Raw genomic sequence first — 45,387 nt, forward strand, 5'->3', positions numbered from 1 at the left:
GGCGCGCCGAAGATTGCGCCCGCAGCGATTGCGGCCGTCAACAGCAGTAGTTTTTTCATATGGCGAATCCCCCTTTGGATTGGGCCCGAGTCGCGGGGTTGCGCTCATTTATGGCCCGGGCGGATTATAGTCGGCGAGTTCCTCGACTCAAGGAATAACGCCAAGCTTGAGATTCGCATCATCGCATCCATGGCGAAAAGCGATCGGCGACTCTCACGACGCTGAGATCAGTCGCCATGCGTCGCGAAGCCGCCGATCGATTCACACACAGCGATTCCCGACCCGTGTTTTCCTTGCCGCTGATCGCCGTTCGAACTGACGCTATGAGCTTGGCCCCTTCTTCCGCCTGATCTCTTCGGGCGGGGACCATTCCTGCCCGCTCTGTGTTCCTTTCTTGCCCTCCACCGCCGGCGCGCCGGCCGAGGTTCCACTTGGCCCGGAAACGCCGCTTGGATTGACCTCCTCCGCTTTGGGATTGTCCTTCTGCACCGATCCCGAAGGCTCAACAGGCGTGCCGGCGGCCGGCCCCGACGTCACGCCCTGCTCCTGTTGCTGCAGCTGTGACTGCTGCTCCTCGGCCAACGCCGCAGACGCCAGAAAGGCGAGGGCGAGGCTTCCGATGACGGCTATTCCTGTCTTCATGTCGAACTCCCTGGCGAGGCGCCAACGCGCAAAATTCGCCCCGCGGGTAAATGGAGGCGGGAATAAAACTAGCAATGGCGTGAAGCGCGCGATGTAGCGCTCGCATACGCTTTGCCGTATTCAGCTTGCGCTTACGCCGGAGCCGCTTCCCGATCACACGGAATCATGTGATCGATAAGAATCGCTCAAAATCAAAATGGTGGAGCAGGCGCTCTTCGAAAAAGTCTGTCAGCTTTTTCGGAAACTGTTCTGGGAGGAAGATGATGGCCGTCGACAGCAAGCACGCCGAAACGATTGCGCTCCACGCCGGCTGGCGCGCAGATGAGACCAACGGCGCCGTCGCCGTTCCGATCTATCAGACGACCTCCTATCAGTTTCGCGACACCGAGCACGCCGCCAATCTTTTCGCGCTCAAAGAACTGGGCCACATCTATACGCGCATCGGCAACCCGACGACCGGCGTATTGGAGGCGCGGCTCGCGGCGCTGGAGGGCGGCGTGGCGGCCCTGGCGCTGGCTTCGGGACAGGCGGCCTCGGCGCTTTCGATTCAGAATCTGGCGCGCGTCGGCGACAATGTCGTCTCGTCCACCGATCTTTACGGCGGCACCTGGAACCTCTTCGCCAATACGCTGAAGGACCAGGGCCTCGAGGTGCGCTTCGTCGATCCGGCGGATCCCGAGAATTTCCGCCGCGCGACCGACGCGCGCACGCGCGCCTATTACGCCGAGACTCTGCCTAATCCAAAACTCACCGTGTTTCCGATCGCCGAAGTGGCGGCGATCGGCCGGGAACTCGGCGTGCCACTGATCATGGACAACACCGCGGCGCCGATTCTCTGCCGGCCGATTGATCATGGCGCAGCGATCGTCGTTTATTCGACGACGAAATATCTTGGCGGCCACGGCACGTCGATCGGCGGCGCCATCATCGACTCGGGCAATTTCGACTGGGAGAAATTCCCGCAGCGTCAGCCGGCGCTGAATACGCCAGATCCGAGCTATCATGGCGCCGTCTGGGTTGAGGCGGTCAAGCCGATCGGACCGGTCGCCTACATCATCAAGGCGCGCGCGACGCTGTTGCGCGATCTCGGTCCCGCGCCCTCGCCGTTCAACGCTTTTCTGACGCTGCAGGGCGTCGAAACGGTGACGCTGCGCATGGAGCGTCATGTGCAGAACGCACAGAAGGTCGTCGACTTCTTGAGCAAGCGCAGTGAAGTGACGCGCGTCATTCATCCCTCGCAACAGACCGGCGAGATGCGCCGCCGCGCGGACGCCTATCTGAAGGGCGGCTATGGCGCGCTGCTGGGTTTCGAGCTGAAGGGCGGTCTCGACGCCGGCCGCAGATTCATCGACGCGCTGGAGATGTTCTATCACGTCGCCAATATCGGCGACGCGCGCAGCCTCGCCATTCATCCGGCGACGACGACGCATTCGCAGCTCGCCGAGGACGCGCAGCTCGCGAGCGGCGTCACGCCCGGCTATGTGCGCCTTTCGATCGGCATCGAACATATCGACGACATCATCGCCGATCTGGAGAAAGGGCTGAACGCGGCGGGCGCGTAAAACGCTCCCTGTGAAACTTATCGACGCTTTCGCCTCGCATTCGGCGCTTGTGTCCGTCCTGACGATCGGGCCATTCGTCAAAAAAAAGGCAGAGGCGGAGGAGGAGGAGGAGGTGGTGGCGGTGACGGCAATCGACGCCCTCGTCTGCGGCGTGGTCCCCACGAGTCTGGGGGCGGAGGCGGCGGTCCCCAGCCAGGCTCCGCTCGTGCGAAAGTCGCCGACGCAACTGAGACGACGCCGGCGAGCGCGGCCAATTCGCTACAACAAATAGCAAATGCCAGCGCTCCCGCCGTCGCGGTCAGCCGTTTGCGCCGTCGAGACGACACATCATTGTTACACATGATGTCTGCCTTCACGCTTGATCGAAAGGAACGCGCTATGGTGATGAACGTCGCCAGGCGGCTAAGCGTATCCGACCCTTGGGAACGCTTAGAAGGCCTTTCGCGGGCTTAGAAATGCATATGGATCGAAGCGATAGTTGAGTCCCGCTCGCACGACGTGGAAACCCTGGTCGCCATGTCGACGTGGCCCAAAATCTTCGTTCTGGGAAAGGCGGACATAGAGGTATTCAACCTTCGCAGACCATTTCGGAGCGAAAGCCCATTCAACGCCGCCGCCGGCGGTCCAGCCTGCCCCCGCGCCGCTGCTTCCACCATAGGCGAATCCGCCGGTCCCATAAACGAGCAATTTCGGACTAACTATCGTTGTGCCCAAGCGTGCCCGAACCGTTCCAAACCAATGCACGCCACTCATGCTTGATCCCTGGATATCGGTTTCAAGGCCGGCGACAAACAGCGGCGAAAATTGGTGATTGTAACCCAGCTGGCCGCCGCCGATTACGCCGCCGGCTCCCCTATTCGGCACTCCTCCTCCGAGGTTTGCGCCAACATAGAAGCCGGTCCAAAGCGGAGGTGGCGCAATTAAGTACGGCGGCGGCGAAGATTTATGGGAAGGCAAGTCCGCCGCCTGCGCGCCCACTGAAATCGCGCTAAATGCAATGAGCACGCCAAGCGATCTTTTCATATCCTTACCCCTTTTTTATCCACGCCGTCCGGGGTCGAGCGAACGCAGTGACGTCCGACATTTCCGAGCCGCGCCTAGCATATGGGGCTACTTCCTCAGCCGGACTGAGGCCAATTGATTTCAATTTGTTTCGGGCAGTCGCTCGTGCGAACTCGAAAATATAGGCGCTCTCCGCCCCTCGCGACGTCTGCCTTTTGGCGCGACGAGCTTGCCCGTCCGCCATCACGTCACACGACCCGAACGATGGCCACACGCCAACTATTCGCGTCCTAGCCAAGCGAAGAAATGCGCAGCAGACTGAGTGGGAAACGGCGGCCGGTCTTCGTCCTATCGGGCGAGTCGAGGTTGGAGGCGCGCAAATGACGCGCCCTAATTCGCAATTTGGCTATTGTTCCGATAGCGAACGGCGCCAAAAGGCACACCCAAATTGTCACAACAATCGCCATCTCCCGACATGCGCAATGATGATGCACAAGCACGACATGAGGCGCTAGACTCAGGGCTTCGTCGCGAGCCGGTCCACGATCGCGCGAATGGCGGCGATCTGCGGACCTTTCTTGGTGTGGTGCTCGGCGTTGTCATAGCCCCACCAGTCCCAGCAGGCGTTAGGGTTCCACACGAAATTCAACGTATAGAACGGCCAGCCCCAGCCCCAGCGGCTGATGGTTTGCGGATACACAACGATAATGTGGTTCGTATCCGCCCAACGATTGTAGCCGGCGTTCTTATAGAATGCGTCGCCGATTTGGGCGGCCTGCTGTTTGCAGCCATGCAGCGCGACATGCACGCGGCACGTCTCCAAGGCGCAGGCATGCGGCACATAGGCGTAGCCAACATCGCTTAAACTGTGATTGTAGGGATTGCCGTCCGGCAGAAACTCCTTCTGATCGAACTCGACATATTTTCCGGCGGGCTCTGCGCTCGGCGGATTGAGCGGACCGTAAATCTGTTCGAGCAAGGCTTTCGCGGCGTCGAAATCGCAATCGACGATGAACGGAGCCTTGGTCGCCGCGCAATCCTTGTCGCCAAAGTCCTCGGTCACCATCGCGTGGCCCGCGCCGATGTCGTTTCGATAGACGATGCGATCCGGCGGCACATAAAACGAATAATAGTCGCGCGCCGCATCCATCACGACGGGAAGCACCACACCGTCCTTGCGGCCGGAAAACAGCCAGACGCCCGCATCGTTCAAATTGGCGACGTCGTCTATGGCCCCCGAGCGCGCGAGCGAGTCGGTGATGTCCTTCAGATGCGCCGGATCCGGGACAGGATGCGTAGCGTCCGGCTTCATGCAATTGCCGGTCGCGCGATTAGAGCTCTGCTCCGCGCAGTCGTAAGGCACGCCGGCGATGATCCCCGCGCCTTTGACAACGCCGGAATGCGCCACATGGAATTGCAAGGCCATCGCGGCGCCCGATGAAAGCCCTGACACGGAAGTCTCGGACAGATTTGCGCCGTAGGCCGGCAGACGCTCGGCGCCTGACGCCGCTTTGATCGCAAACAGGGCCGCGATGGCGAGAGCGACAGGGATTTTTGATTTGAGCAAACTGTTGCACATGAACGTTCTCCTTCAAATACGCGCACAAGATTCAATCTGCGCAGAACGCCAAAAATCAGACGTTCGGCTGACCCTTCACGATCAGCGGATTGCCCGCGACGACAAGCGCGACTCTTCCCGCAATCCGTGAGACAGACTGATGCAATTCGCCTGCCGCATCACGGAAAGAACGCGCCAATGCATTGTCGGGCACGATCGACAATCCAACCTCGGACGAGACGGCGACGGTCGGCGCCGAGCGGAACGATAACGCATGAACAAGCGCCGCGCGATCACGCGAAAGATCGGCGCCGCCGAGCAGCCGATTGCTCAGCCAGAGCGTGAGACAGTCGATCAGCAACGGGCCATCGACTGGCGCCTCGCGAACCGCTTCGACGAGCGCTTGCGCCGCTTCGACCGTGCGCCAATCCTCGCCGCGTCTTGCGCGATGCGCGTCGACGCGCGCGCGCATTTCCTCATCGAGAATCTCCGCTGTCGCAATATAGGTCCAGGGCGACGGATGCGTGACGATGAGACTTTCCGCATAAGCGCTTTTGCCGGAACGCGCGCCGCCGAGCACAAGAGTGAGATGCGGATTTTCGCTCATATGCTGGCCCTTTGAAACGCCGTGCGGGCAAGTAGAGCCCCCTCGCGGTCGAATATGATGATCTCCAATTCGCCCTCCGCCGTATCGAGCGCCCGCGCAGCGGTTCTCCAGGCATCGCGCGCGATCGGCGCTGCGAGATCGACCCCGGCGCTTCGCGCGACCTGCAAGGCTTCGAGCGCGCTATTCGCATTGGCGATGAGCGCCGCAATCTCTTCGCCCGCGCCGACCTCTCGCGCGGTGTGGGCGAGCCGCGCAAAATCGACGCTCGAGCGCCCCGAATGGAGGTCGAGCCGTCCTTGCGCGAGCTTGGTCATTTTGGCGAAGCCGCCGCCGATCGTGACCCGCGCGACCGGATGCGTGCGAAGATATTTCAACAGCCCGCCGACGAAATCGCCCATTTCGATCAGGGCCGTCTCCGGCAAATCATAAAGCCGCTTCACCGCCGCCTCGGAGGTCGAGCCCGTCGTGCCGGCGACATGCGCTAAGCCGCTGGCGCGCGCCACATCGACGCCGCGATGGATGCTGTCGATCCAGGCGGCGCAGGAAAAGGGCGTCACAATCCCGGTGGTGCCGAGAATGGAGAGTCCGCCGACGATCCCCAGCCGGCCGTTGAGCGTATGTCTGGCGAGTTCCTCGCCGCCGGGAATCGAAATTTCGATGTCGGCGTCCGCGCCGACGCCGATCTTCGCGCTCGCTTCGATGATCGTCTCAAGCATCATCTTACGGGGCGTGGGATTGATCGCCGGCTCGCCGGGCGGCAGCGGAAGCCCCGGCCGCGTCACGACGCCAACGCCCTCGCCCGCGAAAAACCGCACGCCCGCGCCCGGAGCGCCGCGGCGCACTTGCGCGCATATAAGGGCGCCGTGGGTGACGTCCGGATCGTCGCCGGCGTCCTTGACCACGCCGGCGCGGGCGACATCCCCTTCCCGTTCGAAGGTCGCCAACGCGAAGGCGACGCGCTTTCCCGACGGCAACGCGATCTCGACCGGATCGGGAGGCGGCGCGTTCGTCATCAGCGCCTCGAAGGCGGCGCGCGTCGCGGCGGTCGCGCAGGCGCCCGTCGTCCAGCCGCGGCGCAAAGGACGCCCACTTCCCGCATCGCTCATGCGCCCTCTTTACCGCGAAGCGCGGGCGCGCGACACCGGCGCGCCGATCCGCTAAAGATGCGGCGAATTCCAGATTTGAGGAGCACGCTTACATGTTGCGCAGCGTTTCATCCTTTCTCGGCCTTATCGCGCTGGCCGCCGCCGATACGAGCGGCGCCCATGCGTTCGAGCTCACAAGCCCCGACATCGCCGAAGGCAAGACAATCGATATGAGGCATGTCTATGATTCCATGAGCTGCACCGGTGAGAACATCTCGCCGGAGCTCAATTGGAGCGACCCGCCTCCTGGAACCAAGAGTTTCGCTGTTACCGTGCATGATCCCGATGCGCCGACGGGCGGCGCCGGCTTCTGGCACTGGCTCGTCGTCGACATTCCGGCCGACGTTCGGGGCCTGAAGCGGGGCGCCGGCGAGGCGTCTGGTAAAAATCTGCCGCCCGGCGCGCATCATTTGGAGACGGACTTTGGCGACAAGGCCTATGGCGGCCCCTGCCCGCCGCCCGGCAAGCCGCACCGCTACGTTTTCACCGTCTATGCGCTCAAGACGGAGAAGCTCGGCGACGCCGCCCATGGCCGCACCGCCATCGCCGGCTTCACCATTAATCAGAACGCGCTGGCCAAGGCCTCGATCACCGCGCTTTTTGGACGGTGAATTTCGACGTTGCGCTCCTGGCGCTCGCCATAGAGGCGGGCGCCGGCTATCCGGATGCGCTTTTTCGCAGGATCGGCCATCCGGTGACATGGATGGGGGCGTTGATCGCCGCGCTCGACCGAGGACTGAACCGTGAGGGCGATTGCTTCGCGCTTCGACGGGCGAAAGGCGCCCTCGCTCTCGCCGCGCTTCTTGTCGTCGCAGTTGGGAGCGGCGCGCTGATCGAACGCGCGGCGCTCGCGCTTCCGCTCGGTTGGATGGCGCTCGCTGTGCTTGCGTCCAGCCTTCTGGCGCAGCGCAGCCTTCATGCGCATGTCGCCGCGGTCGCGGAGGCTCTAACGATCTCGGTGGAAGACGGCCGGACGGCGGTGGCGAAAATCGTCGGACGCGACGTATCGGCGCTGGACGAATCCGGCGTCGCCCGCGCCGCGATCGAGAGCCTTGCCGAGAATTTCTCCGACGGCGTCGTCGCGCCGGCGCTCTGGCTCGCGGTTTTTGGCTTACCCGGCGCGCTCGCCTACAAGGCCGTCAACACCGCCGACAGCATGATCGGCCACAAGTCGCCGCGCTATCTCGCCTTCGGCTGGGCCGCGGCCCGCTGCGACGATGTGATGAATGTCCTCCCCGCGCGCGCGGCCGCGGGCCTGCTGGCGATCGGCGCCTTGGCGATGAGGGACGCCTCCCCGGCCAAAGCGCTGACGGCGGCCTGGCGCGATGCGCCGAAGCACGCCTCCCCTAACGCCGGCTGGCCCGAAGCCGCGGCGGCGGGCGCTCTTGGCCTCAAGCTCGGCGGGCCACGCTCCTACGGCGGGGCTGAGGCGGCGGACGGCGCGAGTCTTGGCGACGGCAGGTGCGAGGCCGATGCGGCGGATATTCGCCGCGCTTTGGCGCTCTATCGGATTTCAACCGCCACGCTCTGGTTTTCGCTTGCAGTCGGGGCCTTGACTGCGAGAATATGACGGAACTGCGAATTTTCAGTTCCGTGGCGCCACAGCTCTGCTCGCCAGATTTCTAACTTGGCCCATCTTGAATGTGTTATAAATATGATTGTGCAGTGCAACATGAAATCGCAGCGCGGCGGCTGCGACGGGGGTGGCGGGGAGAAGCGTAAAGATGGACCGTATGTCTTACCAGCTCTACGAAATGTTGCACTTGGCTTTCGCGCCGGCGCGGGCGGCGACGGACGCGATGTTGCACGCGATGAAGAATCCGCTCAATCCGCTGCATCATACCTCGTTCGGCCGCAACGTCGCCGCTTCCGCGGAGCTGTTCGAGCGCATGACTCGCCGCTACGGGAAACCGCTGTTCGGTTTGGACACGACGGTTGTCGACGGCGCCGAGGTCGAGATCGTCGAGGAAGTTGTCTGGAGCCGCCCCTTTTGCGGCTTGCTGCATTTCAAGCGGCAGTTTGCCGGTCCGGCGCCCCGACAGTCGAAATTGCTGATAGTCGCGCCGATGTCCGGCCACTACGCCACGCTGCTGCGCGGCACGGTCGAGGCGTTCCTGCCGACCCACGACGTCTACATCACGGATTGGAGCGACGCGCGCACGGTGCCGCTCGTCGACGGCTCTTTCGATCTCGATGATTACGTCGATTATCTCATTGAAATTATGCGCTTCCTTGCATTGGACGCGACCCAAACGCCCTTGCATACGCTTGGCATCTGTCAGGCCTCGGTGCCGCTCATCTGCGCGATCGCCGCGATGGAGGCGGACGACGATCCCGACGTCCCGGAATCAATGGTGCTGATCGGCGGCCCCATCGACCCCCGTGTGAACCCGACGGCCGTCAACAAGCTGGCGCAGCAGCGGGGCATGGATTGGTTCCGCAGCCATTGCATCCACACCGTGCCGTTTCCGCACGCGGGCATGGGACGCCAAGTCTATCCGGGCTTTCTGCAGCTCTCCGGCTTCATGTCGATGAATTTCGAGCGCCATATCTCGGCTCATCTCGAAATGTTCAACCATCTCGTCGAAGGCGACGGCGACTCCGCCGAAAGACACCGCGATTTTTACGACGAATATCTCGCGGTGATGGACCTGACCGCAGAATTCTATCTTCAAACCGTCGATCGCGTGTTCGTCCGCCACCAGGTGCCGCTCGGCCTGTTGCGCCACCGAGGCAATCTGATCGACCTCAAAGCGATCCGCCGCACGGCGCTCTTTGCCGTCGAGGGTGAAAAGGACGACATTTCCGGCGTCGGCCAGACCGAGGCCGCGCTGGATCTCTGCGCCAATATTCCTGCCGCCCGGAAGCGCCATTATGTGCAGAAGGGCGTCGGCCATTACGGCGTCTTCAACGGCTCGCGCTTTCGCGACGAGATCGCGCCACGTATCCGCGCCTTCGCGACGGACATGGAGAGTCTCGACGGCGTCGGGACGGTGCGGCCTCACCTTGCATGGAGCGCGGAATAAAGGCAAAATCCGCGCCTCGCCGCGACTAGAGTGGGCGCTGTCGCGCGCCTGACGCAATTATCCAAGGAACATTCGATGGACGTGCAGGACGCAGCCTCGCGCGAAGCGCTGCAAAAGGAAATTGACGCCATTCATTGGTATCATGAGTTCGATTTCGGAAACGGGCTGCGCGCCCTCAGCGTGTCGCAAGCCGACGATCACCGTCGCATCTGGCGCTTCATCGAGAGCGAACTCGACAAGATCGATTTCGCCGGCAAGAGCGTGCTCGAAATCGGCTGCTGGGACGGATTCTGGAGCTTTTACGCGGAGCGGCGGGGCGCCAAGCGCGTTGTCGCCACCGACGACGTGAGCCAAAACTGGGCGAGCGGCGCCGGGCTGCGCCTCGCCAAGAAGCTTTTAAAGTCCAACGTCGAGATCGATCAGAACGTTTCGATCTACGAAGCCTCGAAGCTCAACGAGACTTTCGACATCGTCCTCTGTCTTGGCGTCTACTACCATCTCGTCGACCCCTTCGCGGGATTTGCCGAAGTGCGGCATCTCATGCACGAAGGATCAATCGCAGTTTTCGAAGGCGACGCGACGCTCGAATTGCGACCCGACACCTATTATTGGGACATGTCGGACTCGGCCAAATCCTGCTTCGTGCCGACGCAGTGGGGCCTCAACCATATGTTGAAGACGGCCTATATGGATGTGGCCTCGCAGAGCTGGATGCGTCCGCCGCCGGCGTTCAAGCTCAATGTCGATCCGGCGCATCTTATCGGCTTCACCGGCGCGCTGGATCCTTCGGGTTTCGCGCCCCTGAAACATCGCGAGCGCATTCTCACCGTGGCGAAGCCCTTCAGCGGCGAAAATCCGCTGCATCCCTATAAGCCGCCGTTCGACCTGTCGAAATTCGACACGCGCTGGAAATAGTACGGATATCCGTGCATTTGGGCCGTGTCATTCCCGGCAGGCAAAAAGCCTGACCGGGAATCCAGGGCCGATCCAAACGCGCTGGTCTTGCTCTCGATTCCCCATCGCGCGCGCATTGCGCGCGTCGGGAATGACGCAAGCAATGCTTACAGCGTCGGCGTCAGACCGGCGGCGAAATTCTCCCGCGCCAATCTCATCAGCAGTCCGCTCGTCGCCTCGTCGGCGAGCCAGGCGTCGACGCGCGCATTGCTGAGCTTTGACAGATCATGTGCGCTGTAGCTCTTGTAACAGGACGCAAGAAACTGCGGCAGGTTCAGGAAATCGCCCACCGTCGTCGATATATGGTGGTTCTGCAGCTTGAACATATAGCCGCCCTGCGCCCCATATCGCTTGGCGATCGGCGGATAGATCGGGAAGATCTCGCTGCGCGCAAGATCGTGAATGTCGTAGTAGTTGAAATTCACCGCGCGCGGCTTGAGTCCGACCTTCTCGAAAAGTTTTTTGGAGAGATCGAACAGCACGAAGCTCATCGGATGCACCGTGCTGTACATGAAGACGCCCCGGCGCGACCAGTTCATCAGCTCGGCCGAAAGATCGACGCCATATTTGTCGCGCGCGGCGTCGAGCAGCTCGCGCGACGCGTCGTTCCACATGTCCAAATAGCCGAGCGCATCAAAGACGTTTTCGTTGAAGAGGGCGTTCGCCATCTCAAGCGACAGGCCTTTGCGGTAGGCGAAAAGCCCGATCGCTGAATGATAGGCTCCGATCGGACCGGAGACGAAACCGTGCAAGCGCGTCAAATCATGGATATAGACGAGATCGGGATGAAAGGCCGCGAAGCCGATCGCAGGAAAGATTATTGTTTTCGGCAGACGCTGGCGTAGTTCCTCCGAGCCGCCCCCGCGCACATGACCGTCAAGAAAGTCGTGCGAGAAGACGTAGTCGTAGGTCTCGAGCGTCTTGGCGAAGAGGCCCATCGTCGAGCGGGCGCGGGCGATCATCGAAAAATGGTCGACTGTCGCGCTCGGATCGAGCACTTTCATGGCGTAGGCGACGCCGAAACTCTGGCAGTTGCCGACGATCGCGATCCGCGGCCCGGTGTTGCGCATGACGCGGCCGGTGAATTTCGCGATCCTCGGCTCGATGGCGTATTGCCGCCAGGATTTTAGAATCTGTCTGTCAACCTGCGTTAACATGCGGTCTTTCATGGCTTGGCGACGGCGCGGGCGTTCTCAGCGGCGCCGCCGGGTGACAAGCGGGCGGGCGCCGTCTATGTTGCGACGCCAGAAGGCGGCTCGCGAACGACGCGGGAAAAGCTCGATCCGCGACGATCAGCCGGATCAGAAAGGAGTGCGACCATGGCGGAGAACCCCTATAGCTCCCTACCCGACCATCGCTTTTGGCGCAAGGCGGTGACGTCGCTGCCGCCCTTCGCGCTCGATCCAATCATTCGCACGCCTTTCAAGATTTCGCCACAGGACAAGGTCGCCACAGGCGGCAGCTGCTTCGCGCAAGAGATCGCGATGCGCCTGCAGGCGAGCGGATTTCATTATTATCTCGCCGAACAGCCGCCGGCTGGCATGTCCGCGGATGAGGCGCTGCGCCGCAACTACTCAATGTATTCCTGCCGCTACGGCAATCTCTACACGACCGCTCAGCTGCTGCAATTGATCGAACGCGCCTATGGACGCTTCACGCCGCAACTCGATTACTGGAACCGTCCGGAAGACGGCCGCGTCGTCGATCCGTTCCGGCCGCGCATCGAACCGGACGGATACGCCACGATTGACGAGATGCGCGCCGATCGCGAGCGGCATCTCGCCGCAGTCCGCCACATGTTCGAGACGATGGACGTCTTCGTTTTCACATTCGGCCACACCGAGACCTGGCGCCACAAGCCCGATGGCGCGATCCTGCAGCTTGCGCCGGGCGTCGCCGGCGGCGTCTGGGATCCGAGCGTCTACGAGTTCTACAATATGACCGTCAGCGAAGTCGTGCGCGACTTCATGGCCGCGGTCGACCGCATTCGTGAGGTCAATCCCAAGGTTCGCATCGTGCTGAGCGTGTCGCCCGTCGGCATTATCGCGACCTACGAAGACCGGCACGTCATCGAATCGAACTGCGCCGTCAAGGCGATTCTGCGCGCCGCCGCCGACGAGGTGGTCCGGGCAAGGCCGAACATCGCCTATCTCCCCTCCTATGATCTCGCCACGGTTTCTCCGAACGTGCCGATGTTCTATCGGGAGGATACGAGACGCATCAATCCCTATGGCGTCGATCGCGCCATGCGGGTGTTCTTCGACCATTTCACCGATCGCCGAAAAGAGCAGGATGTGGTGAAGGCGGTGAAAATCGACGTCGCCGCGGAAGCCGAGAGCAACTCCCGCGTCGTCTGCGACGAGGAAGCGATCGAGTCAGCTTAAAGAATAACAACGGTGGCGGGTCGGCGGTCGGGGTCGAGTCGCCAGGAACGCCGAGTTATGCGCCGACCGCCAAAGGACGCTTGAATGATTATTGGTTCGCTTGCGCTCGCGACGGCTGGCGCTTTCACCGGCGCCTCGCTCTACGTCAACTATGTCGAACAGCCGGCGCGGCTTGCGCTCAGCGACGACGCGCTGATCAAGGAGTGGGAGCCCTCCGATCACCGCGGCTTCATTGTGCTCGCAAGTTTTGCCGCGCTTGCCGCCCTCTTCGGCTTCATCGCCTATCGCGAGCTCGATGACGTCAGATGGCTTTTCGGCGCCCTGCTCGCCATCGCGAGCTGGCCCTACACCTATCTCGCCATCGTGCCGCTCAACAATCGCATCCTGGCGCTGATCGAGGCCGATGCAGCGCACGAAGCGCGCAAGGTGATCAATCTTTGGGGTCGCCTGGAGCTGGGTCAAACCGCGCTGGGGCTCATCGCAACGCTCATCTACGTCTGGGCCGCCGGCTGATTTCCGAGAGCGGCGTTTAGCCAAAATTCATCTCGGATGCGTTCATCTGAGAAACGGACTTTGGCAGCGGCGCCATTTTTGAGTTGCGGATGACATGACCTACGATCTTATCGTGATCGGATCCGGTCCAGGCGGTTACGTATGCGCGATCCGCGCGGCGCAACTTGGATTGAAGACGGCCGTCGTCGAGAAGGACCCGACATTCGGCGGCACATGCCTCAATGTCGGCTGCATTCCGTCGAAGGCGCTGCTCCACGCGTCGCATATGTTCGAAGAAGCCGCGCATGGATTGGCGCCGCTCGGCGTCATGGTCGATCCGCCGCGTCTCGATCTTGCGGCGATGATGAAGCACAAGGACGACACCGTCGGCGCGAACGTCAACGGCGTCGCGTTCCTGTTCAGGAAGCACAAGATCGAGTCGTTTCGCGGCGTCGGCCGGCTGAAAAGCGCCGGGCGAGTCGAGGTCGTCGGGCCCGACGGCGCCGTTCAAACACTGGAAACGAAGAACATTGTTCTCGCCACCGGTTCGGCTGTCGCGCCCCTGCGCGACGCCTCCGGCGCGCAGATTGCGGTCGACGAAAAGCTGATCCTTTCGTCGACCGGCGCCTTGGCCCTGGCGAAGACGCCGAACCGGCTGGTCGTCGTCGGCGCGGGCGTCATCGGACTCGAGCTTGGATCGGTCTGGCGCCGGCTGGGGACGGAAGTGATTGCGATCGAATATCTCGATCGCATTCTGCCGGGCTTTGATCTCGAGATCGCCGCGCGCTTTCAGAAGATCCTCGAAAAACAGGGCTTCGATTTCCGCCTCGCCTCCAAGGTGACAGGCGTGCGGCGCGAGGGAACCGGCAAGGCCGAGCGCGCTGTCGTCTCCTATTCGTCGGTCGATGGCGCGACGTCCGACACGATCGAGGCGGACGCGGTGCTCATCGCGACGGGCCGCATCCCCTTCACGCAGGGTCTCGGACTCGAGGACGCCGGCGTCGCCCTGGAGCGCGGGCGCATCGTCATCGACGAAGGCTTCGCGACCAATGTTCCTGGAGTCTACGCCATCGGCGACGTCGTGCGCGGACCGATGCTTGCCCATAAGGCTGAGGACGAAGGCATCGCCATCGCCGAAATCCTCGCCGGACAGGCGGGGCATGTGAACTATGGCGTCATTCCCAGCGTCGTCTACACGATGCCTGAAGTCGCCTCAGTCGGCATGACTGAAGAAGAGGCCAAGTCCCGAGGGATCGAGGTCGCGATCGGCAAATTTCCCTTTACCGCCAATGGCCGCGCGCGCGCGATGCGCGCGACCGACGGTTTCGTGAAAATCATCGCCGACGCCGCGACCGACCGGGTGGTCGGCGTCCATATTCTTGGCGCCGCGGCCGGCGAATTGATCGCTGAAGCTGCGGTGTTGATGGAATTTTCCGGGTCCGCGGAAGATCTCGCGCGCACCTGCCACGCCCATCCGACGCTCTCGGAGGCGATGCGCGAGGCGGCCTTCGCCGTCGCCAAACGCGCCATTCACATTTGAGCTGGCCATGTCGGCCGCCGTGATTCACGCCGAGCGTTGGCGCTACGCGCCCGCCGCATGTGAGAGGAAGTCGTATGGAAAATTGGAAACAGCGCCTGAGGGACGCGCTCTGGTTCACGCTCGCCGTCCTCTTTCTGGTCGAAACCTGGCTGTGGGATCATTTCAGCCAATGGCTGCACGATCTTGGACGCGCGCTTGGGCTTGAACGCTACGAGCAGCAGTTCAAGGACTTCGTTGCGACGCTTACGCCCCTAAAAACATTGGCGATATTTATCGCGCCAGTGTTCGTGATTCTCCCGGCCAAGCTGGTCGGTTTTGAATTGATCGCGCATGGACATGTGTTCACGGGGCTTTTCGCGATCCTTCTCGCCAAAACGCTGGCGCTCGGCTGCATGTCGTTTCTTTTCGACATCTGCCGGGACAAGCTGATGCAGATCGACCGCTTCCGTCAGATCTATTCGGTTGTCATCGAGATTCGCGCTTGGGCGGCCAGACTGGTCGCGCCGTTCAAACAGCGCGTCTATCAGACCGCCGACGCGATGTGCAGGCGAATAGAAACGTTTATCGGCGTTGAAGCAGGATCGCTGACGCGCGGCGTCGCGCGCTTGCGTGAACTCGCGCGTCAGAAACATTCGGCCTGACTATTCGCAGATCGCGTATCCAAAGCAAAAATCGTCGTCGCTGAGCGACGGTCGAGAGAGAATCGTCGTGGCGCTTGCAACGCCTGCCGCGAACAGGAACAACATCAGTACATACAAAACCAAATTGCGCATGACGGCCCAGCCTTCCGCCTCTCGCCGCAACGGATATGAAAACTTGAAAGGCGCGGCGCTCCGCGTCTCCGCTCTTTCGAGCATCGATTTGGGCGCGCCGGCCTTTCAAATAAGAAACGCAAATGTCGGGCGCGCGTTCCACGAACTTTCGCCGCCGAATGAAAATTTTACTGGCAAATCGCATAGCCGTAGCAAGGGTCCGAAGGTTTCGCTTGCGCGGACGACGCGAGGTAAGCGCCCGCGCCAGCGAATTCCAGCAAGAGAACGCAGACCACCAGGACTAAGCAGCCCATGCTTGTCGTCGGACGCATAACGATTTTCCCTCTTCGATCGCCCGCACCCTGCGAGCATTCGCGACATTAAGGTTCGCTTTACCAAGGCGCAGTGCGACGGCGCACACTGGCGATCGGTCGAGAAGACCGGTTTTGCTCGGGCTGCGGTTACGCCGAGCCACTGCAGGACGTCCGATGGCGCAAAAGACGACGCCCTCGCGCGCTGGGCGGAGGGCGTCGCAGGAATCTTAATCAGCTGTGGCGAAAAGCTTAGAGCACGACGACTTTCGTGCCGACCTTCACGCGGTTGTAGAGATCGATCGCGTCGATGTCGCGCATGCGGATACAGCCCGAGGACACCGCCTGTCCGATCTTGTCCGGCTCATTGGTGCCGTGGATACGATAAAGCGTATCCCTGCCGTTCTGATAGAGGTAGAGCGCGCGCGAGCCGAGCGGATTGTCGGGACCGCCGGGCAGACCGCCGGCGTCCGCCGTCGGCTGGAGATGCGGCCAACGCTCGAGCATGTCCTTCGGCGGGATCCACCGCGGCCATTCCTGCATGCCGCCCACATAGGCCCGGCCGGTGAAGGCCATCGCGTCCTGACCGGTGGCGACGCCGTAGCGCACGGCCTTTCCGCCCGGCATGACATAGTAAAGGAATTTCGAGCGGTTATCGACGATGATCGAACCGACGGGCTCGTTCGTCTTAAAATCGACGAGGTAGCGTTCATATTGCGAGCTTACCCCAGCCTTGGGAGCAAGCGCCATGAATTCGGCGTCGCGGCCATTAAGCCTCGGATCAGGAAGAGGCGTTCCCCCGTTGCAACCCGCCAAAAAGACAGCGAGAAGCGCGGACGCCGCTGTCACATATCTGAAACTCATTTCAGGCACTCCTTCCTGCCGAAAAACAGTTGTTACGATTTTCTTATCATGAACTTTGGCGCTGGGATCACGTCTTCGGAATTATTCCCTTACTGTTGCGCCGGCGCCACGCTAACCGGCGCGGACCTGCACTTGAGCTTTACCATTTCTTTTTCATGGACAGATGGCCGCAGAAGGCCGAGAATCATAAGGTTGACTGGCGTAGCGTGGCCTGCCCGGATTGCGTCGCAGCATTGAAAACCCTTCTCGTCACACATGAAAGCGGGCTCCTTCATGAGATGGGTCCCGGCCATCCCGAAGCTCCCGAACGGTTGCGGGCGATCCAACGCGGCTTGGAGCACGCGCGATTCGCGTCGCTGAGCCGAATGAATGCGCCCCAAGCGCAAGCGGAGGCGCTGCAACGCGTCCATCCGCAATCCTATCTTGAAGCCCTCGAGCGCGCGGCGCCGCGCGAAGGCTATTCGGCGCTCGACAGCGATACGCTGATGTGTCCGAAGACGATCGAAGCCGTTTGGCGCGCGGCGGGAGGCGCCGTGGCCGCGGTGGATGAAGTCATGTCGAGTAGAGCCGACAACGCCTTCGTCGCGGTCCGCCCGCCTGGGCATCACGCGGGCGCCCACAATCCGATGGGTTTTTGCTTCGTCAACAATGTCGCCGTGGCCGCGCGCCACGCCCTGGCGGCGCATGGGGCTGAACGCGTCGCGATCGTCGACTTCGACGTCCATCACGGCAATGGCACGCAAGAGATTTTCTGGGCCGACGATAGAGTGCTGTTCTGCTCCACGCATCAGGCGCCCTTTTATCCAGGCACCGGCGGACGCAATGACACGGGGGACCACGACAACGTCGTCAATGCGCCGCTCCTCGCCGGCTCGACGGGGGACGCCTTTCGAGAAGCGCTCGCCGACCGAATCCTGCCGCGGGTGCGCGATTTCGCGCCCGATCTGATCCTGATTTCGGCGGGCTTCGACGCCCATGAGCGGGACCCGCTCGGCGGCCTGCGACTCCGCGAGACGGACTTCGGCGACGCGACCAAACGGCTGATGGATATCGCCGACCGGCGTTGCGGCGGCCGAATCGTCTCAATGCTCGAGGGCGGCTATGACGTCGACGCTCTCAGCCGCAGCGTCAACGCGCATGTGCTCGCGCTCATGGGCGTTGCGGAGGCGAGCGATTAGTCTGGCGTCTACTCGCTTCCGATCAAAGCCTCTGCTCCAGGTCAAGAAGCCCTAAGGTCAAAAAGCCTTAAGGCTTCGCGCACTTCCGCCATGGTCTCTGCGGTTAGATTCTGCGCTTTGCGCGTCCCCTTTCGGAGAACGTCCATAACAAAATCAGGATCGCGCTTCAGTTCAGACCTCCGCTCGCGAATTGGGCCAAGCAACGCCTTTAAGACATCAGTCAGGCGCGATTTCAGCGCCATATCGCCGAGCCCGCCACGCTGATAACGAGCCTTTAGATGGGCGACGGCCTCACGGTCATCGTCGAATGCGTCCAGATAGGTGAAGACGACATTACCCTCGACACGGCCGGGATCAGAGGCGCGCAGATGGCCGGGATCGGTGTACATGCGCCGCACCGCCTCCTCTATCTCACCGTCACTTGCCGAGAGCGGAATAGCATTGCCCTGGGACTTGCTCATCTTCGATCTGCCATCGACGCCGGGAAGCCGTCCCACCCGCGGAATCAAAGCCCGAGCTTCGAGCAGCACGTCTCGACCGATCTGTCGATTAAGGCGCCGCACGATCTCGTTCGTTTGTTCGATGATCGGGGCCTGGTCTTCTCCCACAGGCACTAAAGTCGCCTTGAATGCCGTTATATCGGCAGCTTGCGCGGCCGGGTAACAAAGGAAGCCGGCAGGGATGTCACGGTCGAAACCACGCGCGCGTATCTCATCCTTGATGGTCGGATTGCGCTCGAGACGGGCGAGACTGACAAAGTTCAAATACAGCAGCGTCAGCTCGGCGAGCGCGGGCAGAAGAGATTGGACGCAGATCGTGGACACAGCCGGGTCCACGCCAACAGCCAGATAGTCGAGGGCTACCTCGAACACGTTGCGACGGACTTTCTCCGGGTCGTGTGCGTTATCGGTGAGCGCCTGTGAATCGGCGAGCAACAGATATTGTTCGTGAGTGTGTTGCAGGGCGACGCGGTTCTGAAGCGATCCCGCATAATGGCCTAGATGCAACGGACCGGTCGTACGATCACCGGTCAGGATCACGGGAGGAGGCGTTTTGGTCATGGCGCAAAGGGCTCTCTCGTTGAGAGCCGCCGCCACGGTCGGTTAGCCACACAAACGCCCGCGCCGCCGTAACAGCGGCTCGGGTCATGAAATATGACGGGCCGCGCTTAGGAAGCGCGACGCCAGCAATATGCAATGCAGAGCAAAAGCGACGTTTCTCGCTTGGCAGAAATCACGACGGACCCCTGATCAGCCCTGGCGCGCCTTATAGCGCCGCTGCACCTTGTTGATGATATAGACGCGGCCCTTGCGGCGCACGATCTGGTTGGCGCGATGGCGCGAACGCAGAGATTTCAAAGAGTTGCGGACTTTCATCGATCTCACCCCGGCAATAGTGAACTGGCCGGGATACGCCCAGCGCTTCGTTGGCCCCGCCTATGCCCTATTTCGCCCCCGCGATCAAGCCGAAACGCCTTAGGCGCCTAAAAGCGCGCATTCGCGAAAAACCGCAGATTCGCGCCTGGGAGCAGCACTTCATCCTTGCGGAAGGAGACGCTGTTGCGGATGTCCTCGTTGAGGAGATTGTCGCCGACGAGTCCCAGCCTCAATTCGCGGCTCAGCGGATCGCCCGGATCGAACAGCATGCGGTAGCTGATTTCAGCCCTCAGCAAATTATAGCCCTTCGTTGGCGTTTCATTGGTTGGGTCGATGTTGCGCTGCGCGAAGGCGTGCAGGAGGTTGACCCGCAGCAGCCAGTTCATATCTCGCCAGAACAATCCGCCGCCGAGCCGAACGGGCGGAATGCGGGGGACGTTGCCGCCGCCCACGAAGGTCGCCCGCACCACGTCGAACTGGTGCTCCACCCCAAAAACGCCGCCTGCCAGCGACGCGACGTCGAGCTGGCTCTGAAACTCGCCGCCCCGGAAGAGCGCATTGCGCTGGGCGTAGAAGGCCTGACGAAGATCGCCCTCGCCGTCGAAGGCGCAGCTCGCAATGTCGGCCTCGCAGACCGCGCCGGTGAGATTTCGGAAGATGAAGCCGTCAAAGCGCGTGAGGTAGGCCGTCGCCTCGAAACGGAACGGGCCCACCGGACGCCGCAGGCCGATTTCGATGGTCTTCGCCGCTTCGATTCCAAGGTTGGGATTGCCAATATCGAATGTCCCCGTCGCCTCATGCATGCCGCGCGAAAAAAGCTCGGGCGCGCGCGGCGCGCGTTCGACATATTGGGCGGTCAGGCTGGCGACGACGCCTTGCGGCAGATCTTGCAGAAAGCCGAATGCTCCGCTCTTTGGCGTGAAATTTCGCACGCGGGCGACTTGCAGCGCCGGATCAGCGAGGAGTTCGGGAAATGCGCCGGAGACGGTCGCATGTTCGATGCGTCCCGCAAGCTGCAGTCGCGATGTGTCGGTCAGTCTGAATTCGTTGAACCAATAGCCGGCGACGCTGCGCGTCCGATTGGGGTCGAAGAGCCCGCCCTCGCGTCCTGGTGAGGTCAGGATCTGATGCGTGCCCTGCACGCCGAAGGCGCTTGTCAGAGTCGCGAAGGACAAGTCGACCGGGCGAAGCTGCGTTTCGACCCGCGCCTCGAGATCCTTGTTGGTGAAGGTCTGCTGAACGCCGTTGACGCCGCCCTCATTGGCGAGTTCGTGGTGCTTGTAGTCGGTGAGCCCCGCCCAGAAGCGGACCGCTTCGATATAGGCCGACTGCGGCCGGAACTCGCCCTTGGTCGTCACCCGCGTCTGGCGAAGTTCAATGCGCGTATTGGTCTCCGTCGGCTCAATGCCGGGGATGTGATAGCGCGAGTTGAACTGCGTCACGGCGACGCCGACGAAGCCGCCGTCGAAAAAATAGGAGCCGCCGACCGAACCGCCGGCCGAGCGCATTGACGAATTGGGCTGGCGTCCGGAGACCGGTGGCGGCGGATCCGGCGGAAAGAGATAAGGATAGCCGGGAATAAGGTAGTCGCTGCTGCGACGGCCATGGACATCCATGTGGAAAGCGACGTTGCCGCGGCCGACGTCGAGCAGCGTCGCGTTTTCCAGCGCATTGTCGACGGTCATCACCGCGCCGCGCGTCTCGAAAACCGAACACCCCTCCGTCTCGGCCGTAGGAAGGAGCGCGAGACGGCAGGGCAAGGCCGTGGGAATGCGGTTGTTCTCCACATTGACGACGCCGCCGATCGCTTGCGACCCCCAGCGCAGCGTCGCCGGGCCGCGCACCACCTCGACCTGGCTTGCGGCGACGGGATCAAGCGGTACGGCGTGGTCCTCGCCAAGTTCCGAGACGCCGCTGTTGCTGACGCCATTTTCCTGGATGCGCACCCGGTAATTGTCGAGGCCGCGCACAATGGGACGGCTCGCCGCGCCGGGCGCGAAGGTCGATCCGGTGACGCCCGGCTTGGCGAAGAGCACGTCGCCCAGCGTCGCGCCCGGCGAGCGCCGCAGCTCCTCATTGGTGACGACCGTCACCGTCGCGAACTGATCGGCGACGATGGGAAGGACGCCTTGCGGCGCTACGGTCGGTTCGCGCGGCTCGGGTCCGCTCGGGCCTGCGACGTTGCGGTTGCGCCCGCCGGGCGCTGGGGGAGTCTGTGGCGGGGAGACGATCTTGGCGCGTTTAATTGGACTGACGGCGCCGACTTCAATCGGCGGCAAAGCCTGCTGAGCCACGGCGCTCGCGACGCTGGTGAAAATCCCGACGACTGCGCCGCCGGCCGCTGCGCCGACCAAAACGCTCTTCCTCATGGACGCCCGCTCTCGCTAATATGTTATAACATAACATATCCGAGGCGGACTGAGCCGTGTCAATACGCTGTCGCTCGGCGTGAGCAGGTCAGCGCCGACTGTGGCCTCGACGCCACACTCGAAAAATCAGAAGGTCTCTGCCGCCGCGCGCGTCTGTCCGGCGCGATAGTTTTCCCAGCCATGCGCGCGCAGCTTGCAGGCCGGGCATTCGCCGCAGCCATAGCCCCAGTCGAAGCGGCGGCCCCTCTCGCCGAGATAGCAGGTGTGAGTTTCTTCGACGATGAGCCGCACCAGCGCTTCGCCGCCGAGCGATTCCGCCAGTCGCCAGGTCGCCGCCTTGTCGATCCACATCAGCGGCGTATGAATATTCATGCTGCGGTCCATGCCCAGGCCGAGCGCCTGCGCCATGGCGCGGATCGTCTGGTCGCGGCAATCGGGATAGCCCGAATAGTCCGTTTCGCACATGCCGCCGACGAGATCCGCGATGCCGCGACGATAGGCGAGCGCCGCGGCGAAGGTCAGAAACAGCAGATTGCGTCCCGGAACGAATGTGTTGGGAAGTCCGTCGGCGGCGAAGGCGATCTCGGCGTTCCGCGTCAACGCCGTCTCGGAAATCGCGCCGAGCGCTTCGATCGAAATCGTGCGATCTTCGCCAAGCCGCTCGGCCCACAGCGGCGAGAGGCGAATAAGCCCCTCGCGCAACCCGGCTCGGCGCGAGAGTTCGACGCGGTGGCGCTGGCCGTAATCGAAGCCGACCGTCTCCACGCGGTCGAAGCGTGACAGCGCCCAGGCAAGGCAGGTCGTGGAATCCTGCCCGCCGGAAAACAGCACGAGCGCGGCGGCATGTTGAGTCGGGAGATCGTTCGTCATCCGCTTAACTTAACTCATGGCTCTAAAGCTTCGAACCGCTGCTACGGGAATGCATTTTCGGAAAGTTTTCACGCCGCTATCGCCAATCGCAACACATCCCCTATCCACCGGAACGAGATCGACATGCTGCTTTATAATACGCCGCTCGCGCCCAATCCCAGACGCGTTCGCATCTTTCTGGCCGAGAAGAACGTCACGATCCCCATTCGCGACGTCAACCTTATTGCACAGGAGCACAAGAGCGAGGCCTATGGGCGGATTAACCCGCTCAACGAGGCGCCGGCGCTCGTTCTCGACGATGGCGCGACTCTCACCGAATCCGTCGCCATCTGCCGCTACATCGAGTCGCTTTACCCGGAGCCGCCCCTCCTTGGCCGCAACGCGCGCGAACAGGCCTTCATCGAGATGTGGCAGCGCCGGGTGGAATTCCGCCTGTTCATGCCGGTGGCGCTCGCCTTTCGCCACAGCCATCCGGCGCTGGCGCGGCTCGAATCGCCCCAAAAGCCGGAATTCGCCGAGCATCAGCGGCCGCGCGCGCAACAGATGATGCGTTTTCTCGACCAGGAGCTGGCGTCGCGGCGCTTCATGGCTTCCGACGATTTCACCATCGCCGACATCACCGCCATCGTCGCGATGGATCTGACAAAGGCCGCGCGAGTCGATATTCCCGAAGACTTGCCGCATCTTTCGCGCTGGCGCACGGAAGTTTCGGCGCGTCCGAGCGTCGTTCCCTAAATGAGCCGGCGGGTTTCAAGCCAGACTCTGGAAGAGATTGCGGCGCGCATCCGCGCCTGCCGCGTTTGCGCGGAAACGCCTGATGGCGCGATACTGCCGCATGAGCCGCGTCCCGTGCTGCGCGTTTCATCCAGCGCGCGGCTGCTGCTCGCAAGCCAGGCGCCCGGCAATCTCGTCAATCAGACCGGCGTTCCCTTCAACGATCCTTCTGGCGATCGGCTGCGCGACTGGATGGGCGTCGATCGCGAGACGTTCTACGATGTCTCGCGCATCGCCATCGTCCCGATGGGCTTCTGCTTTCCGGGTTACGACGCCGCCGGCGGCGACCTGCCGCCGCGTCCCGAATGTCGCCCGCGCTGGCACGACTCGCTGTTCGCAGCGCTGCCGCAGATCGAGACGGTCGTCGCGATCGGGCGCTATGCGCAGGACTATCATTTCGCCCGTCTCGGCCATGCTTTGCCGAGAGGCGCGAGCGTTTCGCAGATCGTCTCGCGCTGGCGAGACTTCCAGAATACGGCGCCGCTGATCTTTCCCCTCCCCCATCCGTCCTGGCGCAACAGCGGTTGGCTGAAGCGCAATCCCTGGTTCGAAGCCGAGGTCCTGCCGGCGCTGCGCGCCGAGGTCGCGCGGCTGATCCAAACGTGAGACAAGGCGCGCCGTGACGAGAGTTCTCATCGGAGATAGCGCGCGCCGGGTCGAGATCGGCAACGATTTGCCTTTGACGCTCATCGCCGGCCCCTGCGCGCTGGAGAGCCGCGATCTGGCGATCGAGATCGCCGGCGAACTCGCCGCGATCGGCGAGCGGCTGAAGATCGGCGTCGTCTTCAAAGCGTCCTTCGACAAGGCGAACCGCACCAGCGGCAATGCCCCGCGCGGCGTCGGCCTCGACGCCGCCCTGCCGATCTTTGCTGAAATCACGGAAAAGACCGGCCTCCCGATAACGGCCGACGTGCATGAGAATTGGCAATGCGCGCGCGTCGCCGAGGTCGTTGACCTCTTGCAGATTCCCGCCTTCCTCTGCCGCCAGACCGATCTCATCGTCGCGGCGGCGAAAACCGGACGGCCCGTCAACATCAAGAAGGGGCAGTTTCTTGCGCCGTGGGACATGATCCACGCCGTCGAGAAAGCGCGTGAGGCCGGCGCCGCCGGCGTGCTCGTCACCGAGCGCGGGACGAGCTTCGGCTATAATGCGCTTGTCGCGGACATGCGCGCCCTGCCGATCCTGAAGGAGACCACCGGCGCGCCTGTCGTCTTCGACGCCACGCATGCCGTGCAGCAGCCGGGCGGGCGCGGCGCGTCATCGGGCGGCGAGCGGCGTTTTGTTGCAACGCTCGCCCGCGCGGCGGTCGCCATCGGCGTCGCCGGGCTTTTCGTCGAGACGCATCCCGATCCGGGCGCGGCGATCTCGGACGGCGCGACGCAAGTCCCGCTTGGCGAGCTCGAAACGATGGTCAAGGCGCTGATGGCGTTCGACCGTCTGGCGAAAATGCCCGTCTGAAGCGAGGCGGAGCAATTCCTATGCGCCTCTCATTCCTCCGACAGGCCGAAGGCCTGATCGGGAGGGCGTCGGCGTTAATTCGCCTCCGCATAATCCGTCAGCCAGCCGACGGCGATGATGACAAGGCCCATTCCGGCGAAAAAGGCGAAGGCCGGCTTGACGCTGAAAATATCTGGAAGAAAAGCGACGGCGATGAGCGCCGGGCCGACGATCCTCTCGACCCAGCCGTGGAGCGTGAACGCCAGCCGCCGAAACACGCCGAGCGGAAATCTTGTCACGAGCGTCATCGCCAGATGCACGCCCGCGAGCAGCCAGGCGAGCTTCGCCGGCAGGCCGCCGAAGCCAAGCACGGCTGGCGCGGCCAGGAAAATCAACACCGTCAGATAGTCCAGATATCCATGCAGGCGCGCCGTGAGTGGTTTCATTGTGGTTTCTCCGCGTTGGCGGCGCGGATTGGCCGCCTTCTCCTCTCGTTAGGGCGCGGGGCGGAGCCGGTCTGTCATCTTGATCACAGATCGCCGCCTTTTTCTTTCGCAAGTGACTGCAGCGCGAAATGATTGACGCAGATAAGGTCGCGCCGATAGTCGAGCGCCCCCCGGCGCCTCAAACCGTTCATGATCCGGGTCACGACGGGCCGGCTCGCATGGACGAGGTCGGCGATATCCTGCTGCGTGAGCCTGATCTCGAGCGAATAGCCATGCGGGCAAGGCGCGCCGAAAGCGAGCGCAAGCTCCCCCAGCGTTTCGATCAACCGCGCGGCGACCGCTTTTGTCTGGCGGTCGATCAGCCTGCGCTCGGCGCGTTCCCGCGACGCCTCCAGTCCGGCGCTGAGGAAGCCCGAGAACGACGGGCTGTTCGCGACGAGACGGTTCACGTCCGAAGGGGCGATCATCAAAACGCGCGCGTCGCCGATGGCGTTCGCGCTGTGCGCCGATGCTCTTCCCGGCGAAATGCGGCCGAAGAGATCGCCCGCGCCCGCGATGGCGAGCGTGATCTGCGCGCCGCTTTCCGCGACATGAGAAAGCCTGACGACGCCCCGCATCAAACAATAGAGAAAGCCCGGCTCCTCGCCTTGGCGATACAGCGTTTCGCCGTCGGAGAACTTCGCTTCCCGCAGCGAAGGCGCGCAGAGCCGCCACGCGGCGATATTCTCTTCCGACAGCATGTCGTTCCCCGGCGCTTCCGCCTGACCGCGCATCCTATCAAAATCGAAGCTGCGTAAACCAAATTGCTCAAGAGACCGTCTGGCGACGGCGGTCCGCTAAGCCTTGCGCGCAGCCAACGGATGGTCGAGAAGCGCGCGATCAACGGTCAGGAGGCGCACCGCCTCGATTTTGCATTGCGCCAGCAACAGGCGATCAAACGGGTCGCGCGTAGTCGGCTCAGGTTCGACCGCGACGAGCGCATGCCGCGCGTTAATCGAGAGGACCTCGATCCCCATCGCTTCCAGCAGTTCTGGAAGCGTCTCAAGATTTATCGCCAGTTCAAGTTTGCCCAGCCGCCACTTGATGGCGATCTCCCAAAGACTCGCGACGCTGACCAGAAATTCCGCATCTTCATTCTTCAGCAAAGACTGCACGTGCGATCCGAACTCGGCGACACGGTTTTCAATTAACGCCAGCAGAATATGCGTGTCGAGCAGCAGCCTCATGCATCATCCGGCAGCGGGCGCAACAGGAAATCTTCCGGCAAGGGAGCGTCAAAATCCTCAGCAATGAATGTGAAGATGGACTGGACGCCGTGTCGTTTCTTGAACGCATCGACGGCGTCGAGCCGCAAACCGCGTTTTGGATGATGTGGAACCAGATCGAACACCGGTTTCCCATTCCGCGTCACGACGATCGTTTCGCCCTTCTCGACCTGTCGAGCAAGTTCGGTCAGGCGATTTTTGGCGTCTTTGATCGAAACAGTCGTCATGGGGCATGATAGTGGCTACTTATAGCCACTTGGTCAAGCGCTCGTCCCCTGCCGCTGGCTAACGTATGAACTTTCATAATTAAGCGATTACGCTAGAATGTCGCATTGCTCAGGCGGGGGTCATGGCGCTCAATCCTTTCGATGACCAAGGCGACAATTTCAAAGCCAAGGCTGCGGCGACCTATGGCGTGATCATCGCGGCCAATGTTTTCGCCTGGACCTGGGCGTGGACGGCCTTCTCCGATCGACCGGGTTTGATGGGGGCGGCCGTTCTGGCCTTTATGTTCGGGCTTCGCCACGCCTTCGACGCCGATCACATCGCCGCCATCGACAATGTCGTCCGCAAATTGATGCAGGACGGCAAGACGCCCTATTCGGTCGGATTCTTCTTCTCGCTGGGCCACTCCACCTTCGTCGCGCTCGCTTCGGTCATGATGGCGGCGGCGGCCGCGGCCATGCAGGGCCAGGCCCACGACTTTGAGGCCTTCGGCGGCGCCATCGGCACGATGGCGTCAGCTTCGTTCCTCATCGTCATCGGCCTCGCAAACCTGCTCCTGCTCAGAGGAATCTGGTCGGCCTACACCCGCGCCAAACGTGGCGAACCGGTCCTCGAAGAGGACCTCGACCGTCTGCTCAACGGGCGAGGTTTATTCACCCGGGTTTTCCGCCCGCTGTTCCGCTTTGTTTCGCGGTCATGGCACATGTACGTCGTTGGATTTCTGTTGGGACTGGGCTTCGACACGGCGACGGAGATCGGCCTGCTCGGCATTTCGGCGGCGCAGGCCGCGCAAGGCATGTCATTTTCGACAATTCTGGTCTTTCCGGCGCTGTTCACCGCCGGCATGTCCTTGATGGACACCACGGACAGCCTCGTGATGACCGGAGCCTACGGCTGGGCGTTTGACGATCCGCTGAGGAAACTTTGGTACAATCTGGTCATGACCGCGATGTCGGTGATCGTCGCCATTTTCATCGGCGGCATCGAAGCGCTCGGCTTGATCGGCGATAAGCTCGGCTTCGAAGGCGGTGTTTGGCGCCTCGTTCAAGGGCTTAACGACAATCTTGCCAATTTCGGCTTTGCGATCGCCGCGATCCTGATCGCGAGCTGGATCATCTCTATGCTCTTCTATCGAAGCCAGGGACAAATGAAGGCGTATCGCGGCGCAGTCGGGATGGACTATCGGGCGCGGCGCCAGGAGTCGTGAACTCCAAAATTCCCGGCATCTGGGTCTTTTTGCCGATCAGGAAGAATGAGCGCGTCGCCTCTTTGCCTTTTAATTCGACGGTCCCACCGTCCACTAATACGTAATCGTCGCTGAGACGCACCTTCACCGCTTCGGACACATGGATTTTGTCGGGCTGAGAGGTCGATTCGAATCGGCTGGCGACATTCACGACATCACCCCAGAGATCGTAGGAAAATCGTTTTTTCCCCACGACGCCGGCCGCCACCGTGCCGGTGTGCACGCCCATGCGCATCTGGAGCGGGTAAGGAACTCCTTCGGCAAAACTCGCAATGAAACTTTGCGCGTCTAAAGCGAATTCCGCGATATGCTGGCAGTGCAAGGGATCCCGGTTTGGAACTCCGCCGACCACCATGTAGCTGTCACCAATCGTCTTGATTTTTTCGACGCCGTGCTTTTCGACAAGTTCGTCGAATTTCTCGAACAGGACATTGAGCATGTTGACGGTGGCATGCGGACCAAGCTTTGCCGAGAGCCCGGTAAATCCGACGATATCGGAGAAAAACACCGTAACCTCAGGGAAAACTTCCGCGATCGTCTCCTCGCCGCCACGCAGTCTTTCGGCGATCGCGGCAGGAAGAATATTGTGGAGCAGCTTTTCCGAACGCGAGCGTTCGATCTCGAGGTCCGACAAGGCTTTGCCCGAAAGCTTGATCTTGTCTTCGAGCTTGTCGAAAGCGACGTTCAGATTCGCAGCCATCGTGTTGACGGTGGTGGCGAGTTCGCTGATCTCGTCGCTTCCGAAGACCGAGGCCTGAGCCGCCAGGTTTCCCGAGCCAATCTCGCGAACGACCGACATGAGGTGCGACGCTCGAACCGCGAAGCGATTTCGCAAAAAAATCAGGGACAAAACAACCACGCCAAACAAGCCGATATTCAAGTAAGAGTTGGCTTCAAACAATTGGTTGGCGAACGCCTGTTCTTGCGAAATTCGCCCCGAATATCTGCGCCGAATCAAGTTCTGCATCTGCGCGATTCTCAGAGTCAGATCTCCGTTGAGCTTGCGGTATTCGTCGCTAAACAACAGCTTTGTCGCTAAAGCGCGATCAGGCTTGCCCTTGCGTGAATAGGTTCCAGCGCCGTCATCGAATTCGCCATCCACCGCATGCATTGCGGCGCGTTCGATCGCGACCACTTTCTCCAAAAAGCTTCGCGCTTCCTTAAGCTTGTTCAATTCATGCGCGGTGACATTTTGGCTTAGGAAGCGCTCTTCGATGGAAACTGCGCCCTCGCTTTTCTTCTCGGGCGGCGGAATGATTCCGCCATTCACGAGGTCCCAATAGCCAGAATCATAGTCTTTCGGTCGAGCGACTTTGCCATTTAGTATGTCTTCGATCGTGTTGTACCACTCAACTCGTCTCGGATCGTTGCTGGAGATGTAACCTCGCGCAAAGCGAGTCTGCCACTGCGAGGAAAAAACCAAATCCTCAGCAAGCGTGGTCAAGGATTGCAATTCGCGGTGCGATGTTTCCAGATCCTTCTGAGCGTTTTTCAGAAAGACGCCCAGCGCCAGATTGCCGCCGGCGAGAGCAACGAGCAGCAGGAAGAAGATCGTGAAAAACGTCCGAAGCTTCATCGTCTCTGGGCCCCGCGATCGGACGGTCTCTTGCTCAAGAGACCGCTGTGACCCATAGGTGATTTACTGGCGGGCGCACAAGGTCAGACTTTGGAGCGCCCAAACGCCTAACCTCGCCCCCGGTAAGGCGGCACGCCCTGGTCAGGAAGCCACAGCCCCTCGGGCGGGGCGCCGGTCTGCCAGAAGACGTCGATCGGCATGCCGCCGCGCGGATACCAATAGCCGCCGATGCGCAGCCATTTCGGCGTCATCGCCGCAACGAGATCGCGCGCGATCCGCAGCGTGCAGTCTTCGTGAAAGGCGCCGTGGTTTCGGAAACTTCCGAGATACAGCTTCAAGGCCTTCGACTCGACCAGCCATTCGGCGGGGACATAGTCGATGACGATATGTGCGAAGTCCGGTTGGCCGGTCACCGGGCAAAGCGAGGTGAACTCGGGCGCGGAGAAGCGCACGAGATAGGTGGCGTCCTTGTGAGGATTGGGCACGAGATCGAGTTCGGCCTCGTCCGGCGAAGCCGGCAGCGCGGCTGTGCGGCCGAGCAGCGCGGCGCCCTTATGCGTTTTGGTCATGCGCGTAACAAAGGCGCGATCGCCGCCGCGTCAAGCGCCAAACGGCTCACGGGTCGCGGGAGTCCGGGCATTCTCCCGCGCGCAGGGTGATCGGATGCGCCGACATCCAGCCCGAGAGAAAGCGATTCTCGGGGCTCTCCAGCGCCTTCAGCATTTCGACGCGCACCATTTCGAGCCATTTCTCGCGCCTGTCCGGCGTGTTCATCTCCGCCGGCACGGCGAACTCGAGGGCCTTTACGGCGAATTGATACGGCATGGTGTTCCAAAGGGCCACGCCGCCGCGCTCGAGCATCGCCGAGACCTCTTTTTCGGGGATATGCGCGATCTGCTCCTGTTCCGGGATCGGCACAACGCCCGGCATGCCGCTTTTTGGCGCAGCGATCGCCACGCCATTGCGATAAAAGCGATTTTGCTTCACGCCGCTGCGCGCCGCGATCAGATTGCCGCCGATCACGAAGCTGGCGCCTGTGCTGTCGAGCGCGCATTTCAACGTCCGGTCGAAACAATGGCCGGCGCCGACCATCAGGGCGCTACATCCGGCCTCGACCCAGCGCGCCAGAGTTTCCGGCTTTATGTCGAGCACATAGGCGAGGCCAGGCATGTCCTCGTGCTGATATTCGCACCGCTGCACGAGGCTCGCCGGCCAGCCGAGAAAATCTTCCTGCGCCGGCGCGCAATTGCCTCGGACGGGAGATTTCTCCAAAGTCGCCTTCGCGGCGGCGACATGCTCCGGCGACTGAGCCCAGGCGCCGGCCGGACTCCAAAGCCCCAAGCAAAGGCTGAAAACAACGCCGTGCGCGAATCGCATTGTGCTTAGGGCCATCCGAACCTCCCGCCGACCGTCGCGCTTGGCGGCGAACGCCCGCTCATTAATCAAGCTCAAGGATAGGGAGGGCCCCTCCCCAGTCAACGAATTTCGCTGGCGCGCCGTCGCCGCGGCGCAGCACAGGTCCCATAAAAGCGGGTAGCGGAAGCAGAACCTTTTTGCGGCTGAGGCTTTTCGGGACCGCGCAATAGGTCTAAGAAGTCGCGCCGCTCCGCGCCGCATCATGAAGAGGCATCCATGACCGAGATCGTCGACATCCACGCCCGCGAAATTCTGGATTCTCGCGGGAACCCGACCGTCGAGGTCGACGTCACCCTGGAGGACGGATCTTCTGGACGGGCGGCGGTGCCGTCCGGCGCCTCGACCGGCGCGCATGAAGCGGTGGAAAAGCGCGATGGCGACGCGTCGCGCTATCTGGGCAAGGGCGTGCTCACGGCGGTCGACAATGTCAATGACGAAATCGCCGGCGCGCTGCTCGGCTTCGAAGCTGAGGATCAGGTCGCCCTCGACGAGGCGATGATCAACCTCGATGGGACGCCGAATAAGGCGCGGCTCGGCGCCAACGCCATTCTCGGCGTGTCGCTCGCGGTCGCCAAGGCGGCGGCCGAGGCCTCGGCGCTGCCGCTCTATCGCTATGTCGGCGGCGTGCAGGCGCGGGTGCTGCCGACCCCGATGATGAATATCGTCAATGGCGGCGTGCATGCCGACAATCCGATCGACTTCCAGGAATTCATGATCATGCCGACCGGCGCGCCCAACGTGCGCGACGCCATCCGTTGGGGCGCGGAGATTTTCCACACGCTCAAGGCGGCGCTCAAGAAAGCCGGCCTCAGCACCTCGGTCGGCGATGAGGGCGGCTTCGCGCCCAACCTCCCCTCCGCCGAAGCGGCGCTCGACTTCATCATGAAGGCCATCGAAACCGCCGGCTTCAAGCCGGGGGTCGACGTCCACCTCGCCTCCGACTGCGCCGCGACGGAATTCTTCAAGGACGGCAAATATGTCTATGAAGGCGAGGGCGTGACGCGCTCGATCGACGAGCAGGTCGCCTATCTCGCCAAGCTCGCCAGCGCCTATCCGATCGTGTCGATCGAGGACGGCATGGCCGAAGACGATTGGGAGGGCTGGAAGAAGCTCACCGACGCGATCGGCGACAAAGTTCAGCTCGTCGGCGACGATCTTTTCGTCACCAATGTGACGCGCTTGACGCGCGGCATCGAGGGCGGAATCGCCAATTCGCTGCTCGTCAAAGTCAATCAGATCGGCACGCTGACCGAAACGCTCGCTTCGGTCGAGACCGCGCATCGCGCCGGCTACACCACCGTCTTCTCGCATCGCTCCGGCGAAACCGAGGATTCGACCATCGCCGATCTCGTCGTCGCGACGAACAGCGGCCAGATCAAGACCGGCTCGCTCGCCCGTTCCGACCGCACCGCCAAATACAACCAGCTCATCCGCATCGAGGAGGAGCTGGGCGACGCGGCGATCTACGCCGGCAAAGGCGCGCTCAAGGCGCTGGCGTAACCCCCTCCCCTACCCTCCCCCGCTTCGCGGGAGAGGGAGTAGATTCGAGCCTTCACTGACGTGCGACGAAACGCCGATCGTTAGCGTCCCCTCTCCCGCGAAGCGGGGGAGGGACAGGGTGGGGGCCAAAAGGCTCCTGCCCGATGACCATGGAAAAAACCTTCGCTCCCGCCTCAATTGAATCGCGCATTCGCGACGCGTGGGAAGAGGCGCAAGCCTTTCGCGCCGGACGGCCCGAACGCGCGCCGGCGGCGCCCTATTCCATCGTCATTCCGCCGCCGAACGTCACCGGCAGCCTGCATATGGGCCATGCGCTCAACAATACGCTGCAGGACATTCTCGTGCGCTACCGGCGCATGAAGGGCGACGACGTGTTGTGGCAGCCGGGCACCGACCATGCCGGCATCGCGACGCAGATGGTCGTCGAGCGCCAGCTCATGGAGCGCCAGGAACATCGCCGCGAACTCGGACGCGAGAAATTCGTCGAGCGCGTCTGGGAATGGAAGGCGGAGTCAGGCGGCAAGATCGTCGAGCAGCTGAAGCGGCTCGGCGCCAGTTGCGACTGGTCGCGCGAACGATTCACGCTCGATGAAGGCCTGTCGCGCGCCGTCGTCAAAGTCTTCGTGCAGCTCTATCGCGACGGCCTGCTCTACAAGGACAAGCGCCTCGTCAATTGGGACCCGGCGCTGCACACCGCGATCTCCGATCTCGAAGTGCTGCAGCAGGAAGTAAAGGGCCATCTGTGGCGCTTCAAATATCCGATCGTTGACGACGCTGGGGAAGAGACCGGCGAATTTATCGTCGTCGCGACGACGCGGCCCGAGACGATGCTCGGGGACACGGCGGTCGCCGTGCATCCGGAAGACGAACGCTACACGGCGTTGGTCGGCAAGCGCGTGCGTCTGCCGCTCGTCGGCAGGCTGATCCCGATCGTCGCCGACGAATATTCCGATCCCGAGAAGGGCACCGGCGCGGTGAAAATCACCCCGGCGCATGACTTCAACGATTTCGAGGTCGGCAAGCGGCATGGGCTGCGGCTCGTCAACGTGCTCGACCCGCAAGCGCAGATGACGCTTGCCGCCAATGCTGACTTTCACGAAGGCGTCGACCCCTCTCCCGAACTTGCGGCGACGGTCTCCGCCCTCGACGGGCTCGACCGTTTCGCGGCGCGCAAGCGCGTCGTCGAAATGATGGAGGAACGCGAACTCCTCGATGGCGTCGACGACCATAAGCACATGGTCCCGCATGGCGACCGCTCGGGCGCGGTGCTCGAACCGCGGCTCACCGATCAATGGTATGTGGACGCCAAGACCCTGGCGCAGCCGGCGCTCAAAGCCGTGCGCGAGGGCCGCACCACTTTCGTGCCGAAGAATTGGGAGAAGACCTATTTCGAGTGGCTGGAGAACATCCAGCCCTGGTGCGTGTCGCGTCAGCTGTGGTGGGGCCATCGCATCCCAGCCTGGTATGACGAGGACGGCAACGCCTATGTCGAAGAGACGGAAGAAGCGGCGCTTGTCGCGGCGCGCGCCAAGCTCGGCGATGGCGTGACGCTCACGCGCGACGAAGACGTGCTCGACACCTGGTTTTCCTCGGCGCTCTGGCCCTTCTCGACTCTCGGCTGGCCGGAGAAGACGCCCGAGCTTTCGCGCTACTATCCGACGAGCGCTCTCGTCACCGGCTTCGACATCATCTTCTTCTGGGTCGCCCGCATGATGATGATGGGCCTCTATTTCATGGACGAGGTTCCCTTCCGCGACGTCTATATCCACGCGCTCGTTCGCGACGAGAAGGGCGCGAAGATGAGTAAGTCGAAGGGCAATGTCATCGACCCGCTGCGCCTCATCGACGAATATGGCGCCGACGCGCTGCGCTTCACGCTCGCGGCGATGGCGGCGCAGGGACGCGACATCAAACTCTCCACGCAGCGTGTCGAGGGCTATCGCAATTTCGCGACGAAGCTGTGGAACGCCTCGCGTTTCGCCGAGATCAACGGCTGCGCGCGCGTTGCGGGCTACGACCCGCGCGCCAATAAGATCACGCTGAACCGCTGGATCGTCGGAGAGGCCGCGCGCACGATCGCGGACGTGAGCGCGGCGATCGAGGCCTATCGCTTCAATGACGCGGCGAACGCCGTCTATCGCTTTGTCTGGAGCGTCTTCTGCGACTGGTATGTCGAACTCGCGAAACCGCTGCTGCAAGGCGCCGATGGGGCGGAAAAGGACGAGACGCGCGCGACGACCGCCTTCGTTCTCGACCAAATCTATGCGCTGCTGCACCCGTTCATGCCCTTCCTCACCGAGGAGCTTTGGGCGATCAAGGGCGCGGACGGTCCCAAGCGCGAAACGATGCTGGCGCTCGCCGCCTGGCCGTCGCTCGAAGGACTCGAAGATGCGGACGCCGAAAGCGAAATCGGCTGGGTCGTCGACCTCATCTCCGAAGTTCGCTCGCTGCGTGCGGAAATGAATTTGACCAGCGAGACCGAGCTGCTGCTGATCGGCGCAGACGACGCGCTGAAAGCGCGCGCGACGCGCTGGGACGAGACGATCCGCAAGCTCGCGCGCCTCTCGCATATCGGCTTCGCTGAGGCGGCGCCAAAGAGCAGCGCGCAAATCATCGTTCGCGGCGGCGTCGCCGCCATGCCTCTAGAGGGCGTGATCGATCTTGGCGCCGAAAGGGCGCGGCTGGCGAAAGAGATCGGCAAGCTCGAAGGCGAGTTGAAGAAGCTCGACGCCAAACTCGCCAATGAGGGCTTCCTCGCCAAGGCCGAAGAAGAGGTGATCGACGAGCATCGCGAGCGGCGCGAAGAGACGGCGGCGCGCGTCGAAAAGCTGAATGCGGCGCTTCTCCGACTAAGCTAGCGGTTCGCCTTCTCGACGACCCCTAGGAGCGGCCCCATGGTCGGCGCGAAACGGTCGTGACGCGAGAGCGACGGCGCATAGAGCGCCGACGCCGAGCCGCCATCGAGAAACAGCGCGTCGGGGCAATGCAGGCGATCGCGAAACAGCAGCGCGAACTCATGAAACGTCACCGGCCGGTTGGAGATCGCGAAGCGCATGGTATGGCTGTCTTGGACGCAGACGCCGTTGCGAAATTTCTGCGACATGCCGTCCCCATGAATGCGGGGATGAATGCGTCCGCCAATCACGAGCATCGGCCCCGATTGGGTCGCGAACTGCGCGCGCTGCGGGCTTTTTAAGTAGCGCGCCGTTTCGGTCACGCCGGCGCGCGACCCGTCGATCCAGAACACGCCATTGGGCTTCAGATGGAAATTGCCGGCGCCGGCGCGCGTATTGGCGCCGTTGAGCGTGCGGCCGTTTTCGACATAAAGGCCGACCGGCGTGCGGTCTTCCGCATACATGCCGGCGTTCATCGCAAAAACGAGCGTTTCGCCCTTATTCGCCAGTCCGTCCGCGAGCCGCGCGAAGGAGCCATAGATTTCGCCTTTCTCGTCGCGCAGAAAAAGCCGAATGTCGCTCTTGCGCGCATCGAAGTCGCACACTGTGTAGGCGGCGCCGCCCTCCTCGATATCGGCGCAGGGGTTCGCGTTTGCGGCGCCGGGCGGCGTGAGGAGCGCCATCGCCGCCGCGAGCATCCGCAGGAAGCTTGAGAACGCTTGCTTATTCGTACCCCAGTCGAGCAACGAACCCTCCCTCCTTCTTCGCCTTAACCCGCAATGTCATTCCCAACAGGCCGCAGGCCTGATCTCGCATCCTAGATTCCCGATCGCGCTTCGCGCGTCGGGAATGACAATTGCGAAAGCTGCGTAGCCGCCCGTTTGAAACGTCGCCGCGGCAAGGCTAGATATGCGACGCAGGCGCCGCAAGCGGCGGGTTCTGGAGATCTCATTGTCCCATTCCATCACTGAAGCCGTCGAGGCCGTGGCTAGAGGCGAGATCGTCGTCGTCACCGATGACGACGATCGCGAAAACGAAGGCGACCTCGTTGTCGCCGCGTCGCTCTGCACGCCCGATAAAATGGCCTTTATCATCCGCCATACGAGCGGGATCGTCTGCGCGCCGCTCACGCTCGAGGAGGCGCGCCGTCTGCATCTTGCGCCCATGGTCGCGGAAAACGACGCGCCGCTCGCGACAGCCTTCACCGTCACCGTCGACGCGCGCCACGGGCTCACCACCGGCATTTCCGCCGAGCAGCGCTGCAATACGGTGCGCGCGCTCGCCAATGGCAATATGGGCGCGGCCGACTTCGTGCGGCCCGGCCATGTCTTCCCGCTGATCGCCAAGGACGGCGGGGTGCTGATGCGCTCCGGACATACGGAAGCCGCCGTCGATCTGTGCAAGCTTGCCGGCCTGCCGCCGGTCGGCGTCATTTGCGAACTCGCCAATGACGACGGCACGGTGATGACCGGCCGCCAGATCGAGGAATTCGCGCGCGCGCATAATCTCAAACTCGTGTCGGTTTCGGACCTCATCGCGTTCCGCCAGGCGCGCGAAAAGCTCGTCGAACGCGTCGCGACGTTCCCGGTCGACACGGAGGCGGGGGCAATGATCGGCCACGCCTATGTGACGCCATTCGACAGCGTGCAGCACTTCGCCTTCGTTCTGGGCGCGATCGGCGACGGGCGCGACGTGCCGACGAGACTGCATCGCGCCGACATTATCTCCGATGTGATGTGCGGCGCGCCGACGATCAAGAAGACGTTGCATCGCTTTGCGCGCGAAGGGCGCGGCGTGCTCGTCTATCTGCGCGACGGCGCGGCGGGCGTCCCGGCGAATATTGTCGGACGCCAAGGAGGACAAGAGGCAAACGCCGAGGAAACGCGCAAGCGGCAATGGCTCGACGTCGGTCTCGGCGCGCAGATTTTGAAAGACCTCGGCGTTTCGTCGATCCGCCTGCGCTCCTCGTCGTCAAAGCCCCGCGCCTTCGTCGGGCTCTCGGGCTTTGGAATCGAAATTAGCGCGGTGGAGCCGGTGGAGTGAGCGGCTTTCTCAGCCGCCAGACGAGGACGGCGAAACCGAGAAGGAAAAGCGAGGCGACGACGGCGAGGAGAAGGCCCGACTCGGCGGCGGCGATGACGAAGAAAATATGTTCGCCTTCATGCGCCACGCCGTCCGGCTTCCGAATGCTCACGGCGACGACATATTTGCCGTCCTCGGAAAAATCATAATCGAGGGAGAGCGACGCGACGCCATGCGCCCGATAGGTTTTTAAAAGTTCGGGCGTCTTGAGGTCGTTTCTCGCCCAATAGAGCCGGGCCTCGATGTCGAGGTCCTTGATGTCCTCGAATTGCGGCGGACGCGTCGGATCGTCCTCGCGCCCGGCAATCTCGATATTCAAATGGGTCGGACCGAAGCTGGGGATTTCCCGGTAATAGCGCTGCGCCGTTCCCTCTTCGTAGGTTTGGGTCGCGAAAAAACCCGTGAGATAGGGGCCGACCGCGAAAACGCCCTTGCAGGCGTCGCCCTTGCAGACGTCCGGCGCGGCGGCGCTCGCCATTAGGCCGGCACCGGCGAAAAAGGCGATCAGCGCGACGATCAGCGCCCGGCTGAACATTGGAATTTCCTCTCGCCGCCCGAATAGGCGCCCTTGGCGCATAGCGCGTCGACCTTTCACCCTCCCCTCGAGGGGGAGGGTCGGCGCGAAGCGCCGGGGTGGGGTGGAGCCACTCCGCAAAAGATTGTCTTTAAGCGCACGGCTCGACGCGCGTCTATCGACGGATTCATCCGAGCTGTCTCCCCACCCCGCATTGCTTCGCAATGCGACCCTCCCCCTCAAGGGGAGGGTGAGGTTACGCCTTTCTCTGGAAGAGGCGTATCAATGAAGCTTGATGAACAACTGGCTGAGCAGCGTTCCATTCCGTTTGCGCGATTTTACCCTCCCCTCAAGGGGAGGGTGAAATTCGCGGCTCCTCAGGGCTTTCACGCGGCCTTCAGTTTCACTTCGCGCGCGGATGCGCCGAGCGATAAGCGTCGAGGAGTCGCGTCTTGTCGACGGCGGTATAAATCTGCGTCGTCGAGAGCGAGGCGTGGCCGAGCAATTCCTGGATCGTGCGCAGATCGCCCCCGCGACCTAAGAGATGCGTCGCGAACGAATGGCGCAGCGCATGCGGCGTCGCGCTCTCGGGCAGGCCGAGCGCCCCGCGCAGGCGTTGGACGGCGAGCTGGATGATGCGCGGCGAGAGCGGCCCGCCGCGCGCGCCCACAAACAGCGGCCCGCCGGCGAGATCATAGGGACAGAGCGCGAGATAGGCTTCGATCGCCGCGCGCACCGACGCGATGACCGGCACGGTCCGGCTCTTGCCGCCCTTCCCCAGGATCGTGACCCGATCGGCGGCGCCGACCGGCGCCTCGGCGCTCCCGATCGACAGCGCCTCGGAAATTCGCAGGCCGGCGCCGTAGAGCAGCGCCAGCACGGCGGCGTCCCGAGCGATCACCCAGGGCTCCCGCGCCTCGCCCGCTCTCTGTTCGGGGTCCACGACGTCGCGGGCGTCGGGCACGGTGAGCGCCTTGGGGAGGCTACGCGGACGCTTGGGCGGACGCACCGCGCCAAAGACGTCCGTGCGGGCGAGGCCCTTCTTCTCGATGAACCGCAGAAAATTGCGCATGGCGGCGAGCGCCCGCAACAGCGAACGGCTTTCCAAGCCGTCGCGGCGACGCTTGGCCATAAAGGCGCGTAGGTCGGCGGGTTGGAGAGACTTAAGCGCGCCGGCGTCGGGCGGCTCGCCAGTATGATGCGCCAAAAATCCCAAAAAAGTAGCGAGGTCTCGGCCATAGGCCTCGACCGTGTGCCGGGAGGCGCGCCGCTCGCCGGCAAGATAGCGCAACCATAGCGCCGCTTCCTCGGCGATCGCCGGCGCCGCCTGAAAATAGGAGGCGTCGGGAAGCGGCTTCTGTCGGGGCGCTCTCAGGGGCGAATCGCGCATAAGCGACGATCGCCCAAGAAGATGAATAAAGGCGAACGGGGCTATTCGCCCGACTTGATCTCGGCCTTCGCCTTCGTCAGCATCTCGTCCATGGTGCGGCGGATCTGATGCTCGGACTGGTTCACGCCCGCCGCCTCAAAATCCTTCTTGACCAAAGCCACGACCCGCTCATCGGCGTCGGCGGCGACTTCCACTGCGACCAAGGCGTCCGCGTAGGCCTGCGCTTCGGCGCCCGTCTTGCCGAGCTTTTCGGCCGCCCAGAGGCCAAGCAGCTTGTTGCGGCGCGCTTCGGCGCGAAACTGCAGCTCCTCATCATGGACAAAGCGTTTCTCGAAGGAATCTTCGCGCTGGTCGAAAGTGCTCATGTCCATCCTCGGCCGGGTTGTTCTTAAATCAGGGCTCGGCGATCATGCGCCGCATCGGCGTGGGCTCGATATATGCGTATTCGCGCGCAAAGCCAATGCCGGAAAGCGTGGTCCCGGCCGCGACGAAATCGCCCCACGCCCGCTGCGGCGCCAGCGCCGGCGCGGGCATGGCCGCGCGGTGCGCCGAATTGGAAAAGCGCGCTTAGTCGGCTATTTGTCGAGGCGTAGAGTTTTCCGTCCGGCGATCGGACACAGAGGTGCGCTTCATGACGAAATTTGCATGCGCTATTTTATTCGCCTTGGCCTTTGCGAGCCCGGCCTTCGCCCAGAAAATGACGAGCGACGACCTCAAATGGATCAATCAATGCATCAGCGATAACAAAGGCGAGGAAGGCGGGACGCCCGCCATTATCCGCGCCTATTGCATATGCATGAACGAGAAGATGGACGACAACGAAACCCGGTCCGTCACTCAGTGGGAAAAGGCCAATCCCGAGGCCCGGCAGGACTGCGAAAAGCAGGCCGGCTGGAAATAGCGTAAACGCCAAGGCCGCTTCTGTTTGCGCCATGAGCGTCGCAGGGGCGAGCGCGCGGCGTGTCCAAAAAATTTGGCCGCCAAGATGCTCGAATTACGGGCGCCGGCGGGTGCGAGAGGAACCAACGCGGCGACGGCGCCGCTGGGCCGCCGCCCTCTCAGTTTCATTGTATCGTCTATCCCTTTGCGATAGAGTGCCCCGTCGGCTTGTCACTGGCCGCCAAAGACGCTAGGACCGCCGGTGCTCGCGGCGGGGCGCACGCCCGCCGCCGCTCCCTCAGAGCCGCCCAAAAGCCGGCATGCGTTCACACTTCGGAGGAGCGACGACCCGCCAGATGGACTTCCTCAAGCCCCGGTTGATCCCAATGAACCGCCGACGCCGCATCTACGAGGGCAAGGCCAAGGTCCTCTATGAGGGCCCGGAGCCCGGCACTTTGATTCAGCACTTCAAGGACGACGCCACGGCCTTCAACGCGAAGAAACACGAGGTGATCGACGGGAAGGGCGTGCTCAACAACCGGATCTCCGAATATATCTTCCAGCATTTGAACAGCATCGGCGTGCCGACCCACTTCATCCGCCGGCTGAACATGCGCGAGCAGCTCATCCGCGAGGTGGAAATCATCCCGCTCGAAGTCGTCGTGCGCAATGTCGCGGCCGGCTCGCTGGCCAAGCGCCTCGGCATGGAAGAGGGCACGCAACTGCCCCGCTCCATCATCGAATTCTACTATAAGAACGACGCGCTCGACGACCCGATGGTGTCCGAGGAGCATATCACCGCCTTCGGCTGGGCGACTCCCCAGGAGATCGACGACGTCATGGCGCTCGCCATCCGCGTTAACGACTTCCTGTCGGGGCTCTTCCTCGGCGTCGGCATCCGCCTCGTCGACTTCAAGATGGAATGCGGTCGGCTCTGGGAAGGCGACATGATGCGAATCGTCGTCGCCGACGAGATTTCGCCCGACAGCTGCCGGCTGTGGGACATCAAGTCGAACGACAAGCTCGACAAGGATCGCTTCCGCCGCGACTTGGGCGGGCTGGTCGAGGCTTATACCGAAGTCGCGCGCCGTCTCGGCATCATGCAGGAAAACGAGACGATCCGCACCGGCGCGCCGAAGCTCGTTCAGTAGGAAATCCCAAAGGGCCGCCATGGGCGTTCCTCATCTCGATTCAGGTCCGATGCGCGCGGAGGAATTCTTCGCGTTCACGGCCACGCGTCCCGACGACGAAAAATGGGAGCTGATCGAAGGGGAGCCGGTCTTGAATGCGTCGGCAAGCTTTCTTCACCAGATAATTGCAAGCAATTTGATCGTATCGCTCGGCCGATTCGCCCGGGAAACTGATGCAATTTGGGCGGTAGTGCCTGGCATCGGCGTTCGTATCTCCCCCATGAGCGTCCCCGTGCCCGATGTGCTCGTTCGTCCGCAGACGGCCACGGGAGTCGAGTGCGACGACATGATCATCGCCTTCGAGATACTTTCGCCGTCGACCGCCGACTATGATCTGCGGTGGAAGCGAAAGGCCTACGCCTCCCTGCCCTCGCTCCTACAATATGTCGTGATCGCGCAAGACGCGGTTGAAGTCGTGTCCTTCGATCGCGCCAATGAGTTCTCGGAGCGCCGATTGGAGACGGTAGAGAGCGCGCTCGACCTGCCCGTCATCGGCGCCTGCATGAACTTGCGCGATATCTACCGCGGCACGGGTCTGCTCTAGAGCGCCGGCTTGCGCTTCGCGCGTCGAGCCAGTAACCGTTCCGCCATCTTCTGAACTTGGAACAGCGCATGAAAGCCCGCGTCGTCGTCACCCTCAAATCCGGCGTCCTCGATCCGCAAGGCAAGGCGATCGAGGGGGCGCTGAAGTCGCTCGGCGTCGAAGGCGTCGCGAGCGTGCGGCAAGGCAAGGTGTTCGACGTGGAGCTCGCCGGGGCCGACGCCAGCGCCGCCAAGGCGCAGTTGCAAGCCGCCTGCGAGAAGCTGCTCGCCAATACGGTGATCGAGAATTACCAGATCGATGTGTGAGGCGATCGAGGGCAGTTGGGCTTTGGCAGTCGGCAATCGGAAGCGCGCCGACCTGCCGACTGCCGATCTGCCGACTGCCCACCTGCCGCCTAGGACACGCCCATGAAAGCCGCCGTCGTCGTCTTCCCCGGCTCCAATCGCGAAAGCGACATGGCTCGCGCCTTGACGCAGGCGACTGGACGCCCGCCGTCGATGCTGTGGCACGCCGACCATGAACTCCCCGCCGGAACTGACCTTGTCGTGTTGCCCGGAGGCTTTTCCTACGGCGATTATCTGCGCTGCGGCGCGATCGCTGGGCGCGCCGCCATCATGGACGCGGTGCGCGCGCACGCCGCGCGCGGCGGACTGGTGCTGGGCGTGTGCAACGGCTTCCAGATTCTTTGCGAGAGCGGACTTCTGCCGGGCGTGCTGATGCGTAACGCCAATCTGCGTTTCGTCTGCCGGATGCAGCATCTCAGGGTCGAACGCAACGACACCGCCTTCACGCGCCATTACGCCAAGGGCCAGACGATCGAAGTCTGCGTCGCGCATGGCGAGGGCAATTACGAAGCCGACGACGCCACGATCGACCGGCTTGAGGGCGAGGGTCTCGTCGCCTTCCGCTATTGCGACTCCGCCGGCAATGTCGGCGGCGACGCCAATCCCAACGGCTCGCGCAACGATATCGCCGGCATCTATTCGAACGGGCGCAATGTGCTCGGCCTGATGCCGCATCCCGAAAATCTCATCGACGCGCTCGTCGGCGGAACCGACGGCCGCGGGCTTTTCGAGAGCCTCGCCAGCGCGGCGTGATCCTCACGCTTTTGGCGGCAGGGGAAAGAGTCCGGTAAAGCGTTCCGCGAGCGTGCGATCGCCCTCGATCGCGAGCGCCTTCTTCTCTTCGAGCGCCGCGAGCGGCGCACCGCCATAGACCGCCGCGGCGATCGCCGTCGCCGGCCCGGCGAAGATGACGTCGGCGCCATCCAACGATTGCCGCGCGGCGTCGCATGCGCCGCCATGGATATGCACGAGGAACGTCTGGTCGCCGATGCGAAACCCGATGCGCGCGTTCAGTCCCTTCGCCCTGCTCGCGTCGAACATCGTCTTGAACGACAGCATCAGCGAGGCCGCGCTTAGCGGCAGCGTCGGGTCGTGGCGCGGCGAGCGCGCCGCCCAGCGGCCGAGGACGCCCAACGCCGGCTCGATCTCATAGCCCCAGGGCGTCAATTCATAGACATGGCTTGCCGCCGGCGGCGGCAGCTTGCGCCGGCGCAGCGCGCCGATTTCCTCCAGCCGCTCCAGCCGCTGCGTCAGCACATTGGCGCTGATTCCGGGAAGGTCGGCGCGCAGGTCGCTGAATCTTTTCGGGCCGAACATCAGTTCGCGCATCACCAGCAGCGCCCAGCGTTCCCCAATCAGATCAAGCGCATGGGCGGCGCCGCAAGCGTCGTCGTAATGGCGCGCGGAAGGGTGTCTGCTCATCGCCCGCGCTTTTTAGTTATTTTTTCTAACTTCATTGTTGCATTTTATAACTTATGCGGTAGCTTCGGCAACAACTGGTTTGAGGAGCGTCCATGTCCAAGCTTATTTTCATCAATCTTCCGGTCGCCGATCTGCCCAAGGCGACCGCTTTCTATGAGTCGATCGGGGCCTGGAAGAACCCGCAGTTCTCCGACCACACCGCCGCTTGCCTGGTTTTCTCCGACGCGATTCACGCGATGCTTTTGACGCATGAGAAGTTTCGGCAGTTCACGACGAAGCAGATCGCTGATGCGCGCACGAGCGCCGAAGTTCTGATCTGCATTTCCGCCGACAGCCGCGCCGACGTCGACGCCATGGTCGAGAAGGCGACGCGCGCCGGCGGCGCGCCGGATCCGACGCCGACGCAGGATTTCGGCTTCATGTATGGCCGCAGCTTCGAAGATCTCGACGGTCATATCTGGGAGATTATGTGGATGGACGCCGAGGCGGCGTCAAAGGCATGCCAGCAAGAAGGAGCGGCGCAATGAGCTATGTCGACGGTTTCGTGATTCCCGTGCCCGTGGGCAAGAAGGAAGATTACCATCAGGCCGCCGCGCAGATGTGGCCCATCATGAAGGAATGGGGCGCGCTACGCGTCGTCGAATGTTGGGGCGACGACGTGCCCGACGGCAAAGTCACCGACTTCAAACGCGCCGTCGCCGCCGAGGGCGGCGAAAACGTCGTATTCTCATGGGTCCTATGGCCGTCCAAAGACGTGCGCGACGCGGCGCACAAGAAAATGCGCGAAGATCCGCGCATGAAGGACATGCCGATGCCATTCGACGGCAAGCGCATGATCTTCGGCGGATTCAGTGTCCTGCTCGACGAAAGCGCGTCATGACGCTCACGCTCTATGGCCACCCGTTTTCGTCCTACACGCAAAAGGCGCTGATTGCGCTTTACGAGAACGACACGGCTTTCCAGTTTCGCTCGCTCGAAGACAAGCAGGCGGCAGCGGAATGGGCCGCGCTTTGGCCGATCAAACGCTTTCCGCTTCTCCTCGACGATGACCGCAGCATTATGGAAGCCAGCGTCATCGTCGAATATCTGGACCTGCGCCATCCTGGCCGAGCCACGCTCGTGCCACGCGATGCGCATGCGGCGGTCGATGTCCGTTTCATGGATCGGTTCTTTGACAATTACGTCATGACGCCGATGCAAAAGATCGTGTTTGATCGTCTGCGCCCGGAAGGAGATCGAGATTCACATGGAGTTGCTGAAGCGCGTCGGGCGCTGGAAAAGGCATATGGCTGGCTAAACGAAAAGATGCGAAATCGTGAATGGGCGGCGGGAGAGGACTTCTCTCTCGCCGATTGCGCAGCGGCGCCAGCGCTGTTTTACGCCGATTGGTCTCACCCGATAGACGAGGCGATGGCGAATGTTATCGCATATCGCCGTCGTCTCCTCAGTCGCCCCTCCTTCGCGAGAGCCGTCGACGAAGCAAGACCTTATCGCGCTTATTTCCCTCTCGGCGCGCCGGACCGGGACTGACGCCGCCCACTCATCGCCGCGCCGCGCGCGCGACGTTCCACAGCGCGCGCTCGGCCTCCATTTGCGCCACGCCGGCGTTG

General features: G+C 62.5%; 49 protein-coding genes and 1 pseudogene. 26 read left to right on the forward strand and 24 right to left on the reverse strand.

Annotated elements, in window-relative coordinates:
* Positions 1–321: 321 nt before the first annotated feature.
* Positions 322–642 (reverse strand): hypothetical protein, encoded by a 321-nt coding sequence (locus NEI07_RS13530; RefSeq protein ID WP_256035216.1) that lies wholly within the window; start codon positions 640–642, stop codon positions 322–324.
* A 263-nt stretch (positions 643–905) separates the two neighbouring features.
* On the opposite strand from NEI07_RS13530, the gene NEI07_RS13535 reads away from it, so the two are divergent.
* Both NEI07_RS13535 and NEI07_RS13540 read left to right on the forward strand, forming a co-directional pair.
* Positions 906–2,204 carry an O-acetylhomoserine aminocarboxypropyltransferase/cysteine synthase family protein gene (locus NEI07_RS13535; protein ID WP_256035218.1) on the forward strand — a complete coding sequence of 433 codons (1,299 nt, stop codon included), beginning with the start codon at positions 906–908 and terminating at the stop codon, positions 2,202–2,204.
* A 10-nt stretch (positions 2,205–2,214) separates the two neighbouring features.
* Positions 2,215–2,475: a hypothetical protein gene (locus NEI07_RS13540; protein ID WP_256035220.1), complete on the forward strand. Its 261-nt coding sequence runs from the start codon at positions 2,215–2,217 to the stop codon at positions 2,473–2,475.
* A 158-nt stretch (positions 2,476–2,633) separates the two neighbouring features.
* Here NEI07_RS13540 and NEI07_RS13545 read toward each other — a convergent pair whose 3' ends face one another.
* From NEI07_RS13545 to NEI07_RS13560, 4 genes are all read right to left on the reverse strand, one after another.
* Positions 2,634–3,227: an outer membrane protein gene (locus NEI07_RS13545; RefSeq protein ID WP_256035222.1), complete on the reverse strand. Its 594-nt coding sequence runs from the start codon at positions 3,225–3,227 to the stop codon at positions 2,634–2,636.
* Positions 3,228–3,723: 496 nt separating this feature from the next.
* On the reverse strand, positions 3,724–4,785 hold the full coding sequence (locus NEI07_RS13550; protein ID WP_256035223.1) for an extracellular catalytic domain type 2 short-chain-length polyhydroxyalkanoate depolymerase: 1,062 nt from the start codon (positions 4,783–4,785) through the stop codon (positions 3,724–3,726).
* 55 nt (positions 4,786–4,840) lie between these two features.
* Complete coding sequence (cobU, locus tag NEI07_RS13555; RefSeq protein ID WP_256035225.1) at positions 4,841–5,371, reverse strand: bifunctional adenosylcobinamide kinase/adenosylcobinamide-phosphate guanylyltransferase; 531 nt, start codon at positions 5,369–5,371, stop codon at positions 4,841–4,843.
* Complete coding sequence (locus NEI07_RS13560) at positions 5,368–6,477, reverse strand: cobalt-precorrin-5B (C(1))-methyltransferase (protein WP_256035226.1); 1,110 nt, start codon at positions 6,475–6,477, stop codon at positions 5,368–5,370. The genes cobU and NEI07_RS13560 overlap by 4 nt, the downstream gene beginning before the upstream one ends.
* A 92-nt stretch (positions 6,478–6,569) precedes the next feature.
* Between NEI07_RS13560 and NEI07_RS13565 the strand changes: the two genes are divergently transcribed.
* The 4 genes from NEI07_RS13565 to NEI07_RS13580 all read left to right on the forward strand — a co-directional run bounded on the left by NEI07_RS13565 (position 6,570) and on the right by NEI07_RS13580 (position 10,457).
* Positions 6,570–7,127, forward strand: a complete 558-nt coding sequence (locus NEI07_RS13565; protein WP_305123744.1) for a YbhB/YbcL family Raf kinase inhibitor-like protein — start codon at positions 6,570–6,572, stop codon at positions 7,125–7,127.
* Complete coding sequence (gene cbiB, locus NEI07_RS13570; protein WP_256035228.1) at positions 7,124–8,086, forward strand: adenosylcobinamide-phosphate synthase CbiB; 963 nt, start codon at positions 7,124–7,126, stop codon at positions 8,084–8,086. The genes NEI07_RS13565 and cbiB overlap by 4 nt, the downstream gene beginning before the upstream one ends.
* 163 nt (positions 8,087–8,249) lie before the next feature.
* Entirely contained in the window at positions 8,250–9,542 is a 1,293-nt protein-coding gene (locus NEI07_RS13575) for a polyhydroxyalkanoate depolymerase (RefSeq protein ID WP_256035272.1), read from the forward strand.
* A gap of 75 nt (positions 9,543–9,617) precedes the next feature.
* Positions 9,618–10,457, forward strand: coding sequence for a class I SAM-dependent methyltransferase (locus NEI07_RS13580; RefSeq protein WP_256035229.1), 840 nt, complete (start codon positions 9,618–9,620; stop codon positions 10,455–10,457).
* Between the two features lie 146 nt (positions 10,458–10,603).
* On the opposite strand, the gene NEI07_RS13585 is transcribed toward NEI07_RS13580, so the two are convergent.
* Positions 10,604–11,653, reverse strand: a complete 1,050-nt coding sequence (locus NEI07_RS13585) for a WcbI family polysaccharide biosynthesis putative acetyltransferase (RefSeq protein ID WP_256035230.1) — start codon at positions 11,651–11,653, stop codon at positions 10,604–10,606.
* A gap of 162 nt (positions 11,654–11,815) precedes the next feature.
* Between NEI07_RS13585 and NEI07_RS13590 the strand changes: the two genes are divergently transcribed.
* From NEI07_RS13590 to NEI07_RS13605, 4 genes are all read left to right on the forward strand, one after another.
* Positions 11,816–12,880 carry a GSCFA domain-containing protein gene (locus NEI07_RS13590; protein WP_256035231.1) on the forward strand — a complete coding sequence of 355 codons (1,065 nt, stop codon included), beginning with the start codon at positions 11,816–11,818 and terminating at the stop codon, positions 12,878–12,880.
* Positions 12,881–12,964: 84 nt separating this feature from the next.
* Entirely contained in the window at positions 12,965–13,393 is a 429-nt protein-coding gene (locus NEI07_RS13595) for a DUF1772 domain-containing protein (RefSeq protein ID WP_256035232.1), read from the forward strand.
* A 94-nt stretch (positions 13,394–13,487) separates the two neighbouring features.
* Positions 13,488–14,912, forward strand: coding sequence for a dihydrolipoyl dehydrogenase (lpdA, locus tag NEI07_RS13600; RefSeq protein ID WP_256035233.1), 1,425 nt, complete (start codon positions 13,488–13,490; stop codon positions 14,910–14,912).
* A 74-nt stretch (positions 14,913–14,986) separates the two neighbouring features.
* Positions 14,987–15,553 carry a hypothetical protein gene (locus NEI07_RS13605; RefSeq protein ID WP_256035234.1) on the forward strand — a complete coding sequence of 189 codons (567 nt, stop codon included), beginning with the start codon at positions 14,987–14,989 and terminating at the stop codon, positions 15,551–15,553.
* Positions 15,554–16,227: 674 nt separating this feature from the next.
* Here the strand turns inward: NEI07_RS13605 and NEI07_RS13610 are convergent.
* Positions 16,228–16,839: a L,D-transpeptidase gene (locus tag NEI07_RS13610; RefSeq protein WP_256035235.1), complete on the reverse strand. Its 612-nt coding sequence runs from the start codon at positions 16,837–16,839 to the stop codon at positions 16,228–16,230.
* A 278-nt stretch (positions 16,840–17,117) separates the two neighbouring features.
* Here NEI07_RS13610 and NEI07_RS13615 point away from each other — a divergent pair, with 278 nt between their 5' ends.
* The gene (locus NEI07_RS13615; RefSeq protein WP_256035273.1) at positions 17,118–18,017 is read left to right on the forward strand and encodes a histone deacetylase family protein; all 900 of its coding nucleotides are present in this window, start codon (positions 17,118–17,120) and stop codon (positions 18,015–18,017) included.
* Positions 18,018–18,058: 41 nt separating this feature from the next.
* On the opposite strand, the gene trpS is transcribed toward NEI07_RS13615, so the two are convergent.
* The 4 genes from trpS to queC all read right to left on the reverse strand — a co-directional run bounded on the left by trpS (position 18,059) and on the right by queC (position 22,632).
* Positions 18,059–19,078 carry a tryptophan--tRNA ligase gene (gene trpS, locus NEI07_RS13620; protein ID WP_256035236.1) on the reverse strand — a complete coding sequence of 340 codons (1,020 nt, stop codon included), beginning with the start codon at positions 19,076–19,078 and terminating at the stop codon, positions 18,059–18,061.
* 189 nt (positions 19,079–19,267) lie between these two features.
* Entirely contained in the window at positions 19,268–19,393 is a 126-nt protein-coding gene (ykgO, locus tag NEI07_RS13625; protein ID WP_014892454.1) for a type B 50S ribosomal protein L36, read from the reverse strand.
* 107 nt (positions 19,394–19,500) lie between these two features.
* A complete protein-coding gene (locus tag NEI07_RS13630; protein ID WP_256035237.1) occupies positions 19,501–21,762 on the reverse strand; it encodes a TonB-dependent receptor in 2,262 nt (753 codons plus the stop codon).
* 126 nt (positions 21,763–21,888) lie between these two features.
* Positions 21,889–22,632 carry a 7-cyano-7-deazaguanine synthase QueC gene (queC, locus tag NEI07_RS13635; RefSeq protein ID WP_256035238.1) on the reverse strand — a complete coding sequence of 248 codons (744 nt, stop codon included), beginning with the start codon at positions 22,630–22,632 and terminating at the stop codon, positions 21,889–21,891.
* A gap of 123 nt (positions 22,633–22,755) precedes the next feature.
* Between queC and NEI07_RS13640 the strand changes: the two genes are divergently transcribed.
* Genes NEI07_RS13640 through kdsA form a run of 3 tightly spaced genes read left to right on the forward strand, consistent with a single transcriptional unit; the run spans position 22,756 to position 24,865 of the window.
* On the forward strand, positions 22,756–23,367 hold the full coding sequence (locus NEI07_RS13640; RefSeq protein ID WP_256035239.1) for a glutathione S-transferase family protein: 612 nt from the start codon (positions 22,756–22,758) through the stop codon (positions 23,365–23,367).
* Positions 23,368–24,012 (forward strand): uracil-DNA glycosylase family protein, encoded by a 645-nt coding sequence (locus NEI07_RS13645; RefSeq protein ID WP_256035240.1) that lies wholly within the window; start codon positions 23,368–23,370, stop codon positions 24,010–24,012.
* Positions 24,013–24,025: 13 nt separating this feature from the next.
* Positions 24,026–24,865: a 3-deoxy-8-phosphooctulonate synthase gene (kdsA, locus tag NEI07_RS13650; RefSeq protein ID WP_256035241.1), complete on the forward strand. Its 840-nt coding sequence runs from the start codon at positions 24,026–24,028 to the stop codon at positions 24,863–24,865.
* Positions 24,866–24,939: 74 nt separating this feature from the next.
* Here the strand turns inward: kdsA and NEI07_RS13655 are convergent, their stop codons facing one another.
* From NEI07_RS13655 to NEI07_RS13670, 4 genes are all read right to left on the reverse strand, one after another.
* A complete protein-coding gene (locus tag NEI07_RS13655) occupies positions 24,940–25,290 on the reverse strand; it encodes a hypothetical protein (RefSeq protein ID WP_256035242.1) in 351 nt (116 codons plus the stop codon).
* An 83-nt stretch (positions 25,291–25,373) separates the two neighbouring features.
* Positions 25,374–26,063, reverse strand: coding sequence for a Crp/Fnr family transcriptional regulator (locus NEI07_RS13660; protein WP_256035244.1), 690 nt, complete (start codon positions 26,061–26,063; stop codon positions 25,374–25,376).
* 63 nt (positions 26,064–26,126) lie between these two features.
* Entirely contained in the window at positions 26,127–26,516 is a 390-nt protein-coding gene (locus NEI07_RS13665) for a type II toxin-antitoxin system VapC family toxin (RefSeq protein ID WP_256035246.1), read from the reverse strand.
* Positions 26,513–26,782, reverse strand: a complete 270-nt coding sequence (locus tag NEI07_RS13670; RefSeq protein WP_256035247.1) for a type II toxin-antitoxin system Phd/YefM family antitoxin — start codon at positions 26,780–26,782, stop codon at positions 26,513–26,515. The genes NEI07_RS13665 and NEI07_RS13670 overlap by 4 nt, the downstream gene beginning before the upstream one ends.
* Positions 26,783–26,904: 122 nt before the next feature.
* Between NEI07_RS13670 and NEI07_RS13675 the strand changes: the two genes are divergently transcribed.
* The gene (locus tag NEI07_RS13675; protein WP_256035248.1) at positions 26,905–27,987 is read left to right on the forward strand and encodes a HoxN/HupN/NixA family nickel/cobalt transporter; all 1,083 of its coding nucleotides are present in this window, start codon (positions 26,905–26,907) and stop codon (positions 27,985–27,987) included.
* Here NEI07_RS13675 and NEI07_RS13680 read toward each other — a convergent pair.
* The 3 genes from NEI07_RS13680 to NEI07_RS13690 all read right to left on the reverse strand — a co-directional run bounded on the left by NEI07_RS13680 (position 27,899) and on the right by NEI07_RS13690 (position 30,994).
* On the reverse strand, positions 27,899–29,161 hold the full coding sequence (locus tag NEI07_RS13680) for an adenylate/guanylate cyclase domain-containing protein (RefSeq protein ID WP_256035249.1): 1,263 nt from the start codon (positions 29,159–29,161) through the stop codon (positions 27,899–27,901). The two genes, NEI07_RS13675 and NEI07_RS13680, sit on opposite strands and share 89 nt — an antisense overlap.
* 548 nt (positions 29,162–29,709) lie before the next feature.
* A complete protein-coding gene (gene queF, locus NEI07_RS13685; protein ID WP_256035250.1) occupies positions 29,710–30,171 on the reverse strand; it encodes a preQ(1) synthase in 462 nt (153 codons plus the stop codon).
* Between the two features lie 46 nt (positions 30,172–30,217).
* Entirely contained in the window at positions 30,218–30,994 is a 777-nt protein-coding gene (locus NEI07_RS13690; RefSeq protein ID WP_256035251.1) for a hypothetical protein, read from the reverse strand.
* Between the two features lie 240 nt (positions 30,995–31,234).
* Here NEI07_RS13690 and eno point away from each other — a divergent pair, with 240 nt between their 5' ends.
* Together eno and NEI07_RS13700 are read left to right on the forward strand one after the other, a co-directional pair.
* A complete protein-coding gene (eno, locus tag NEI07_RS13695; RefSeq protein ID WP_256035252.1) occupies positions 31,235–32,518 on the forward strand; it encodes a phosphopyruvate hydratase in 1,284 nt (427 codons plus the stop codon).
* Positions 32,519–32,667: 149 nt separating this feature from the next.
* On the forward strand, positions 32,668–35,376 hold the full coding sequence (locus NEI07_RS13700) for a valine--tRNA ligase (RefSeq protein WP_256035275.1): 2,709 nt from the start codon (positions 32,668–32,670) through the stop codon (positions 35,374–35,376).
* Here the strand turns inward: NEI07_RS13700 and NEI07_RS13705 are convergent.
* Positions 35,373–36,110, reverse strand: coding sequence for a phosphodiester glycosidase family protein (locus tag NEI07_RS13705; RefSeq protein WP_256035276.1), 738 nt, complete (start codon positions 36,108–36,110; stop codon positions 35,373–35,375). The two genes, NEI07_RS13700 and NEI07_RS13705, sit on opposite strands and share 4 nt — an antisense overlap.
* A 211-nt stretch (positions 36,111–36,321) precedes the next feature.
* Here NEI07_RS13705 and ribB point away from each other — a divergent pair, with 211 nt between their 5' ends.
* Complete coding sequence (ribB, locus tag NEI07_RS13710; RefSeq protein ID WP_407659905.1) at positions 36,322–37,455, forward strand: 3,4-dihydroxy-2-butanone-4-phosphate synthase; 1,134 nt, start codon at positions 36,322–36,324, stop codon at positions 37,453–37,455.
* Here ribB and NEI07_RS13715 read toward each other — a convergent pair.
* The 4 genes from NEI07_RS13715 to NEI07_RS13730 all read right to left on the reverse strand — a co-directional run bounded on the left by NEI07_RS13715 (position 37,430) and on the right by NEI07_RS13730 (position 39,932).
* Positions 37,430–38,029 (reverse strand): hypothetical protein, encoded by a 600-nt coding sequence (locus NEI07_RS13715; protein ID WP_256035254.1) that lies wholly within the window; start codon positions 38,027–38,029, stop codon positions 37,430–37,432. The two genes, ribB and NEI07_RS13715, sit on opposite strands and share 26 nt — an antisense overlap.
* Positions 38,030–38,411: 382 nt before the next feature.
* Positions 38,412–39,398, reverse strand: coding sequence for a tyrosine recombinase XerC (locus tag NEI07_RS13720; protein WP_256035255.1), 987 nt, complete (start codon positions 39,396–39,398; stop codon positions 38,412–38,414).
* 41 nt (positions 39,399–39,439) lie between these two features.
* Entirely contained in the window at positions 39,440–39,763 is a 324-nt protein-coding gene (locus NEI07_RS13725; RefSeq protein WP_256035256.1) for a DUF1476 domain-containing protein, read from the reverse strand.
* Positions 39,764–39,791: 28 nt separating this feature from the next.
* Positions 39,792–39,932, reverse strand: a complete 141-nt coding sequence (locus NEI07_RS13730; RefSeq protein ID WP_256035257.1) for a hypothetical protein — start codon at positions 39,930–39,932, stop codon at positions 39,792–39,794.
* Between the two features lie 97 nt (positions 39,933–40,029).
* Between NEI07_RS13730 and NEI07_RS13735 the strand changes: the two genes are divergently transcribed.
* The 5 genes from NEI07_RS13735 to purQ all read left to right on the forward strand — a co-directional run bounded on the left by NEI07_RS13735 (position 40,030) and on the right by purQ (position 43,108).
* Positions 40,030–40,299, forward strand: a complete 270-nt coding sequence (locus tag NEI07_RS13735) for a hypothetical protein (protein ID WP_256035258.1) — start codon at positions 40,030–40,032, stop codon at positions 40,297–40,299.
* Between the two features lie 334 nt (positions 40,300–40,633).
* Complete coding sequence (gene purC / locus NEI07_RS13740; protein ID WP_014892432.1) at positions 40,634–41,428, forward strand: phosphoribosylaminoimidazolesuccinocarboxamide synthase; 795 nt, start codon at positions 40,634–40,636, stop codon at positions 41,426–41,428.
* A gap of 19 nt (positions 41,429–41,447) precedes the next feature.
* The gene (locus tag NEI07_RS13745) at positions 41,448–42,011 is read left to right on the forward strand and encodes a Uma2 family endonuclease (protein WP_256035259.1); all 564 of its coding nucleotides are present in this window, start codon (positions 41,448–41,450) and stop codon (positions 42,009–42,011) included.
* Between the two features lie 68 nt (positions 42,012–42,079).
* Complete coding sequence (gene purS, locus NEI07_RS13750; RefSeq protein WP_256035260.1) at positions 42,080–42,316, forward strand: phosphoribosylformylglycinamidine synthase subunit PurS; 237 nt, start codon at positions 42,080–42,082, stop codon at positions 42,314–42,316.
* Between the two features lie 102 nt (positions 42,317–42,418).
* Positions 42,419–43,108, forward strand: coding sequence for a phosphoribosylformylglycinamidine synthase subunit PurQ (purQ, locus tag NEI07_RS13755; RefSeq protein WP_256035261.1), 690 nt, complete (start codon positions 42,419–42,421; stop codon positions 43,106–43,108).
* Between the two features lie 3 nt (positions 43,109–43,111).
* On the opposite strand, the pseudogene NEI07_RS13760 reads toward purQ, so the two are convergent.
* Positions 43,112–43,812, reverse strand: a pseudogene (locus tag NEI07_RS13760) (winged helix-turn-helix transcriptional regulator).
* A 57-nt stretch (positions 43,813–43,869) separates the two neighbouring features.
* Between NEI07_RS13760 and NEI07_RS13765 the strand changes: the two are divergent.
* From NEI07_RS13765 to NEI07_RS13775, 3 genes are read left to right on the forward strand one after another with little or no spacing between them, the layout of a single operon-like run.
* A complete protein-coding gene (locus NEI07_RS13765; RefSeq protein ID WP_256035263.1) occupies positions 43,870–44,304 on the forward strand; it encodes a VOC family protein in 435 nt (144 codons plus the stop codon).
* Positions 44,301–44,657 (forward strand): DUF1428 domain-containing protein, encoded by a 357-nt coding sequence (locus tag NEI07_RS13770; protein WP_256035265.1) that lies wholly within the window; start codon positions 44,301–44,303, stop codon positions 44,655–44,657. The genes NEI07_RS13765 and NEI07_RS13770 overlap by 4 nt, the downstream gene beginning before the upstream one ends.
* Entirely contained in the window at positions 44,654–45,307 is a 654-nt protein-coding gene (locus NEI07_RS13775) for a glutathione S-transferase family protein (protein ID WP_256035267.1), read from the forward strand. The genes NEI07_RS13770 and NEI07_RS13775 overlap by 4 nt, the downstream gene beginning before the upstream one ends.
* Positions 45,308–45,387 lie beyond the last annotated feature (80 nt).

The organism is Methylocystis suflitae (assembly GCF_024448135.1).
In the GTDB taxonomy this organism is placed as follows: Bacteria; Pseudomonadota; Alphaproteobacteria; order Rhizobiales; family Beijerinckiaceae; genus Methylocystis; species Methylocystis suflitae.

Bases quoted from the DNA above. Each gene is read 5' to 3' on its own strand.
- NEI07_RS13530 (WP_256035216.1), bottom strand. From the start codon at position 642: ATGAAGACAGGAATAGCCGTCATCGGAAGCCTCGCCCTCGCCTTTCTG.
- NEI07_RS13535 (WP_256035218.1), top strand. From the start codon at position 906: ATGGCCGTCGACAGCAAGCACGCCGAAACGATTGCGCTCCACGCCGGC.
- NEI07_RS13545 (WP_256035222.1), bottom strand. From the start codon at position 3,227: ATGAAAAGATCGCTTGGCGTGCTCATTGCATTTAGCGCGATTTCAGTG.
- NEI07_RS13550 (WP_256035223.1), bottom strand. From the start codon at position 4,785: ATGTGCAACAGTTTGCTCAAATCAAAAATCCCTGTCGCTCTCGCCATC.
- cobU (WP_256035225.1), bottom strand. From the start codon at position 5,371: ATGAGCGAAAATCCGCATCTCACTCTTGTGCTCGGCGGCGCGCGTTCC.
- NEI07_RS13560 (WP_256035226.1), bottom strand. From the start codon at position 6,477: ATGAGCGATGCGGGAAGTGGGCGTCCTTTGCGCCGCGGCTGGACGACG.
- NEI07_RS13565 (WP_305123744.1), top strand. From the start codon at position 6,570: ATGTTGCGCAGCGTTTCATCCTTTCTCGGCCTTATCGCGCTGGCCGCC.
- NEI07_RS13575 (WP_256035272.1), top strand. From the start codon at position 8,250: ATGTCTTACCAGCTCTACGAAATGTTGCACTTGGCTTTCGCGCCGGCG.
- NEI07_RS13580 (WP_256035229.1), top strand. From the start codon at position 9,618: ATGGACGTGCAGGACGCAGCCTCGCGCGAAGCGCTGCAAAAGGAAATT.
- NEI07_RS13585 (WP_256035230.1), bottom strand. From the start codon at position 11,653: ATGTTAACGCAGGTTGACAGACAGATTCTAAAATCCTGGCGGCAATAC.
- NEI07_RS13590 (WP_256035231.1), top strand. From the start codon at position 11,816: ATGGCGGAGAACCCCTATAGCTCCCTACCCGACCATCGCTTTTGGCGC.
- NEI07_RS13595 (WP_256035232.1), top strand. From the start codon at position 12,965: ATGATTATTGGTTCGCTTGCGCTCGCGACGGCTGGCGCTTTCACCGGC.
- lpdA (WP_256035233.1), top strand. From the start codon at position 13,488: ATGACCTACGATCTTATCGTGATCGGATCCGGTCCAGGCGGTTACGTA.
- NEI07_RS13605 (WP_256035234.1), top strand. From the start codon at position 14,987: ATGGAAAATTGGAAACAGCGCCTGAGGGACGCGCTCTGGTTCACGCTC.
- NEI07_RS13610 (WP_256035235.1), bottom strand. From the start codon at position 16,839: ATGAGTTTCAGATATGTGACAGCGGCGTCCGCGCTTCTCGCTGTCTTT.
- NEI07_RS13615 (WP_256035273.1), top strand. From the start codon at position 17,118: ATGGGTCCCGGCCATCCCGAAGCTCCCGAACGGTTGCGGGCGATCCAA.
- trpS (WP_256035236.1), bottom strand. From the start codon at position 19,078: ATGACCAAAACGCCTCCTCCCGTGATCCTGACCGGTGATCGTACGACC.
- ykgO (WP_014892454.1), bottom strand. From the start codon at position 19,393: ATGAAAGTCCGCAACTCTTTGAAATCTCTGCGTTCGCGCCATCGCGCC.
- NEI07_RS13630 (WP_256035237.1), bottom strand. From the start codon at position 21,762: ATGAGGAAGAGCGTTTTGGTCGGCGCAGCGGCCGGCGGCGCAGTCGTC.
- queC (WP_256035238.1), bottom strand. From the start codon at position 22,632: ATGACGAACGATCTCCCGACTCAACATGCCGCCGCGCTCGTGCTGTTT.
- NEI07_RS13640 (WP_256035239.1), top strand. From the start codon at position 22,756: ATGCTGCTTTATAATACGCCGCTCGCGCCCAATCCCAGACGCGTTCGC.
- NEI07_RS13645 (WP_256035240.1), top strand. From the start codon at position 23,368: ATGAGCCGGCGGGTTTCAAGCCAGACTCTGGAAGAGATTGCGGCGCGC.
- NEI07_RS13655 (WP_256035242.1), bottom strand. From the start codon at position 25,290: ATGAAACCACTCACGGCGCGCCTGCATGGATATCTGGACTATCTGACG.
- NEI07_RS13660 (WP_256035244.1), bottom strand. From the start codon at position 26,063: ATGCGCGGTCAGGCGGAAGCGCCGGGGAACGACATGCTGTCGGAAGAG.
- NEI07_RS13665 (WP_256035246.1), bottom strand. From the start codon at position 26,516: ATGAGGCTGCTGCTCGACACGCATATTCTGCTGGCGTTAATTGAAAAC.
- NEI07_RS13670 (WP_256035247.1), bottom strand. From the start codon at position 26,782: ATGACGACTGTTTCGATCAAAGACGCCAAAAATCGCCTGACCGAACTT.
- NEI07_RS13675 (WP_256035248.1), top strand. From the start codon at position 26,905: ATGGCGCTCAATCCTTTCGATGACCAAGGCGACAATTTCAAAGCCAAG.
- queF (WP_256035250.1), bottom strand. From the start codon at position 30,171: ATGACCAAAACGCATAAGGGCGCCGCGCTGCTCGGCCGCACAGCCGCG.
- NEI07_RS13690 (WP_256035251.1), bottom strand. From the start codon at position 30,994: ATGGCCCTAAGCACAATGCGATTCGCGCACGGCGTTGTTTTCAGCCTT.
- eno (WP_256035252.1), top strand. From the start codon at position 31,235: ATGACCGAGATCGTCGACATCCACGCCCGCGAAATTCTGGATTCTCGC.
- NEI07_RS13700 (WP_256035275.1), top strand. From the start codon at position 32,668: ATGGAAAAAACCTTCGCTCCCGCCTCAATTGAATCGCGCATTCGCGAC.
- NEI07_RS13705 (WP_256035276.1), bottom strand. From the start codon at position 36,110: ATGCTCGCGGCGGCGATGGCGCTCCTCACGCCGCCCGGCGCCGCAAAC.
- ribB (WP_407659905.1), top strand. From the start codon at position 36,322: ATGCGACGCAGGCGCCGCAAGCGGCGGGTTCTGGAGATCTCATTGTCC.
- NEI07_RS13715 (WP_256035254.1), bottom strand. From the start codon at position 38,029: ATGTTCAGCCGGGCGCTGATCGTCGCGCTGATCGCCTTTTTCGCCGGT.
- NEI07_RS13720 (WP_256035255.1), bottom strand. From the start codon at position 39,398: ATGCGCGATTCGCCCCTGAGAGCGCCCCGACAGAAGCCGCTTCCCGAC.
- NEI07_RS13725 (WP_256035256.1), bottom strand. From the start codon at position 39,763: ATGAGCACTTTCGACCAGCGCGAAGATTCCTTCGAGAAACGCTTTGTC.
- NEI07_RS13730 (WP_256035257.1), bottom strand. From the start codon at position 39,932: ATGCCCGCGCCGGCGCTGGCGCCGCAGCGGGCGTGGGGCGATTTCGTC.
- NEI07_RS13735 (WP_256035258.1), top strand. From the start codon at position 40,030: ATGACGAAATTTGCATGCGCTATTTTATTCGCCTTGGCCTTTGCGAGC.
- purC (WP_014892432.1), top strand. From the start codon at position 40,634: ATGGACTTCCTCAAGCCCCGGTTGATCCCAATGAACCGCCGACGCCGC.
- NEI07_RS13745 (WP_256035259.1), top strand. From the start codon at position 41,448: ATGGGCGTTCCTCATCTCGATTCAGGTCCGATGCGCGCGGAGGAATTC.
- purS (WP_256035260.1), top strand. From the start codon at position 42,080: ATGAAAGCCCGCGTCGTCGTCACCCTCAAATCCGGCGTCCTCGATCCG.
- purQ (WP_256035261.1), top strand. From the start codon at position 42,419: ATGAAAGCCGCCGTCGTCGTCTTCCCCGGCTCCAATCGCGAAAGCGAC.
- NEI07_RS13765 (WP_256035263.1), top strand. From the start codon at position 43,870: ATGTCCAAGCTTATTTTCATCAATCTTCCGGTCGCCGATCTGCCCAAG.
- NEI07_RS13770 (WP_256035265.1), top strand. From the start codon at position 44,301: ATGAGCTATGTCGACGGTTTCGTGATTCCCGTGCCCGTGGGCAAGAAG.
- NEI07_RS13775 (WP_256035267.1), top strand. From the start codon at position 44,654: ATGACGCTCACGCTCTATGGCCACCCGTTTTCGTCCTACACGCAAAAG.